Source organism: Streptomyces sp. NPDC056503 (genome assembly GCF_042794995.1).
GTDB lineage: Bacteria > Actinomycetota > Actinomycetes > Streptomycetales > Streptomycetaceae > Streptomyces.
This window is the reverse complement of the sequence record NZ_JBHTST010000008.1, coordinates 53,029-109,167: the sequence shown is the minus strand read 5'-3', so window position 1 is coordinate 109,167 and position 56,139 is coordinate 53,029. Positions and strand designations below refer to the sequence as shown.

The window sequence follows — 56,139 nt, the reverse complement described above, 5'->3', positions numbered from 1 at the left end:
GTGTATAAGAGACAGGTCCATCGGACCGGGCCCTCCGCCGTACCGTCTACAGCTTCTCGACCGGCGCGTACCGCAGCAGCAGCCGCTTCGGCTTCTCGTCGCCGAAGTCGATCGTCGCCTGCGCGTCCGAACCCCCGCCCGTCACCGCCAGGACCGTCCCGAGACCGAACTGGTCATGGGTGACCCGGTCGCCGATCGCCAGCGAGACCACCGGCTTCTCCGCCCCGCCCGCGCGGCGGGTCGCGAAACCGGACGGGCCGGAGCGGGCGCGCGACGAGGAGAGCGAGGCCGTCAGCGAGGAGGTGATCCCCGAGGTCGGCCCGGCGGGCTTCGCCACCGGCCCCGTCCGCTTCCACTCCAGGTAGGCCGGCGGGATCTCCTCCAGGAAGCGGGAGGCCGGGTTGTACGAGGGCTGGCCCCAGGCGCTGCGCATCGACGAGCGGGTGAGGTAGAGCCGCTCGCGGGCGCGGGTGATGCCCACGTACGCCAGGCGCCGCTCCTCCTCCAGCTCCTTCGTCTGACCGAGGGCCCGCATGTGCGGGAAGACGCCGTCCTCCATGCCGGTGAGGAAGACCACCGGGAACTCCAGGCCCTTCGCGGTGTGCAGGGTCATCAGCGTGATGACGCCGGTGCCCTCCTCGTCCTCGTCGGGGATCTGGTCGGAGTCGGCGACGAGCGCGACCTTCTCCAGGAACTCGGCGAGCGTGCCCGCCCCCTCCTCCTCGCCGCGCTCCTGCTCGAACTCCAGGGCCACCGCGGCGAGCTCCTGGAGGTTCTCGATCCGGGTCTCGTCCTGCGGGTCGGTGGAGGCCTGGAGCTCGGCGAGGTAGCCGGTGCGCTCCAGGACGGCCTCCAGGACGACGGCGGGGCCCGCGCCGGACTCGGCGATGGTGCGCAGCTCGTCCATGAGGGTGTTGAACCGCTTCACGGCGTTGGCCGAGCGGGCGGCCATGCCGTAGGCCTCGTCGACCCGCTTGAGCGCCTGCGGGAAGGTGATCCTCTCGCGCAGCGAGAGGGCGTCGATCATCGCCTCGGCGCGCTCGCCGATGCCGCGCTTGGGGACGTTGAGGATCCGGCGCAGCGGGACGTTGTCCTCGGGGTTGGCGAGGACGCGCAGGTAGGCGAGGACGTCCCGGACCTCCTTGCGCTCGTAGAAGCGCACGCCGCCGACGACCTTGTAGGGCAGTCCGACGCGGATGAAGATCTCCTCGAAGACGCGGGACTGGGCGTTGGTCCGGTAGAAGACGGCGACGTCGCCGGCCTTCGCGTCGCCCGCGTCGGTGAGCCGGTCGATCTCGTCGGCGACGAACTGCGCCTCGTCGTGCTCGGTGTCCGCGACGTAGCCGGTGATCCGGGCGCCCGCGCCGGCGTTGGTCCACAGGTTCTTGGGGCGGCGCGACTCGTTGCGCTCGATGACCGCGTTGGCCGCGGAGAGGATCGTCTGGGTGGAGCGGTAGTTCTGCTCCAGGAGGATCGTCGTCGCGTCCGGGTAGTCCTCCTCGAACTGGAGGATGTTGCGGATGGTCGCGCCGCGGAAGGCGTAGATCGACTGGTCGGCGTCGCCGACCACGCACAGCTCGGCCGGGTCGAGGTCCGCGTAACCGGTGCCGACCAGCTCGCGCACCAGGGTGTACTGGGCGTGGTTGGTGTCCTGGTACTCGTCGACGAGGACGTGGCGGAAGCGGCGGCGGTAGTGCTCGGCGACGTCCGGGAACGCCTGGAGCAGATGGACCGTCGTCATGATGATGTCGTCGAAGTCCAGCGCGTTCGCCTCGCGCAGGCGCGCCTGGTACATCCGGTACGCCTCGGCCAGCGTCTTCTCGAAACCGTCGGCGGCCTGGTCGGCGAAGGACTCCTCGTCGATCAGCTCGTTCTTCAGGTTGGAGATCTTGGCGCTGAAGGACTTCGGCGGGAACTTCTTCGGGTCGAGGTCCAGGTCCCGGCAGACCAGCGCCATCAGGCGCTTGGAGTCGGCGGCGTCGTAGATCGAGAAGGAGGACGTGAAGCCCAGCCTCTTGCTCTCCCGGCGCAGGATGCGGACGCAGGCGCTGTGGAAGGTCATCACCCACATCGCGGCGGCCCGCGGGCCGACGAGCTGCTCGACGCGCTCCTTCATCTCGCCGGCGGCCTTGTTGGTGAAGGTGATCGCCAGTATCTGGCCGGGGTGCACGTGCCGCGTGCCCAGGAGGTGGGCGATGCGGTGGGTGAGCACCCGGGTCTTGCCGGATCCGGCGCCGGCCACGATGAGCAGCGGGGAACCCGTGTGGACGACGGCGGCCCGCTGCTGTTCGTTCAGCCCGTCCAGCAGGGCGGCCGGGTCCACGGCGGGGCGGGGGGCGCCGTCCCGGTAGTACGGGTCCCGGGGCGGGGGCGCGTCGAAGTGCTCCCCGAACAGGTCGTGCGGAACCTCCTCCGCGGCCGGGGCGCCGTGCTCGTCGTCCTCGGGCGGGGGCGGGGCGTCCTCCGGGGAGTGGGACTGGAGGCCGGCCAGGAAGCTGTCGTCAAAGAGGCTGCTCATCGCCTCACGAGTCTAGGACGCCGCGCCGACATCCGGTCCCGCCTTCGTCAGGTCCCGGGCGTGACGGACCGCACCCCCGGGGGCCTCGGGACCCCGCCCCCGGGGGTCGCGCCTCACACCCAGAGGGTCGCGATGAAGATGTTCGCCGTGGTCAGGCCGCCGACGGCGCCGAAGAGGCCCTTGTCGACGGTCTCCTCGTCACGCTTGACGTAGACGATGCCGAGGATCACCACGAGGATCGCCAGCTTGATGCCGATCTTGAGGTTGTTGACCGTCTGGTCGTCGGCCTGGTTGAGGCCGACGAGGGCCACGCCGGTGACCAGCATGGTCAGCGCGCCGTGCAGCATGGCGGGGGTGAAGCGGGCCGTGCCGGCCCCGATCGCCTTCATCTGGGTGAGGAATCCGCCCAGCAGGGAGGCGATGCCGATGATGTGGAGCGCGACGAAGACATTGATGAGGACGTCCATGGGGCGGAGCCTAACCGGGCCCCTAGCACCACCTCCCGGGCGGGTCCACCCACTCCCCCGCTTCGGTCGCCCGCTCCACGGAAACCTTCGCCGACCGCCCCGGACGGCGAAAGGAAACGGTCTCCGGGCGTCATCGGGCGCCAATAGCGGTCAAACCCCCGCCGTGGCGTGACCCCCGGGTCTAGCGTCCTGCCCCAGGTGGTCGGCGCCCCACCCCGCCGGACCACCCGGCGGTGCCGGCCATCCCCGCCGGAGAACCCCGGCGGCGGCCCGTCTCCCCTGTGCGGTCCGCCGCCGGCCCCGGCCGGCACCGTCCCCCACAGGGAGAGGATGTGACCCGCCCTCGTGGCAGCTCACCGAAAACCCCGGCCGTTCCCGCTCGGCCGTCCCGCGGCCCGAACGGCCGCCACGCTCGCCCTCGCCTCCGCCGCCACCACGACCCTCTTCGAGGGCTCCGGGCACGCCGACCCCGCCGGCCCCGGCCGCACCACCGGCCAGGTCAGGACCGAGGTCGACCGGCTCTACCAGGAGGCCGAGGCCGCCACCGAGCGGTACAACGGCGCGAAAGAGCAGGCCGACGCCGCCCGCGCCTCCTTCGACCGGCTCCGCGACGAGGCCGCCCGCCGCACCGATCGGCTGAACACCGCCCGCCGCGACCTCGGCGCCGTCGCCGCGGCCCAGTACCGCTCCGGCGGACTCGACCCGGCCGTCCAGCTCGCCCTCACCTCGGACCCGGACGACTACCTGGAGCGGGCCGCCCTCGCCCAGAAGGCCGGCGACCGGCAGGCCACCGCCATCACCGCCGTACGCCGGGAACTCTCCGGCCTCGCCCAGCTGCGCACCGAATCCGCCGGCCGGCTCACCGCCCTGCGCGGCCACGAGGCCGAGCTGCGGCGCCAGAAGGCCACCGTCCTCGGCAAGCTCGCCGCCGCCCGCCGACTCCTGGCCCGGCTCACCGCCGAAGAGCGGGCCCGGTACGAGGCGGCCGTCGCCGCCCGCACCACACCCACGGCCGGCACCACCGACGCCACCGCGACCGCCGTCCCGGGTGGCGCCACGGCCCGGGCGGACCGCTCCTCCGGCGACCGGGTCCCAGTCGCCGCCCCCACCACCGGCCGCGCCTCCGCGGCCGTCTCCTTCGCCCGCGCCCAGCTCGGCAAGCCGTACGTCTGGGGCGCCACCGGACCCTCGGCCTACGACTGCTCGGGGCTCACCCAGGCCGCCTGGCGCGCCGCCGGGGTCTCCCTGCCGCGCACCACGTACACCCAGATCAACGCCGGGCGCCGGGTCTCCCGCTCCGAGCTGGCCCCGGGCGACCTGGTCTTCTTCTACTCGGGGATCAGCCACGTGGGCCTCTACATCGGCGGCGGCCAGATGATCCACGCGCCCCGGCCGGGCGCCCCCATCCGCGTCGCGCCGATCGACGAGATGCCCTTCGCGGGCGCCACCCGCGTCGCCTGAACCGCCGGGCGCCTCCTGGGAGACCCCGGCGGACCGGGCTCAGACCAGACGGCGGGCGGTGGCCCAGCGGGTCAGCTCGTGCCGGTTGGAGAGCTGGAGCTTGCGGAGCACCGCGGAGACGTGCGACTCGACGGTCTTCACCGAGATGTAGAGCTGCTTGGCGACCTCCTTGTACGCGTAACCGCGGGCGATCAGCCGGAGCACCTCCCGCTCCCGCTGGGTCAGCCGGTCCAGGTCCTCGTCCACCGGGGGCGCGTCGGTGGAGGCGAAGGCGTCCAGCACGAAGCCGGCGAGGCGCGGGGAGAAGACGGCGTCGCCCTCCTGCACCCGGAAGATCGAGTCCACCAGGTCGGAGCCGGTGATCGTCTTGGTGACATAGCCGCGGGCACCGCCCCGGATCACGCCGATCACGTCCTCCGCCGCGTCCGAGACGGAGAGCGCGAGGAAACGGACCGGGTCCTCGGCGGCGGCCATCAGCCCGGCGCAGCGGCGCAGCACCTCGACCCCGCCGCCGCCGGGCAGATGGACGTCGAGGAGGACGACCTCCGGCCTGGTGGCGGTGATCACGGTGACGGCCTGGTCGACGTCGGCCGCCTCTCCGACGACCTCGACCCCGGTGACGTCGGTCCGCCCGATCTCGGCCTGCACGCCGGTGCGGAACATCCGGTGGTCGTCGACGAGGACGACCCGCACCCGGCGTCCGGCGCCGCCCGCCGCACCCGGCCCCGTCTCCCCGTCGGCTCCGGCCGTCGCCCCGGTCTCGTCACTCATCCGTCCGCCCTCTCCATCTCCAGCTCGACTTCCGTGCCCCCGCCCGGTACGGCACGCAGACGGGCCGTGCCGCCGTTGCGCTGCATCCGGCCGATGATCGATTCTCGTACGCCCATTCTGTCCTCGGGCACCTCGTCCAGGTCGAAACCGGGGCCGCGGTCGCGCACCGAGACGAACACCGTGCGCCCCTCCACCTCGGCGTACACCTGCACCGCCCCGCCCTCGCCACCGTACTTCGCGGCGTTGACCATCGCCTCGCGCGCGGCCTGCATCTGCGCGGTCAGCTTCTCGTCGAGGGGGCAGTCGCCGACGACGACGACCTCCAGCGGCACGCCGTGCTTGTCCTCGACCTCCGCGGCGGCCCGCTTCACCGCCTCGGCGAGGGTCTCGGGCTCCTCGTCCTTGCCGGTGCCCTCGGGCTTGTAGAGCCAGTTCCGCAGCTCCCGCTCCTGGGCGCGGGCGAGCCGGCGGACCTCGCCGGCGTCGTCGGCGTTGCGCTGGATCAGGGTGAGGGTGTGCAGCACGGAGTCGTGGACGTGCGCGGCGACCTCGGCCCGCTCCTGGGCGCGGATGCGCAGGGTCCGCTCCGCGGTGAGGTCCTGCGACATCCGTATCAGCCACGGGCCGGCGAGCAGCGCTATGCCGGTGAGGACGGCGACGGAGGCGGTCAGCGCGGTGCCGATCTGGGCGACGGAGCCGCGCACGACGACGAAGACGGCGAGGCCGGTGCCGACCAGGGCCACGCCGACCAGTCCCCGCACGAGGTGGAAGCCGCGGCCGTGCTTGGCGCCCCGGCCGGTCCAGACGTCGGCGCGGGCGTTGTCCGCCTGCCGCCACACCAGCACCACACCGACGCCGATGAGCAGCGTCGGCCACACGTACCGCCCGGTCTCGCCGTCGAGCCGCAGGTTCGCGATGAAGACGGACGCGCCGATCGCGAGGGCGACGAGGGCGAGGATCTGGCCGCGGTCGGGCTTGCGGAGCCGGTGTCTGCCGTCCTCGGTGGTCTCGAAGAGCGGACGGGGCTCGGCCTTGCCGCCGACGCCGAGCGGGACGACGATCCAGAAGACCGCGTAGAGCAGCAGTCCGAGGCCCTCGGTGAGGACGAGCACCGCGAAGACGGCGCGCACCCACGCGACGGGCAGTCCGAGGTGTCCCGCGAGGCCGCGCGCGACACCGCCGAGCCACCGCCCGTCGGCGCTCCGGTAGAGCCTGCGCACGGGCGGTTCGTCGGTGTCGGTGACACGAGCGGTTGCGGACATGCACCGATCGTCACACGTCCGGCGGTCCCGGGGTATCAGGGTCCGCCCTGAGATCGCCCCCGGGATCGCCTCGGGGTCGCGGCGCCGTCGAATATCAGGGTCGTGCCAGGGTCGATCCCGGTGCCGTCCTGGGGTCACGGGCGGTCACCATGGACGCATGACGAGTTCGACGCCTTCGCAGCACACGCAGCACGAGGCCCCACCGGCGGCCGGTGCCGCGCCCGCGGTGCCCCCGCGCCGCTCGCGCACGAACCGAGTGGTCGGCGGGGTCTGCGGCGGTCTCGGCCGGCACTTCGACATGGATCCGGTGATCTTCCGGATCGTGCTGTCGGTGCTGGCGGTGACGGGCGGCATAGGCCTCATCTTCTACGGCTTCGCGTGGCTGGTGATCCCGCTCGCGGGCGAGGAGGAGAGCGAGGGCCGGCGGCTGCTGACCGGCCGGGTGTCCGGTGCCTCGCTCGCCGCGATACTCATGGCGCTGGTGGGCTGCGGCATCTTCCTCTCGATGCTGCGCACGGGTTCGCTGCTGGGCTTCGCGGTGCTGCTGACGCTGGCGACGGGCGGCGCGGCCTACTGGTCGCAGCGGCGCACGTCGCTGCCGGAGGGGGAGGCCGAGGGCACCCCGGAGGCGAAGCCGAAGGCGCCGCACGGGCGGGTCCCGGTCCCGCCGGAGGCGAAGGCGCCGCCGCTGACCTTCATCGAGATGGGCTCGTGGTGGCGCGATCCGATCGTGAAGGACGGGTCGACGGGCAAGGTGGCCATCGGCTACCTGTGGGGCCCGCACGGCATCGTCGACGACGAGGGCAAGGTCGGCGGCGAGGTGCCGAAGCCCGGCAGCCAGTGGGGCCCGCCGGCCGCCGAGGGGCGCCCGGAGCCCTCGGTGCGGCGCAGTCCGTACTCGATCGCCGGTCTCGTCCATCTGCTCGCGCTCGGCGCCGCGATCACGGGCACGGCCCTGACGTGGGAGTCGCAGCCGCTGGGCACCAGTCTGGCGACGGGGCTCGCGGCCGCGCTCGCGGTGTTCGGTCTGGGGCTGGTCGTCAGCAGCTTCCTGGGGCGCACCGGCTTCGGGACGATCTTCCAGGCGGTGGTGACGGCGGCGCTGCTGGCCGGTGCGATCGCCCTGCCGGACAAGATCACCACGGACTGGACGCGTCAGACGTGGACGCCGGCCACGGTGGCCGCGGTGCGGCCACAGTACGACCTCGGCGCGGGGGTGGGGACGCTGGACCTGTCCCGGCTGTCCGTGCCCGAGGGGAAGACGGTGTCGACGGCGGTGGACGTGGGCGCGGGGAAGCTGGAGGTGATCGTGCCGCAGGACGTGGTGGTGAAGCTCCACGCCCAGGTGGGTCTCGGTGATCTGCAACTGCCCGGGCAGGCGCCGGACGACATCGACGTCGCCCCCGACCGCGACGAGACGCGGACGCTGAACCCGCCCGCCGGGACGGACCCGGCGGGGACGCTGGACCTCTCGCTCGAGGTCGGTCTTGGACAGGTGGAGGTCACCCGTGCTGCTTCATGAGTTCCGTCCGGGCCGACTGGTCGTCGGCGTCGCCTCCCTCGCCCTGGCCGGGGCCTACGGCGGGGAGCTGGCCGGCGCCTGGTCGGCCCCGTGGTGGCTGGCGGTCCCGGTGATGTGCGGCGCGCTGGGGGTGGCCGGCCTGGTGACCTGGGTGGCCTACGGCATACGGCGGCGTTCGGCGAGGAGCCGGTCGGCGGAGAGCACCTGCGCCCCGGCGAGCAGCAGCGGCAGCCAGGCCATGAGATAGGCGAGGTCGTTGCCGAGGTAGTACGGCTCGACCTGCCAGCTCACGGTGAGCCAGAGGCTCAGTGAGATCAGGGCGCCGCCGAGGGCGGCGACCCGGGCGAAGAGGCCCAGGAGGGTGCCGAGGCCGACGGCGATCTCGCCGAAGGCGATGGCGTAGCCGAATCCGGTGGGGCTGTGGAGGGCGAGGTCGACGAGGGCGGGGATGGCCGAGGAGTCACGGACGCCGCGCATGGTGTCGCCGATGGAGCCCGCTCCGGAGTCGGCGAAGAAGGCCGGGTCGGTGAGCTTGTCGAGCCCGGCGTAGACGAAGGTGACGCCGAGGAAGATCCGGAGCGGCAGGAGGGCGTAGCGGGAGGCGGTGGCCTTCCAGGCGTCCACGCGGTCCTTCAGGCCGGTCCCGCCGGGGCGGTTCGTGTACTCGCTCATGATCGGTCACCTCTCCACACCCCGTACGACTGTTCGCGGACTGATTGTCTCCGCTCGTCCTGTGAGGGGATACAGGGAAGGACCGGATGCTCAGTCCGCTACGTCGATCGTCACCCGGTTGGTCTCGAAGCCGGCGGCGGTGACGACGGAGACCTCGACCCGGCCGGGCTCGACGTCGGCGGGGAGGGGGACGGTGAGGACGGTGTCGGTGGGGTTGGCGAAGCCGCCGGGGACCGGGACCAGGGGGACGTGGGTGTGGACCGGGCCGATGCGGACGACGAGCCTGGTCAGCGGGTCGGGGGCGGCGGCGCCGGGCGGGACGAAGCCGTGGCCGCGGATCTCGATGTCGTCGCCGGTGCGGATGGGGGCGTCGAGGTCGCCGGCCTCGCGGGCGCGGACCACGGCGTGGACGGCGGGCGGGCCGCCCTCGGTGCACTTGGCGGCCAGGTGCCAGACGGCGGAGACCGCGAGGAGGAGGGCGAGGGACCAGGGCAGCTGGGGAAGGCGGGCCGGGTCGGCGGCGAGCCGGACGGCGGTGAGGGCGAGGACGGCGCCGGAGACGAGGACGTACTGGACGTCGGCGAGGTCGGCGCGGCCGTTGTCGTCGCAGAGGAGGTCGGCGGCGCGGGGCCGGTCGGCGCGGACCTTCTGGAGCCGTCGGCCGGCGATCCGGGTGGAGACGACGAGCCGGGCGGTGACGGCGACGGCGGAGACCAGGGCGAGGACGGTGACGAGCCCGGCGGCCCCGGAGAGGCCGAAGGCGGTGGGGGTGGCGGTGAGCGAGCGGGAGACGAGGAAGAGGAGGGCGTAGCAGAGGAAGAGCAGCCAGGCGGCGGCGACGGCCCGGGTGGTGGAGAGCCGGTTGTCCTCACCGGTGAGCGGGGCGAGGAGGCCGCCGCGGGCGCGGTGGGCGTGGGCGGCGGCGGTGAGCGGGACGGCGAGGAGGAGGGCGGTGCAGAGGCCGGCGGTGCGGGCGGCGGTCCAGCCGGTGCCGAGGGCGGTGAGGGCCTGGCCGAGGAGGAGGGCGAGGACGGCGGCCCAGACGGCGGCGAGGCTGCCGGTGCGGACGCGGGCGAGCCAGGCGAGTCCGGCCTCGCGGCCGTGGGCGGTGACGGCGCGGGCGGACTGGGCGAGTTCGTCGGAGACCCACTGGCGGGCGGCGACCGGGGAGTGGGCGACGGCGACGGGGACGCCGTGGCCGGCGGCGAGTTCCTCTCGGCGGGCGAGGAAGGCGGCGACGGCCCGGCGGTGGCCGGTCTCGCCGCAGTGGGCGCAACCGGCGCAGGCCGTCGGGTGTTCGCCGGCGCCGTGGCGCCCGCCGTGGTGTCTCGCCTCTTGAACCGCCACCGTGCCGTCACTTCCCGAGTTCGAGGTTTCGAGCCCAACCTGCCGCTGATTCCTCGGAATTGTTCCGCACCAAGGGTGCTCGCGAGAGCCGCGTGCGCCCCGCCTGGGAGTGATTGCCGCGCCATCGCATTGACGTACAGAAGGGTGAAGCGATGGTGTTACGACAGGAGTTCGGGCTCCGCTCGGCTGATCCTGCGCCAGAGGGGCTGGTAGTTGATCCAGGCGACGAGGTCGCTGCCGAGCTGTTCGCGGGTGGCGACGGCGTCCTTGTGGTCGATGAGGACCGGTTTGCCGGCGGCGCGGGCGGCGAGCTGGATGCGGGCGCAGCGGTCCATGGCGATGAACCACCAGGCGGCGGCGTCGACGGAGGCGCCGACGGTGAGGAGGCCGTGGTTGCGCAGGACGATGCCTTTGAAGGGGCCGAGGGCGAGGGCGATCCGGCGGGCCTCCTCGGCGTCGACGGTGACGCCGGTGTAGGCGTCGTAGAGGGCGTGGTCCTGGTAAAAGGCACAGGCCTCCTGGGTGAGGGGGTCGAGGAGTTCGCCGAGGGCGGCCAGGGCGCGGCCGTGGGTGGAGTGGGTGTGGGCGACGGCGACGGCGTCCGGACGGGCCCGGTGGACCTGGGCGTGGACGGTGAAGGCGGCCTGGTTGACGTGCTGGCCGCCGAGGACGACCTGGCCCTCGCCGTTGGCGAGGACGAGGTCGCTCGCGGTGAGGTCGCCGAAGGGGGCGCCGAAGGGGTTCACCCAGTAGCAGTCGTCGTACTCGGGGTCGCGGACGGTGATGTGGCCGGAGACGCCCTCCTCGTACCCGAGCCGTCCGAAGAGCCGGAGGGCGCCGGCGAGCCGCTGCTTGCGATGGAGGCGTTCCTCCTCGGCCGTCGCGTGGACGGGCGGCATGGCGAAGTGGAGCCGGTCGACGGGGACGGGGGCCGGTATCTCGGTCATGCGCCGGAAGGTAACGCCCGGCCGGTCAAGTCACCAGAGTCCGGACGCGAACACGACGAAGCCGCCGCCCTTCGCGGGGGCGGCGGCTTCGGCCGGATCACGGAGCGGGAGGGGTCACTCCCACTCGATGGTGCCCGGGGGCTTGCTGGTGACGTCGAGGACGACGCGGTTGACGTCGGCGACCTCGTTGGTGATCCGGGTGGAGATCTTGGCGAGGACCTCGTAGGGCAGGCGCGACCAGTCGGCCGTCATGGCGTCCTCGGAGGAGACCGGGCGCAGGACGATCGGGTGGCCGTAGGTGCGGCCGTCGCCCTGGACGCCGACGGAGCGGACGTCGGCGAGCAGCACGACCGGGCACTGCCAGATCTCGCGGTCGAGACCGGCCGAGGTCAGCTCCTCGCGGGCGATGGCGTCGGCCTCGCGGAGCAGGTCCAGGCGCTCCTTGGTGACCTCGCCGACGATGCGGATGCCGAGGCCGGGGCCCGGGAAGGGCTGGCGCTGGACGATCTCGTCGGGCAGGCCGAGCTCCTGGCCGACCATGCGGACCTCGTCCTTGAACAGCTGGCGCAGCGGCTCGACGAGCTCGAACTCGATGTCGTCGGGGAGCCCGCCCACGTTGTGGTGGGACTTGATGTTGGCGGTGCCGGTGCCGCCGCCGGACTCGACGATGTCCGGGTACAGGGTGCCCTGGACCAGGAAGGCGACCTCGGGGCCCTCCTCCTGGAGGATCTCCAGCTGCGCCTGCTCGAAGACGCGGATGAACTCGCGGCCGATGATCTTGCGCTTGGTCTCCGGGTCGGAGACGCCGGCGAGGGCGTCGAGGAAGCGCTTCTCGGCGTCGACGACGACCAGGCGGGCGCCGGTCGCGGCGACGAAGTCCTTCTCGACCTGCTGGGTCTCGCCCTTGCGCATCAGGCCGTGGTCGACGTAGACGCAGGTGAGCTGGTCGCCGATGGCCTTCTGCACGAGGGCCGCGGCCACCGCGGAGTCGACGCCGCCGGAGAGGCCGCAGATGGCGCGCTTGTCGCCGACCTGGGCGCGGATGGCCGCGACCTGCTCCTCGATGACGTTGCCGGTGGTCCAGCTGGGCTCGATGCCGGCACCGCGGTAGAGGAAGTGCTCCAGGATCTGCTGGCCGTGCGTGGAGTGCAGCACCTCGGGGTGGTACTGGACGCCGTAGAGCTTCTTCGCGTCGTTCTCGAAGGCGGCGACCGGGACCACGTCGGTGGAGGCGGTGACGGCGAAGCCCTCGGGGGCGGCGGAGCAGGCGTCGCCGTGCGACATCCACACGGACTGCTCGACCGGGGTGCCCTCGAAGAGGGTGGAGCCGGCCTTGGTGACGTGCAGCGGGGTGCGGCCGTACTCGCGGGCGCCGTTGTCGTCGACGGTGCCGCCGAGGGTCTGGGCCATCAGCTGGAAGCCGTAGCACATGCCGAAGACGGGGACACCGGCCTCGAAGAGCGCGCGGTCGAGGCGCGGGGCGTTCTCGGCGTACACGGAGGACGGGCCGCCGGAGAGGATGATCGCCTTAGGGTTCTTGGCCAGCATCTCGGCCACCGGCATGGTGGACGGGACGATCTCGCTGTAGACCCGCGCCTCGCGAACGCGACGGGCGATGAGCTGGGCGTACTGGGCGCCGAAGTCGACAACGAGGACTACGTCCGGGTTGGTGACGTCGGGCGCGGCAGCGGGGGACGCTGATGACACTACGGCGGCCTTCCGGCGGTAGGAGGTTCCCCCGGCGGTGGGAGGGTCCCGAGGGAGGGGCTATATGTCGATTCTACCGGCGCGCGCGGGACGCTTTTCGTCTCACCATCCGAACCGGGGTGGCCTTCGTCTCACGATCCGGGCCCGGCTTGCCCCGGGCCGGAGCGGGGGGTCCATACTGGGCGCCATGCGTAAGCACCCGACCTTCCTGTTTACCTATGGCAACCGGCCCACCGGCTGCCATGGTCGTGCTGCTTGAGCAACTGACAAGCGACTTCCCAGGCGCCCCGGGCCGACAAGGCCCGGGGCGTCTGGCGTTTCCCGGGCCGTATCGATCCGGGGCCTCCACACCACCAGGAGCCCCGCGTGACCACGAAGACCCTCACCGAGCAGACCGGCGCCCGCACCGACGAGGCGGCCTCGCTGATCGGCGACGCCCGCGAGCGGATCGACGCGCTCGACGACCGGATCATCGGCCTCATCCAGGAACGGATGGCGATCTCCGCGGTGATCCAGGAGGCCCGGATCACCTCGGGCGGCCGGCGGGTGAACCTGACCCGCGAGATGGAGGTGCTCGCCCACTACCGGGACGCGCTGGGCAAGCCGGGCACGGCGCTGGCCATGACGATGCTGGAGCTGTGCCGAGGCCGCGTCTGAGGCCGCCGTGGGCGCGGGTGCGGCCGGGGACGGAGGTACGGACAGGGGCGGAGGTGCGGGCGGGGGTACGGGCGGAACGCGTCTGAGTGGGTCCCCGCACCCGCGTTCGGTGCCGGTCTCACCCGTACGGCGCGTGACCGGCGCCCGCCGCGCTTCGTTGAGCGGGGTGTCCGTGCCAGCCAGGGGCGGTCCGCAAGAAACCACGCGTGGCTTCGCTGGGGCGTGTGACGTGCTTCTGGTACGTCGTGGGACCTCGCACCAGCGCACGTGACCGGACGGCAGGGGACAGCAGCCCGGTCACCCAGAAAGGGCGGTCGGTCCCGGGGACGCCCGGGGCCGACCGCACCGGCTCACCCTCCGCACCCCTCCGGCCCGTCCCCCACGACCGTCCCCCCGAGGCTTTCTCCCCGACGCGGCGCGACCCCCCGGCGCCGCTCCGATCGGCACCGCCGCTGCCCTGACACCGGTGCCGACCCAGGGCCCGTGCCGCGACCGGAATCGCGGCACGGGCCCTTCTCGTCGGCCCTTCTCTCGCTGCTCGGCATACCCCTCCACCCCATGTGACGCGCGTCACACAAAGATCCCGTACAACGCCTACAACCAAAGGCGGGGTCCGGTGGTCATCTATGCAGCAACACCGAAAAGCCGGAAGGGCGCTGCACTCGGAGGGGGGTGCAGCGCCCTTTCTGTCGTCTCCGTCGCCTTGAGGCCTCCGCCGTCTTGAGACCCATGCCGTCGCGAGGACTCCGACGCCTTGAGGCCTCCGCCGTCGCGAGGCCTCCGCCGGCTTGAGGCCTCCGCCGGCTAGGACTTCTTCGGCGGGACCGTCGGCATGCCGAGGAAGGGCAGCCGCAGGGCGCCGAACGCCTCGGCCGGGACCGCGGGGGACTTCGGCTCGACCGCCGCCACGCGCGCGTAGGCCTCGCCCTGCCGCGGCCGCGGGTCCTCCTCGCCCTTGTTCGGCCAGAAGGACATCGCCCGCTCCGCCTGGGCGGTGATCGTCAGCGACGGGTTCACCCCCAGGTTGGCCGAGACCGCCGCGCCGTCCACGACCGAGATGCCCGGGTGGCCGTAGAGCCGGTGGTACGGGTCGATGACACCGGACTCCGCGTCGGCGCCGATCGGGCAGCCGCCGAGGAAGTGCGCGGTCAGCGGGGTGCCCATCAGCTCGCCGACGTTGGAGCCGGCGAAGCCGTTGATCTCCTCGGAGATCAGGGTGGCGGCCCTGGTCGCCGCCTCGATCTGCGTCGGGTTCGGCGCCCCGTGCCCCTGGCGGGCGGTGAGCAGGCCCTTCCCGATGCCGCCGGGCTTGCGGTAGGTCGTCAGCGAGTTGTCGAGGGACTGCATGACGAGGCCGATGATGGTCTTCTCCGACCACCGCCGGTTGGAGAGGGAGCGGACCGCGAGGAGCGGGTGGCGGACCACGTTGAGGGCCCAGCCGCGCACCCGGTGGGCGCCGTAGGGGACCTGGAGGACGGTGAGGCCGCCCATCGAGTTGGAGCCCTTGCCGTAGCGGACCGGCTCGATGTGGGTGTTCTCGTCGGGGTGGACGGACGAGGTGATGGCGACGCCGCGGGTGAAGTCCGCCTTCTCCTTGCCGTGCTTGCGCCGGTAGCGGCGGTCGGTGGTCTGGGCGCCGACCAGTCCCTCGGAGTTGGTGCGGGTCAGCTCGCCGAGCCGGGCGGAGATCCGGGGCAGCAGACCGCTGTCCTTCATCCGGTGGAGCAGCGTCTGGGTGCCGTACGTGCCGGCGGCGACGACCACCCGCCGGGCGGTGAAGGTGCGGCCCCTGCCCTTCTTCCGGTTGTCGGTGGGGAGGGTCTTGACCGCGAATCCGCCGCGCGAGTCCTCGGTGACGGCGACGACGGAGGTCATCGGGTGGACGACCGCGCCCGCCTTCTCGGCGAGGTAGAGGTAGTTCTCGTTGAGGGTGTTCTTCGCGCCGTGGCGGCAGCCGGTCATGCACTCGCCGCACTCGGTGCACGCCTTGCGCGAGGGGCCCGCGCCGCCGAAGAACGGGTCGGCCACCTCCCCGCCCGGCTTCGCCCTGGCGGTGCCGACCCCGTCCTCGCCGACGGCGTCCCGGCCGTCCCCGAAGAAGACGCCGACCGGTGCCATGTGGAAGGTGTCGCCGATCCCCATGGCCTGGGCGGCGGCCTTCAGGTGCACGTCGGAGGGGGTCATCGTCGGGTTGAGGCGGACGCCCAGCATCCGCTTCGCCTGGTCGTAGTACGGGGCGAGCTCGGCGCGCCAGTCGGTGATGTCCTTCCACTGCGGGTCGTCGAAGAACGGCGCCAGCGGCTCGTACAGCGTGTTCGCGTAGTTGAGGGAGCCGCCGCCGACGCCCGCGCCCGCCAGCACCATCACGTTGCCGAGCAGGTGGATGCGCTGGATGCCGTACAGGCCGAGCGTCGGGGCCCACAGGAAGTTCTTCAGGTCCCAGGAGTTCTTCGGCAGCGTCTCCCGGGTGAAGCGGCGGCCGGCCTCCAGGACGCCGACCCGGTAGCCCTTCTCGGTGAGCCGCAGGGCGGTGACCGAACCGCCGAAGCCGGAGCCGACCACGAGGACGTCGTAGTCGTACGAGTCTTCCTCGTCCTGATTTCGGGCAGGGGGTACCGCGGTCATGGCTCTCCTCGCAGAACCTCGTACGGAAAAGGGTGGAAACGGACGGACAGGTGCCGGGGCGTCAGCTCAGGCGCAGCGCCTTCAGGGCCTTCAGGGAGAGGCTCATCACCGCCGCGTACTTCTCGTCGTCCATCCCGAAGGAGGGCGCCAGCGGCATCAGCCGCTGCTGGGCGACGGTCTGGGCCTCGGTGTACTTGAGGATGCCCTCGGAGCCGTGGCGGCGGCCGAGGCCGGAGTCCTTCATGCCGCCCATCGGGGCGCGGACGCTGCCGTACGCGGGCGCGTACCCCTCGTTGATGTTGACCGTGCCGGTCCGCAGCCGGGCGGCGACCGCGTGGCCGCGGCGCGAGTCGGTGGTCCAGACGGAGGAGTTGAGGCCGTACGGGGTGGCGTTGGCGCGCGCGATGACCTCGTCCTCGTCGGTGAAGCGGTAGATCGAGACGACCGGGCCGAAGGTCTCCTCGGCGCACACGGTCATCGGGGCCTCGACGCCGTCGAGGATGGTCGGCTCGTAGAAGAGCGGGCCGACGTCGGGGCGGGCGACACCGCCGGCGACGAGCTTGGCGCCCTGGGCGACGGCCTCCTCGACGTGCTTGGTGACGGTCTCCAGCTGGCGCTCGCCGACGAGGGAGCCCATGTCGGCGCCGTACGCGAGGGAGTTGCCGAGGCGCATGGCCTTGGTGCGGGCGGCGAAGCTCTCGACGAAGGCGTCGGCGACCGACTCGTGGACGTACAGGCGCTCGATGGAGATGCAGAGCTGGCCGGCGGAGGAGAAGCAGGCGCGGACGGCGCCGGCGGCGGCCTTCTCGACGTCGGCGTCCTTCAGCACCAGCATGGCGTTCTTGCCGCCGAGTTCGAGGGAGACGCCGACGAGACGGGCGGCGGCGCCCCGGGCGACCTCCAGGCCGGTGCGGGTGGAGCCGGTGAAGGAGACGTAGTCGGCGTGGCGGACGACCTCGGGGCCGACGACCGGGCCCTCGCCGAGCACGACCTGGAAGACCTCGGCGGGCAGGCCGGCCTCGATGAGCAGCTCACGGGCCCAGAGGGCGGTGAGCGCGGTCTCGGTGTCCGGCTTCATGACGAGCGCGTTGCCCGCCACGAAGGCGGGCAGGGCGTCGCCGACGGAGAGCTCGAAGGGGTAGTTCCAGGGCGCGATCTGGCCGACGACCCCGCGCGGCTGGCGCAGCTCGGTGACCTTGGTGAGGGTCGGGACGACGCCGGTGTGCCGCTTGGGGCGGAGGTACGAGGACGCCTTGCGGCCGTAGTGGCGGGCGGCGACGGCGACCGCGAGGACCTCCTCGTGGGCGTGCAGCCGCGCCTTGCCGGTCTCCAGCTGGATGAGGTCGAGGACCTCGGACTGGCGGGCGATGACGAGGTCGTGGAAGCGGAGCAGGACGGCTGCGCGGGCCCGGACGGGGGTGGCGGCCCAGGCGGCCTGGGCGGCGCGGGCGCGGTCGAACGCCTCGGCGACGTCCTCGGGCGTGGCCTCCGGCAGGTCCGCCAGCTTCGCCCCGGTGAAGGGGGTGTGGTTGGCGGTGCGGCCGGAGCCGATGACGCCCCGGGTGAGCCGGGCGACCAGCTCCGGCGTCACGACGTCGGCGGCGGTCCGGGCTCCGGCCGGCGCCGGGGCGACCGGGTTGGTCGCGCCGGCCGGGGCGGCGGAGCGGACCGCCGGGGCGGGGTCGGCGGGAATCGTGAGGGCGGCGAGGGCCTGCGAGTCCGTCATGACGCCGAGCGTAGGCCTCGTTCCGGTCTTTGGGTACCCGCCGGTAACGCGTTTTCACCCCGCGTGCACATCGCGCCAGTGATCACTGGCATATAAGCCCTGATCAGCGGCTTACGGCCGCCAGGGGGCCGTCACGAAGATTTTCCCGGAGCCCGGAGGCCCTCCGTGACCCCTCCGGAGTCGCTCCGGAGGGCACTCCACGGGGACGGGAGTCAGGTGCCGGGTGCCCGCCAGTGCTGGAGGACCACGTCGAACTGCTCGCGCGTGGTGTCCCAGCTGGACTCCGGCGAGGTCATGTAGATCGCGTACTCGGTGCCGTCGTCGGCGTAGTACACCCGGTCGATCGCGTGCCGGGGACCCGGGAAGTTCTGCTTCTCGGTCCAGGTGAACTCCCAGAGCGCGGACTTGACGTGGTCGCGGTAGGTGCTCTGGTTCAGCCACACCCGCTGGTAGTCCATCCGCTTCTTGAGCGTCTTCTCCAGGTCCAGGAGGTGGGCGTACGGGTTCTCGAAGTCGGGGCTGGTGTCGATGCTGATCCGGAGACGGTGGCGGCCGCGGTCCGGGGTGTAGTCGATGTTGCTGTCCTCCACCTGGCGCTTCCAGCCCTCCGGGACGATCAGGGAGAAGCCCGCCGGATCGTCGACCCGCTTCCAGCCGGCCGGGACGTCGCCCTCGGCGATCCCCTTGCCGCCGGTGGGGGTGTCGGTGGGAGTGGGGGTGGCGCCGCTGCTCACCACGGGGCCCGGTCCCTGGCCCCCGCCTCCCCCGTACTGCATGACGGCGAAGACCGCCCCGCCCGCGACGGCGGCCGCGAGCACCGCGGTGAGGACGGCGGAGCGCCAACGGCCCTTCCCGGCGGGCGCGGACGCGGACGGCCGCGGAGCCGTCCCGGGAGGCGCGGTCGGCCCGAGCGGCCCGAGCTGCGCGGGAACCCCATCGGAGGGCTGCGCCGGGGTGGGCCACTCGACGGTACGCGGGGTGCGGGCGGACGACGCGGCCGTCACGACCTCGGGGCCGGTCGCCCCGGCGGCCGTGGCCCCCGGGTCCAGGTCCATCCGCTGCGTCGGCACGTACGCCTGCGCGGTCTCCGGGCTGCGGCCCTCCATCGCGTCGAGCAGCATCCGTTCGGCCTCGTCCGCGCGCGGCCGCTGCCCCGGATCCTTGCGCAGCAGCGCCACGATGACGGAGGCGAGCGGGCCCGCGTTCGCCGGGTACGGCGGCTCCTCGCCGACGACGGCCTGCATGGTGCTGATCGGGGAGGTGCGGCGGAAGGGCGAGGTGCCCTCGACGGCCGTGTACAGGGTGGCGCCAAGCGACCAGAGGTCGGAGGCCGGGCCCGGGTCGCCGCCCCGCACCCGCTCGGGCGCCAGGTAGTCGATCGAGCCGACGAGTTCGCCGGTCCGGGTGATGGTGGAGTCGCCCTCGATCGCCGCGATGCCGAAGTCGGTGATGAGCACCCGCCCGTCGCGGGCGAGCAGGACGTTCCCGGGCTTCACGTCCCGGTGCAGCACCCCGGCCGCGTGCGCGGCCCGCAGCGCGCCGACGACGTGCAGTCCGACCCGGGCCGCCTCGCGGGGCGCGATCGTCCCGGCCTCCTTGACGGCGTCGGCGAGCGACGGACCGTCGACGAACTGCATGACGATCCAGGGCCGGTCGTCGTGTTCGAGGACGTCGTGGACGGTCACCACACCGGGGTGGGTGATCCGGGCGGCGGCCCGCGCCTCCTTCTGGGTGCGCGCGTGCAGCACCAGCCGGTCGGCCTCGGCGACGAACCGGCCCGCCGTCAGCTCCTTCACCGCCACCACCCGGTGCAGGACCTCGTCGTGCGCGCGCCAGACCTTGCCCATCCCGCCGCGTCCGATGGACTCGCCGAGCCGGTACCGTCCGGCGAGCAGCAGCCCCGCGCCTGTGCTCTGAGAGTGTTCCACTTGCCCCCGCCCCGTTGCTTCCGATGCCAGGTTACGGAGGAGGGGACGGCGGACGGAACCGCGGGGCCCGCAAAGGAACCGCACTGTGACCGCCGGCGCCGGTCCGGCCGGCCGGCCGACCGGTCGGAGAACGGGTCGGAGGACGGGTCGGAGGACGGGTTGGGCGACCGGTCGGAGGACCGGTGCGGGGGCTCGTGCGACGACCGGCTCAACGCCCCGGGCGGAAGCCCTTCACGGCCTCTTCGTAGACCTCCGAGACCTTGTCCCGGTCGCTGTCCGGGCCGATCACCTGGACGACGTGGTACCGGCCGCCGTCGATGAGCGCGAGGTTGCGGACGAAGACCTTGCGGCCCGCTCCGTCGTACCAGGTGTAGTGCCCCTCGGCGGTGGGCGTGCGACCGATGTCCACCCGCCGGGACTTCACCAGTTCGGCCCAGCTGGACTGCCGGTAGGGCTCCAGCTCCCGCTCCTTGGTGCTCTGGTACTCCAGCGGATCGGAGCCGTTGTCCCGGACGCTGTCCCGTCCCGGGACCACGATCATCGTGAAGTCGCCACCGGTGTAGCGGACTTGCCCCGCGGCGTTGACGGGGCTGCGACGCCAGTCGCGCGGCACGCCGATCCGGAAGCCCTCGGGGTCCTCGCGCAGCACGTAGCCGGAGGCCAGGGCGGGGCCGGGGGCCGACGGGGGTGCGGAGGCGGGGGTGGAGGGGGCGGAGGACCGGGGTGAAGTCGGGGTGGGGGTCGGGGTGGTGGTCGGGGGCGCCTTCGGGGGCGCGCTCGTCGCCGGGGGCGCGGTCGTCGCCGTCGGTCGGGCCTCGGCGGGCTTCTCGCCGCCTCTGGGCAGGGCGACGGCGGCGTACGCGAGGGCGGCGCCGAGCACCAGGAGGCCGACCAGCAGCAGTCGCCGGCCGAGGGAGCGCGGGGCGGCCGGCGGGCGCGGGGGCTCCGGCTCGACGTCCTCGTAGCCGTACTCGTACCCCTGCCGGGGCTCGTACGGCCCGGACTCGAACGACGCCTGGGACTCGAACGGCTCCCGGGGCGCGAACGACTCCTGGCGCCCGAACGACTCCGGGGACTCGAAGGACTCCTGGAAGCCGACCGGTTCCTCGGACGCGGAATGCGGCTCGGGTACGGATGCGGGGGTGGACGCGGGCGTCCTGCCGCCGCGGGGATCCTTGCCACGGCGGTGGCGGTGGCGGCCCGAGCCGGCCGCGGCACGGCGGCGGCGCACCAGCTCGCCCCGGCGGCGCAGGATCGGCAGCCGTCTGGCGTCGAACGGCGGCGGGGGCGCGGCCGCGAGGTCCACCTCCGGCTCCGGCGCGGAGCGGACCAGCGACCGCAGCCAGCCGCGCAGCTCCTCGAAGTCCGGCCGCTCGGTGGGGTCCTGGCGCAGCAGCGACTCCACCACCGGGCGCAGCGGGCCGCACTCCTCGGCGAAGGCGGGCGGTTCGGCGCAGACCAGCTGGACGAGCTCGGCCGCGTTGTCCTCGGGGTAGGGGGCGTGGCCCTGGACGGCCCGGTAGAGCAGCGCGCCGAGCGCCCACAGGTCGGTGGCGGGGCCGATGGGCGGGGCGAGCCGCCAGTTCTCGTGGACGGGGCCGGCCTGTTCGGGCGCCCAGCGCTCGGTGACGGCGCCGACGACCGCGATCCGGGTCTGCCGGGCCCGCTCGGCGGCAAGCCGGGTGGACGGCCCCCGGTACCGCTCCCCCGCCGGACCCGGCTGCGCGGGGACGGTGGCCCCGGCGGGCGGTCGCGGATTCCGGTGGGCGGGCTCCGGGGTGGCGGCGGTGTACCCGGCGGGCAGGGCCGGCCGACCGGAGCCGGGCAGTACGGAACCGCCCCCGGCCGGGACGGGCGGCGAGCCGTCCCGGGAGGCGTGCGGGCCGTCGGTCCAGCTGCCCTTGAGCATCAGACGGGGCGGGCGCGGGCCGCCGTACGGCCGCCCGTCCTCCTCGCCGTCGCCCTCGTCGTCCTCGTCGTCGTCCTCGTCGTCGGCCGCCCGCGCCCACCACTGCGGCGCGGGCCCGGGCCGGGTGGCCTCCGCGACGGCGGGGGCCGCCCCCGGCCGGGACTCCTGCTCGGGATCGAGGGCGGGGGCGGGGACGGGGGCGGGGCCGCTCGGGAGCTCGGGGGCCGTCTCCTGGCCGGACCGGGGCTCCGGCTCCGGCTCGGGGGTGCGCTGGACCGGGAGCGGGCCGGTGTCGCCGATGCGCGCGGCGGCGGCGCGGGTGGCCGCGCGGTAGGCGGCGATGGCCCCCGCCCGGGCCGCCCGCAGATCGGCGCTGGGCGGCACCGCCGGCGCCTCCGGCGGGCTCGCGGGGCGCGGCGCGGGCGTCGCGAGACCGTAGGGGTCGGCCCCGTACGGTACGGGCTCCGCCGCGGGCGGAAGCTCGGCGACGGCGTCCGCGGGAGCCACGTACTCACCGGTCTCGTAGACGTCGGTCTCGTGGACGTGGGTCTCGTGGACGTGGGTCTCGTGGACGTGGGTCTCGTGGACGTGGGTCTCGTGGACGTGGGTCTCGTGGACGTGGGTCTCGTACGCGTCGGGCTTGTACGCCTCGGGCCCGTACCCCTCGGTCTCGTACGTCTCCGTCCCGTGTGCCTCGGGCCGGTACGCCTGCGGCGCGTACGCCTCGGGCCCGTGAGCCTGCTCCTCGTACACCTCCGCCCCGTACACCTCCGCCCCGTACACCTCGGGCTCGTACACCTCGGGCTCGTACGTCTGCGGCTCGTACGTCTCCTCGGCGGGCGGGTCGTAGGCCTCGTCGCCGTACCGCACCGGGTCCGTGTCCGCGTACTCCTCCGCGTACTCCTCCACGGGGGCCCGGAAGGCGGGGTCGTCGGGGTCCGGGACGGGGGCGTAGCCGCAGAGGGCCTCCTCGGCGGCGCCGGCGGCGAGGCCGGTGAGGAGGACGCGCCCGTCGTCGCAGACCAGGACCGTGCGGGCGGTGATGTTGCGGTGGACCCAGCCGTGGGCGTGGAGGGCGCGCAGGGCGGTGAGGACGTCCGCGGCGATCTCGGCGGCGCGGAACGGGTTGAGCGGGCCCTCGGCGAGGAGGGCGGAGAGGGGGCGCGCGGCCACGTGCTCGCTGACTATCCACAGCGAGCCGGCCTCCGCGAAGACGTCGAAGACCTGGTCGAGTAAGGGGTGGTCGGGGATCTGGGCGGCGGCCTGGGCGGCCTCGATCGCACGGCGCACGACCGGCTCGGCCGGTCTGCGGGTGGCGCCGGCCGCGGCGTCGTACGGGTCGGCGGACACGGGTGCCTCGCCGAGGACCTCGGCGTCGACGATCTCGGGCAGCGGGACCTGACGGACCCGCACCTCCTGCCCGCTGTACGTGTCGAACGCGCGCGTCTCGACGAGGTCGACGAGTCCGGCGGAGCCGGGGGGCGGCAACGGCAGGCGGTAGCGCTCCGCGAGCACTCTTCCCGCGTACTCGTCCACGGCGCCTCCCCCTGCGCATTGGTCGTGCCCCGTCGCTCACGATACGGGGCGGCGGTCAGTCCTTGGGGCTGAACGTGGCGAACGCCGTCTCGCGCAGCGTCCGGCACTCCGCGCCGTTCCACTCCTCGGCCTTGCAGGTGATCATGATCGAGTAGCCGTGCTTGGCGTCCACCTTGAAGCCCCGGTTGAGGACGTGGACCCGCATGCCCTTCTGGGTCCGCTCGAACTCCCAGTCCGCGACGGTCGGGTAGCCCTTGTACGAGACCGAGTCGACGCCGATGTGCTTGTAGTCGCTGCTGGTGAGCCTGACCCCTCCGACGGCGGCGAGCCAGGCGGCCTTCGCGTCGTCCTTGGGGCTGGCGTTGAAGTCGACCTGGACGCGCGGGAAGCCGCCGCTCTCGCTCCATATGGCGCCCCCGCTGTAGCCGTCTATGGGCCGCATCGAGAAGGAGGAGGGCAGGGCCATGGAGAAGTGGAAGCGGTCGTTGGTGACCAGGGTGTAGCCGGCCGGGAGCGCGGCGCCGGTGCCGGTGCCGTCGCTGGGCTTGCCGGTCGGCGTGGTGCCGGTCTGGCCGGTGGAGGTGCCGGTGGAGCCGTTCGCGCCGGTGGAGCCCGTGGAACCGCCGTCGCCCGTCGAGCCGTTGGCGCCGGGCTGGGCGCCGCCCTGTTCGGTGGGGTCGCCCGACGAACCGCCCGTGCCCCCGCCGGTGCCGGAACCGGAGCCGCCGTCGCCGCCGGCGGTGGTCCCGGCCGAGGCGGTGGTGTCGCCGCCCTTGCCCTCGGAGCCCTTGTCGTCGCCGCCCAGGGAGACGGCCAGGATGGTGCCGAGCACGGCGAGGACGGCGACCGCGGCGATGATCACCAGGGTGCGGCGGGGGACGACGTCGGTGAGCGGGGCGCGGGTCGGCGCCGGCCGGGAGCCGCCCTGCGAGGGCACGGGCCGCGCCTGCGCCCCGCTCTGCTCCCTGGCCTTCTCCTTGGTCTTCTCCTTGGCGCGGTCCTTCGCCTCGGCCTTGGCCGCCGCGGCCGCGTTCCGTACGGAGGCGAGGGCGCCCCGCATCCGCTCGGCGGCGGGCTCGGGGGCCTTCTCCTGGGCGACGGCCGCGGCCTCCGGCTCCCGCTCGGGGCGGGCCGGCAGCGGAACGATCCTGGTCACCTCGGGCGAGGGCTCCGGCGCGGCCTCGGGGGCGTCGAGCACGGCGCGCAGCAGCACCCGGGCGCGGGCGTCGTCGAGCCGCTGCGCCGGGTCCTTGGCGAGGAGCCCGTAGATGACCTGCTCAAGCCCGGGACCGGCGTTCTTCGGCGGGTCGACGGGCTCGGTCATGACGGCGGTGAGGGTCGCGATCGCGGAGCCCTTGTCGTACGGCGGGCAGCCCTCGACGGCCGCGTACAGCAGACCGCCCAGCGACCACATGTCGGCGGCGGGGCCGGGCTTGTGGCCGCGGGCGCGCTCGGGCGAGATGTACGAGGGGGCGCCGACGAGCATGCCGGTGGAGGTGATGGAGGGGTCGCCCTCGACCTGGGCGATGCCGAAGTCGGTGAGGACGACGCGGCCGTCGTCGGAGATGAGGACGTTGGACGGCTTCACGTCGCGGTGCAGGATGCCCTCGCGGTGCGCGGAGCGCAGCACGTCGAGGATGGCGAGGCCGACCTCGGCGGCGCGGCGCGGGGTGAGGACGCCGTCCTCGCGCACGGCGTCGGCGAGCGACTTGCCCTCGATCAGCTCCATGACGATCCAGGGGCGGTCGTCCTCGTCGACGACGTCGTAGACGGTCACGGCGCCGTTGTTGCGGATCTTGGCGATGGCCTTGGCCTCGCGCAGGGTCCGGGTGATCAGGCGGCGCTTCTCGTCCTCGTCGATGCTGGTGGGGAAGCGGAGCTCCTTGACGGCGACGGTGCGGCCGAGGGTCTCGTCGACGGCGCGCCAGACGGTGCCCATGCCGCCACGGCCGAGGAGGGCGCCGAGCCGGTAGCGGCCGGCGAGCAGCCGGCCCTCGGTCTCGGCGGTGGTGGACGACGAACCCTTGCGGAGCCGGTCGGCCGCGGGCCGCTGCCCGTCACCGTCCCCGGCGCCGAAACCGGCCCGCCCGGTGGACGGCTCGGTCCCCGGCACCCGGTCCCGGGGCGCGGCCGTGCCCCGCTCCGGCCCGGCGCCCTCGGACGTCCCGCCCCGGGCCTCCGCGCCCCGGGCCTCCGCGTCCTGGGACTTCGTGTCCTGAGGCGCGACGTCCCCCGGCTTGGTGTCCTGGAGCTTCGCCCCCTGAGGCTTCGCGTCCTGGGGCCTGGTGTCCTGAGGCTTCCCGTCCTCGGGCTGCGCCGTGTCCCGCGACTGCTCCGACTCCGACATGCGTCCCCTCTGCGTTCCCTGATCTCCGCCGCGCCCGCCGCACTCCACACGCTGCGGCAACCCGCCCTGGAAGAGAGCCCATTGTCCCTCACCTCCGGACGGGTGGCGCCCCCGGGTCCGTACTCCGGTATGACGACGCGCCACACACGCCCCCGGGTTCCCCCTCGTCCCGGACGTACCGTCAGGCGGGACCCCCGTCAGATCGGGACGATGTCGGGCGCACCGAGCCTCGCGGCGTCCGCCGTCAGGTCGTCGGGCTGCCGCTGCGACTCGCGCTCCGCCTCGACCCGCTTCTCGTAGTGCTCGACCTCCCGCTCGATCTGGCCCTCGTCCCAGCCGAGGACCGGCGCCATCAGTCCGGCGGCCTCGCGCGCGCTGAGGGTGCCGCGGTCGAAGGTCTCGATGGAGACGCGGGTGCGGCGGGTGAGGACGTCGTCGAGGTGGCGGGCGCCCTCGTGGGAGGCCGCGTAGACGACCTCGGCGCGCAGGTAGTCGTCGGCCGCGGCGAGCGGTTCGCCGAGCGAGGGGTCCTCGGCGATCAGCGCGAGCAGTTCCTCGGCCAGCGAGCCGTAGCGGTTGAGCAGGTGCTCCACGCGGACGACGTGGAGGCCGGTGCGGGCGGCGATCCTGGCCCGCGCGTTCCACAGCGCCCGGTAGCCCTCGGCGCCGATCAGCGGGGTGTCCTCGGTGACGCAGGGGGCGACCCGCTGGTCGAGTCCGTGCACGGCCTCGTCGACGGCGTCCTTCGCCATCACCCGGTAGGTCGTGTACTTGCCGCCGGCGACGACGACGAGGCCGGGCACCGGGTGGGCGACGGTGTGCTCGCGGGAGAGCTTGCTGGTGGCGTCGGACTCGCCGGCGAGGAGCGGGCGCAGTCCGGCGTAGACCCCCTGGACGTCGTCGCGGGAGAGCGGGGTGGCGAGCACGGTGTTGACGCGTTCGAGGAGGTAGTCGATGTCGGCGCTGGAGGCGGCGGGGTGGGCCTTGTCGAGGTCCCAGTCGGTGTCGGTGGTGCCGATGATCCAGTGCCGTCCCCAGGGGATGACGAAGAGGACGGACTTCTCGGTGCGCAGGATGAGGCCGGTGGCGGAGTGGATCCGGTCCTTGGGGACGACGAGGTGGATGCCCTTGGAGGCGCGGACGTGGAACTGGCCGCGCTCGCCGATGAGGGCCTGGGTGTCGTCGGTCCACACCCCGGTGGCGTTGACGATCTGCTTGGCCCGGACGACGTACTCGCCGCCGGTCTCCACGTCCTGGACGCGGGCGCCGACGACCCGCTCGCCCTCGCGGAGGAAGCCGGTGACCCGGGCCCGGCCGGCGGCGTGCGCGCCGTAGGAGGCGGCGGTGCGGACGAGGGTGAGGACGAAGCGGGCGTCGTCCATCTGGGCGTCGTAGTACTGGAGGGCGCCGGTGAGCGCGTCCTTGCGCAGGCAGGGGGCGACGCGGAGGGCGCCCTTGCGGCTGAGGTGGCGGTGGACGGGAAGGCCCCGGCCGTGCCCGGAGGAGACGGACATGGCGTCGTACAGGGCGACGCCGGAGCCCGCGTAGACCCGCTCCCAGCCCTGGTGCCGGAGCGGATAGAGGAACGGCACCGGCTTCACCAGGTGGGGGGCGAGCCGCTCCAGGAGCAGGCCGCGCTCCTTGAGGGCCTCGCGCACCAGGGCGAAGTCGAGCATCTCCAGATAGCGCAGCCCCCCGTGGATGAGCTTGCTGGAGCGGCTGGAGGTGCCGGAGGCCCAGTCCCGGGCCTCGACGATGCCGGTGGAGAGCCCGCGCGTGACCGCGTCGAGGGCGGTGCCCGCCCCGACGACCCCGCCGCCGACCACCAGCACGTCCAGCTCGCGCTCGGCCATGGCCTCCAGAGCCGCGGTGCGCTCGGCGGGTCCCAGTGTCGCTGTCCTCACGGCTGCCGCCTCCTGTCGTCCGGTGTCGTCCTTGTGTCCCTCGTCGCTCCGGCGGCGAACCGGACCGCGGGTGGCCCGGTTCACCGTCTCGATTCTGGACCGGTCCGGTGGCTTCGGCCACCGCCCCCGCACGGACCTGTGGATAACACTCGGCGACCTTCGATCATGCAATGCCGCATATCGGTCATATTTACTCCTAGTCTGACATTGCGAACACGGTGCGTGCGCACCATGTCACGGCTACCGGGAAGGACGGCCCACCCCCCATGCCCGCAGACCTCGCCGTCATCGGCCTCGGCCACCACGGACTCCCCCTCGCCCAGGCCGCGACCGCCGCGGGCATCGCCACCGTCGGCTTCGACACCGACGCCCGCCCGGTCGCCGAACTCGCCGCGGGCCGCCCCCCGGTCGACGGCTCCCTCACCGCCTCCGAGATCCGCCGCATGCTCTCCCGCGGCTTCCGGGCCACCACCGACCCGGCCGAGCTCGGCCGGGTCCGCACCGCCGTCCTCTGCGCCCCGACCCCCCTCGGCCCCGACGGCGCCCTCGACCTCACCGCCGTCGGCGACGCCGCCCGCGCCCTCGCCGCCCGGCTCCGCCCGCACACCACCGTGGTCCTGGAGTCCCCCGTCCCGCCCGGCACCACCGAGGGCCTCCTCCGGGAACTCCTGGAGGACGGCTCGGGCCTGCGGGCCGGCCGCGACTTCCACCTCGCGTACTCCCCCGGCCGCCTCGACCCCGGCACCCGGGCGCCGGGCCCCGCCGGCACCCCGAAGGTCATCGGCGGCCTCACGCCCGCGTGCACCGAGTCCGCCGCCGCCTTCTACGGCCGCTTCACCGACAAGGTGGTACGCGCGCGTGGCCCCCGCGAGGCCGAGACGGTCAAGCTCCTGGAGACCAACTTCCGGCACGTGAACATCGCCCTCGTCAACGAGATGGCGGTGCTCTGCCACGAACTCGGCGTCGACCTGTGGGACGTCATCCGCTGCGCCGAGACCAAGCCCTTCGGCTTCCAGGCCTTCCGCCCCGGCCCCGGCGTCGGCGGCCACGGCGCCCCCGTCGAGCACCTCGGCCCCCACGGCCCGCTCCGCCTCGTCGAACTCGCCGGCCAGGTCAACCAGCGGATGCCGCGGTACGTCGTCCAGCGCGCCGCCACGCTCCTCAACGAGCACGGCAAGTCCGCCCGGGGCGCCCGGATCCTGCTGCTCGGCATCACGTACAAGCCCGACCTCGCCGACCGCGAGGGCTCCCCCGCCGACGAGATCGCCGGCCGGCTCATGGACCTCGGCGCGACGGTGAGCTTCCACGACCCGCACGTCCCCGACTGGCGGGTGCGGGACCTGCCGGTCCCCCGCGCCGACTCGCTCTACGAGGCCGCCGCGCACGCCGATCTGACGGTCCTCCTCCAGCACCACCGGGTCTACGACCTCCAGGGCCTCGCGGTGAAGGCCCAGCTCCTCCTCGACACCCGCGGCGCCACCCCCGCGGGCACCGCGCACCGCCTCTGACCCCCACGAACCGAACGAAAAGATCCGGCCATGTCCCACCCCTCACGTAACGGGTGGGCCACTGTCGGAGCGGACTGCTAGTCTCCGGCCCTCTCGATCGCACACTCGTGCGTCATCCATCCAGGGGGACCCCGATGAGCCAGCCCGCACCTCCGCCCGGCAACCCGTTCGCCCAGGGCGCGCCCCAGCAGCCCGACGGCCAGAACCCGTACGCGCAGAACCCGGCCGGCCAGAACCCGGCCGGGCAGAACCCGTACGGCCAGGCCCCCGACGGCCAGAACCCGTTCGGCGCCTACCCGCCGGCCCCCGCGCCCCGTCGCGGGAACCTCGGCCTCGGCATCGTCGCCGCCGTCGTCGCCGCGCTGGTCACCGCCGGCATCTACGGCGCCGTCATGGGCGGCATCGAGCGGGAGATCGGCTGGGCCGCCATCGGCGTCGGCTTCGTCATCGGCCTCGCCGCCGGCAAGGTCGGCGGCAGCAACCCGGTGCTGCCCGTGGTCAGCGCCGTCCTCTCCCTCGGCGCCGTCTACGTCGGCCAGCTCGTCGGCATCGCGATCGTCGTCGCCAAGGAGCTGAACGTCTCGGCCACGGACATCATCTTCGAGGAGTTCGGCCTGCTGACGCAGGCGTGGAGCGAGAGCAAGGACGCGATGACCTTCCTCTTCCTCGCGATCGCCGCCTTCGCCGCCTTCTCCGGCGCGAAGAAGGCCGCCTCCTGAACCCGGCCGCGGGTACGCGAGAGGGCCCCGCACCGGTCGGTGCGGGGCCCTCTCGCGTACCTCCGGGAACCGGCGGCGTCAGCGGCGGTGCTGCGAGTCCGCGACGGTGACCTCGACGCGCTGGAACTCCTTGAGCTCGCTGTAGCCCGTGGTGGCCATCGCGCGGCGCAGGGCGCCGAAGAAGTTCATCGAACCGTCCGGGGTGTGCGACGGACCGGCGAGGATCTCCTCGGTGGTGCCGACGATGCCCAGGTCGACCAGCTTGCCGCGCGGCACGTCCTCGTGGACGGCCTCCATGCCCCAGTGGTGGCCCTTGCCCGGCGCGTCGGTGCCGCGCGCCAGCGGGGAGCCGATCATCACCGCGTCGGCGCCGCAGGCGATCGCCTTCGGGAGGTCGCCGGACCAGCCCACGCCGCCGTCGGCGATGACGTGCACGTACCGGCCGCCGGACTCGTCCATGTAGTCGCGGCGGGCCGCGGCCACGTCGGCGACGGCGGTCGCCATCGGGACCTGGATGCCCAGGACGTTGCGGGTGGTGTGCGCGGCGCCGCCGCCGAAGCCGACCAGGACGCCCGCGGCGCCGGTCCGCATCAGGTGCAGGGCGGCGGTGTACGTGGCGCAGCCGCCGACGATGACCGGGACGTCCAGCTCGTAGATGAACTGCTTCAGGTTCAGCGGCTCGGCGGCGCCGGAGACGTGCTCGGCGGAGACCGTGGTGCCGCGGATGACGAAGATGTCGACGCCCGCGTCGACGACCGCCTTGGAGAACTGCGCGGTGCGCTGCGGGGAGAGCGCGGCGGCGGTGACGACACCGGAGTCGCGCACCTCCTTGATGCGCTGCCCGATCAGCTCCTCCTTGATCGGAGCGGCGTAGATCTCCTGCAGACGGCGGGTGGCGGTGGCCTCGTCCAGCTCGGCGATCTCGTCGAGCAGCGGCTGCGGGTCCTCGTACCGGGTCCACAGGCCTTCGAGGTTCAGGACGCCGAGGCCGCCCAGCTCGCCGATGCGGATGGCGGTCTGCGGCGACACGACCGAGTCCATGGGAGCGGCCAGGAACGGCAGCTCGAAGCGGTAGGCGTCGATCTGCCAGGCGATCGAGACCTCCTTCGGGTCCCGGGTGCGCCGGCTCGGGACGACGGCGATGTCGTCGAACGCGTACGCCCTGCGGCCGCGCTTGCCGCGCCCGATCTCGATCTCAGTCACGATGTGTGGCCTTTCCCTCTACGTCTGCGCCTACCAGTATCCCCGACACAAGCGTGGGGGGCGGCTCCGGCCACATGCCGGAACCGCCCCCACGCGTCGCGCTGTGTTACTTCCTGCTGTAGTTCGGCGCCTCGACCGTCATCTGGATGTCGTGCGGGTGGCTCTCCTTGAGGCCCGCCGAGGTGATCCGGACGAAGCGGCCGTTCTCCTGGAGCTCCGGGACGGTGCGGCCGCCGACGTAGAACATCGACTGGCGCAGACCGCCGACCAGCTGGTGCACCACGGAGGCGAGCGGGCCGCGGTACGGCACCTGGCCCTCGATGCCCTCGGGGATCAGCGCGTCGTCGGAGGCGACGCCCTCCTGGAAGTAGCGGTCCTTGGAGAAGGACTTGCGGTCGCCACGGGTCTGCATGGCGCCGAGCGAGCCCATGCCGCGGTACGACTTGAACTGCTTGCCGTTGATGAAGAGCAGCTCGCCCGGGGACTCCTCGCAGCCCGCGAGCAGCGAGCCGAGCATCACGGTGTCGGCGCCCGCCACGAGCGCCTTGGCGATGTCACCCGAGTACTGCAGGCCGCCGTCGCCGATGACCGGGACGCCGGCCGCCTTGGCGGCGAGGGAGGCCTCGTAGATGGCGGTGACCTGCGGGACGCCGACGCCGGCGACCACACGGGTGGTGCAGATGGAGCCGGGGCCCACGCCGACCTTGATGCCGTCGACACCGGAGTCGATCAGCGCCTGGGCGCCGTCGCGGGTGGCGACGTTGCCGCCGATGACGTCCACCGGGGCGTTCGACTTGATCTTGGCGATCATGTCGCCGACCAGCTTGGAGTGGCCGTGCGCGGTGTCGACGACGATGAAGTCGACGCCGGCCTCGATGAGGGCCTGGGCGCGCTCGAAGGAGTCGCCGGCGACGCCGACGGCCGCGCCGACGAGCAGACGGCCGTTGGAGTCCTTGGCGGCGTTCGGGTACTTCTCGGCCTTGACGAAGTCCTTGACCGTGATGAGGCCCTTGAGCAGGCCCGCCTCGTCGACCAGCGGAAGCTTCTCGATCTTGTGGCGGCGCAGCAGGTCCATGGCGTCGACGCCGGAGATGCCGACGTGGCCGGTGACGAGCGGCATGGGGGTCATGACCTCGCGCACCTGGCGGCTGCGGTCCGACTCGAAGGCCATGTCGCGGTTGGTGACGATGCCGAGCAGCTTGCCCGCCGGGTCGGTCACCGGGACGCCGCTGATGCGGAACTTGGCGCAGATCGCGTCGGCCTCGGCGAGCGTGGCGTCCGGGTGCACGGTGATCGGGTCGGTCACCATGCCGGACTCGGAACGCTTCACCAGGTCGACCTGGTTCGCCTGGTCGGCGATGGAGAGGTTGCGGTGCAGTACACCGACACCACCCTGTCGGGCCATGGCGATCGCCATGCGCGACTCGGTGACCTTGTCCATCGCGGCGGAGAGCAGCGGGATGTTCACCCGCACGTTCTTCGAGATGTACGAGGCGGTGTCGATCTGGTCGGGCGCCATGTCGGACGCGCCGGGCAGCAGCAGCACGTCGTCGTAGGTCAGCCCGAGTGTCGCGAATTTACCGGGCACTCCGTCGACGTTGGCAGTCATGACACCTTCCCAAATGGCCTTGATCGGTGCGGGATGTCCATGCTAACGGGCCGGAGCGGTGTCTCATTCCACGATCAAGATCAGCGAGAAGCTTTGTGCTTTCGTACGTGGACGAAAGGGACGACAGGGCCCGGTGAGGCTTACTGCTCGGCCAGGGCCCGCAGTCGGCTGAGGGCCCGGTGCTGGGCGACCCGGACGGCGCCCGGGGACATGCCGAGCATCTGGCCGGTCTCCTCGGCGGTCAGCCCGACGGCCACCCGCAGGACGAGGAGCTCGCGCTGGTTCTCCGGGAGGTTGGCGAGGAGCTTCTTGGCCCATTCGGCGTCGTCGCTGAGGAGGGCGCGCTCCTCGGGTCCGAGGGAGTCGTCCGGCCGCTCGGGCATCTCGTCGGAGGGCACCGCGGTGGAGCCGGGGTGGCGCATGGCGGCCCGCTGGAGGTCGGCGACCTTGTGTCCGGCGATGGCGAAGACGAAGGCCTCGAAGGGGCGGCCGGTGTCCTTGTAGCGCGGCAGGGCCATCAGGACGGCGACGCAGACCTCCTGCGCGAGGTCCTCGACGAAGTGGCGGGCGTCACCGGGCAGCCGGTTGAGCCGGGTGCGGCAGTAGCGCAGCGCGAGCGGGTGGACGCGCGCCAGCAGGTCATGGGTGGCCTGCGCGTCCCCTTCGACGGCACGGTGGACGAGCGCACCGATCTCCCCCTGCCCGGCAGGCATGGGGGAACCCATGGTCTCGTCGTCGCGCATCGCTCCATGGTGCCTTGACGCCTGCTCGTCCGTGGCACCCTGTCCGTAGTTGTGCACCGAAGCGTTATGAGCAGGTGCGCCTGGATTCATCTCTGGCGCCCTCCCCTTCCGCTCGATCGACTCGTCCCCGAGGAACTCCACACCTCAAGGATGCGGCATCGGACGGGGAAGTGACACAGGCCCGCCCCGTCCGCCCCTCGGCGGACGGGGGTACGGACGGGGAGACGGCCGGTGCGCGGTGATTCAGCGGACCAGGCCCCACCGGAATCCGAGCGCGACGGCGTGCGCCCGGTCGGAGGCGCCGAGCTTCTTGAAGAGGCGTCGGGCGTGGGTCTTGACGGTGTCCTCGGAGAGGAAGAGCTCGCGCCCGATCTCCGCGTTGGACCGGCCGTGGCTCATGCCTTCGAGGACCTGGATCTCGCGCGCGGTGAGGGTGGGCGCGGCGCCCATCTCGGCCGAACGGAGCCGGCGCGGGGCGAGCCGCCAGGTGGGGTCGGCGAGCGCCTGGGTGACGGTGGCCCGCAGCTCGGCGCGCGAGGCGTCCTTGTGCAGGTAGCCGCGGGCGCCCGCGGCGACCGCGAGGGCCACGCCGTCGAGGTCCTCGGCGACCGTGAGCATGATGATCCGGGCGCCGGGGTCGGCGGAGAGCAGCCGGCGGACGGTTTCCACACCGCCGAGGCCGGGCATGCGCACGTCCATCAGGATGAGGTCCGAGCGGTCCGCGCCCCAGCGGCGGAGGACTTCCTCGCCGTTGGCCGCGGTGGTCACGCGCTCCACGCCGGGCACGGTCGCGACCGCGCGGCGAAGAGCCTCTCGGGCAAGCGGGGAGTCGTCGCAGACGAGAACGGAGGTCATGACTGACCTCCGCGGCTCTCGCAGCTGATGCGCGTCACCTTGAGCCTCCAGGGCTGGTACGTATCGTCACCTGTGCGGTTGAGCTCCCGGACACCTGCCCGATCGCTTGTTCATTCAACCGCCTCGCACTCTCAACGATGGTCACTCGAAAGAGTTACGGGTCGGACGGGACCTTCGGCACTCCTTGTGAGGGGCCGTGCACGGAGAAGAGCGTCGCAGGTCGTTCTGTCCATCACCAGAAGCTATGCCCCATTTAGCGGGTTTTCTTCCCTTTTCGTGGTGTCTGTGGCTAGATTCGCAATGAGTCATATTTACATCTACTTCGACAGTAGTCGGACACATCCGGCGCGCCGGGGTCCGAGGAGCCCCGGACCGACAGCCAACTCCCGCCCACCCACCAACCCGTTTCGACACGGTTTCAAGGGGACTAGCGCAATGGCAGATTTCTCCCGGCTTCCCGGACCCAACGCCGATCTGTGGGACTGGCAACTGCTCGCGGCCTGCCGCGGGGTCGACAGCTCCCTGTTCTTCCACCCCGAGGGAGAGCGCGGCGCGGCACGGAGTGCGCGTGAGAACTCGGCGAAAGAGGTCTGCATGCGGTGCCCGGTCCGCGCGCAGTGCGCGGCACACGCACTCGCCGTGCGGGAGCCCTACGGCGTATGGGGCGGCCTCACCGAGGACGAACGCGAAGAACTCATGGGCCGAGCGCGCAACCGCCTGATCACGGCGGCTCCGGCGTCCGCCGGTCGATCGATCATGGGACATGCATGAAGGAACGTTTCCCCTCATGAGCTGAGACCCCAGAGGCCGGGCCCCCGGGAGCCCGGCGGGCGCTACGCGCGCGTGGCGGCGCGGGTCAGCTCGTCGAGGGTGGCCGCGACCGCCGGGACCTGGGCCAGGTCCGGCAGGGTCAGCGCCACGATCTCCCGCTCCACGGCGGGCTCGACGGCGACGGTCCGCGCCCCCTTGGGCCGTACGGACTCGATGGCCAGCTCGGGCAGGACGGCCACGCCGAGCCCCGCGCCGACCAGCCCCACCACCGCCGGGTAGTCGTCGGTGGCGAAGTCGATGCGCGGGGCGAAGCCGGCCTCCTCGCAGACGTCGACGAGCTGGCGGCGGCAGCGGGGGCAGCCCGCGATCCAGGAGTCCCCGGCCAGCTCGGCGATGGAGACCGAGCCGGCGTCCGCGAGCGGGTGCGTCTCGGGGACCAGGCCGACGAGCCGGTCGGCGAGGAGCGGACGGACCACCAGGTCGTCCCATTCGCCGGGCGCGTGGCCCGCTCCGTACCGGAAGGCGAGGGCGATGTCGCAGTCGCCCTCGCGGAGCATCTCGACGGAGCGCGGCGGTTCGGCCTCGACGAGGGAGACCCGGGTGCCGGGGTGGGCGGCGCGGAGGGCGGCGAGGGCGGTGGGGACGAGGGTGGAGCTGCCGCTGGGGAAGGAGACCAGCCGGACGCGACCGGCCCGGAGGCCCGCGATGGCGGCGACCTCCTCCTCGGCGGCGGTGAGTCCGGCGAGGATGCCGACGGCGTGCCGGACGAGGACCTCGCCGGCCTGGGTGAGGCGCATCTCGCGGCCGGTGCGGATGAGCAGCGGGGTGCCGGCCGAGGTCTCCAGGGCCTTCATCTGCTGGCTGACGGCGGGCTGGGTGCAGCCCAGTTCGCGTGCGGCGGCGGAGAAGGAGCCGGTGGCGGCGACGGCGCGCAGGACGCGGAGGTGGCGTGCCTCGATCATGGGTCGAGCATAAGCGACTCTTGGGTCCGGCCGCGAATATTCGATCAAATCTTTGAGGTAGTGGGGTGGGGGGCCGCTTACGCTGCCCGTATGACCTTGTTGAGCGTGAACGCGGGCCGGGCCAAGGCCGTCGACTACACCGACTCCGCCTCCGGAAGGACGGGCATCGACAAGCGGCCCGTCGACGGGCCCGTACGGATCGAGTCGCCCGGGGCCACCGGCGTCGGGGCGAGCGGGGTGGCCGGGGACGACGTGTGCGACCTGCGCTTCCACGGGGGCGCCGACCGTGCCGTGTACGCCTTCGCCCGCGAGGACCTGGACCGCTGGGAGCGGGAGCTGGGCCGGCAGCTGGCGAACGGCGCCTTCGGCGAGAACCTGACGACGAGCGGCCTGGACGTGAACGGGGCGCTGATCGGCGAGCACTGGCGGATCGGCGAGGACGTGGTGGTCGAGGTCACCGGCGGCCGGATCCCCTGCCGCACCTTCCAGGGGCATCTGGAGGAGCAGGGCGTCGACGCCCAGGGCTGGGTGCGGCGGTTCACCCAGGCGGAGGCCGGTCCCGGCGCGCTGCTGCGGGTGATCGAGCCGGGCGAGGTGCGGGCCGGCGACCCGGTCACGGTGGTGAGCCGGCCGGACCACGCCGTCACCGTCGCCTTCCTGCACCGCGCGGCGACCACCGAGCGGGGACTGCTGCCCGAGACGCTGGTGGCCGCCGAGTGGATGGAGTCCGGGCTGCTGGCGCTCGCCCGCCAGTACGCGGACAAGTACAGCGGCTGAACCGCGGCCGTACGGGATCCCGGGGGCGCGCTCCCGGGCACTACGGTTCCGGTATGACGACTGCACTGATCACGGGAGCCACCGCCGGCATCGGAGCCGCCTTCGCGCGCAGACTGGCGGCCGACGGGCACGACGTCGTCCTGGTGGCACGGGACCTGACGCGCCTTCGGGAGCAGGCCACCGAGCTGCACGACCGGCACGGGGTGGAGGCCGAGGTACTGGCCGCGGACCTCTCCGAGGAGAAGGGGATCGCCTCGGTCGAGGCCCGGCTCTCCGACCCGCGCCGCCCGGTCGACCTGCTGGTGAACAACGCGGGCTTCGGCAACAAGGGCCGCTTCCTCGACGTGTCGATGGCCGACGAGCTGCGGATGCTGACCGTGCACTGCGAGGCGGTGCTCCGGCTGACCTCGGCCGCGGCCGCCGCGATGAAGGAGCGCGGGCGGGGCGGGGTGGTGAACGTGGCCTCGGTCGCCGCCTTCGTGCCGCGCGGCACCTACGGCGCCTCGAAGGCGTGGGTCGTGCAGTTCACCCAGGGCGCGGCCCGGGACCTCGCGGGCAGCGGGGTGCGGCTCATGGCGCTCTGCCCCGGCTTCGTGCGCACCGAGTTCCACGAGCGGGCCGGGATGGGGACGGAGAACATCCCCGGCTGGATGTGGCTGGACGCGGACAAGCTGGTGGCGGCGGCCCTGTCGGACCTGGCGCGGGGGAAGACCCTGTCGATCCCGGACCCGCGCTACAAGGCCCTGATGGGTGTGGTGAAGCTGGCGCCGCGCTCGCTGCTCGGCGGGGTGTCGTCGAAGGCCGGGCGTAAGTACGGACCTCAGTAGGGAAGGTACTCAGGGCGGGTTGAGTACCTGCGGGCCTGTGCGGCCGCGGCCGGATGCCCGACGCTCGGCGCATGGAACGAATTGCTCTGCGGAGACTCTCCCCCACCCCGGTCGGCGTCGTGACGGCCCTGCTCGCGATCGCCTCCTGGGCCGCGTGGCTCGGCTGGGACCAGAAGCGCGACGTGCACCCGGACGGCTCGGTGACGGGGCCGTACGAGGCGTGGCAGGTCGTGGGGCTGGTGCTGACCCTGTTCGCGCCGGTGGTCTGGACGGCGCTGCGGGGGCACGGCGTGGCCGGGGCGCTCGGCACCTCGGCCGGGCTCGCCCTCGCCGCGTTCGTCGACTGGTCGGACGACGCCAGCGGCCTCTACGCGGTCGGTGCGGTCATGGTCGCGGGCGGCTCGCTCGCCGCGACCTTCCTGGTGCAGGGCCTGGTCGCCGAGTGGTCGGACCGGCGGGCGCGGCGGCGACACGAGCGACGGCACCGTCCCACCACCTGACGTACAGCCCGGTCCCGCCGGTGACCCGCACCTCCGCGAGGGCGGCGGCCGGGGCCGGATCGGGCTCGCCGGTGAGCGAGACGAGCGCGGCGAAGAGCGAGACGGGTCCGCGGGTGGTGCCGTGGACGGCGGGGGTACGGGTCGGGGCCGGGCCCTGGAGGGTGGGCCCGGTGGCCAGTCCGGTAACCCCGGGGCCGTAGCCGTGGACGGGGTGGAGCTGGGAGACCGGCGCGTCCGGTCCTTCGGTGACGGCCCAGCCGGTCTGCCGTACGGGGGTCCCCTCCGGGGCGTCCAGGACGAGGTGGACGCGGAGTTCGGCGCGGCCGTGGACGAGGGTGGTGGAGACGACCCGGACGCCGGGGAGCGGGGTGTGCGCGGAGACGGCCCGGTCGGGGCCGCCGGCGAGCGGTTCCGCGGGGCCCCGGTGGGTGGCCGTGCCGTCGGGACCGAGCAGCGCGAAGTGGTTGTCGGCCGGGTCGGGGGCGGCGGTGGGGCCGGTGCGGGTGGCGTAGGCGAAGCGGGCGTAGCCGGGGTCGTCGCCGTCGGGGCCGCCGGCGGCGACGTGGTTGCTGCCGTGGTTGTGGAGACGGACCAGGCCGTCGGCGGCGGTGGTCTGGACGAGGAGGCCGGTGGGGCCGAAGGGGCGGGCGGTGTCGGCGCGTTCGGCCGGGAGGGGTTCCTCGGGGTCGGTCCAGGCGGGGTGGTCCGGCGGGAGCAGCAGCCCGAGGAAGCCCTTGGCGGCCCAGTAGGGGGAGCCCGGCCCCGAGTACTCCTGGACCAGCGGCGGGTGGGGGCCGTGCCAGCCGAGGGTGAGCAGCCCGCGGTGGTCGGTGGCGCCGCGGTCGAGGAAGTACCGCAGGCTCCCGGAGGCGAGGCGGCGGGTGGCGCCGGGGGTGAGCGGGGTGTGGCCGGTGAGGGTGCCGAGCCAGGGGGCGGCGGCCGCGGCGAAGCGGTAGGTCAGGGAGCGCCCGTACGGGACGGGGGCGCCGTTCGCGTCGAAGAGGTGGGCGTGGTCGGCGAGGTGGGCGCGGAGCCGGGGGCCGTACCGGTCGAGGAGGGCGCGGTCGCCGGCGAGGTGGGCGTGGAGGACCGGGTAGAGGTGCAGGGCCCAGGAGTTGTAGTGGTCGAAGGCGCGGTTGTCGCCGTCGCTGTACCAGCCGGCGCCGAGGTACCACTCCTCGGTCCGGGCGAGGGAGCGGTCGATCGTGGCGGCGGCGCGGTCGGTCTCGACGCCGGCCTCGTGGAGGAAGCCGGCCACGGTGAGGCCGAAGAGCCACCAGTTGTTGTCGACCGGGGACGGGCCGAGGGCGGGCCGCAGCCATCCCGCCAGGCGTTCGCGGGTGCGGGTGTCGAGGCGGTCCCAGAGCCAGGGGCGGGTGAGGCGCAGGGCGAGGGCGATCGAGGCGGACTCGACGACCGCCTGGCGGGTGTCGGCCATCAGGGGCCAGGACTCCCGGTCCTCGCGGCCGGGCGAGGCGGTTCCGGCGGCGAGTCCGGCGGCGTACCGGTCGAGGTGGCCGTGCGGGTCCTCCCCGCGGGCGCCGGCGACGCGCAGGGCGGCGAGGAGGAACGTACGGGCGAAGCCCTCCAGGCCGTCGGAGCGGGCGCCGGACCAGCTGGGGCGGGGCCCGGGGAGGTCGACGAGGGCGCCGCGCGGCGAGGCGTGGGGGCGGACGGCGAGGAGGAGCCGGTCGGCGGCGTCCTCCCAGTGGGCGCGGGTCCAGCCGGTGTACGGGCTGCGTTCACGGTCCTCGGGTGGCGTGGGCATGATGCTCTGGTGCTCCCTGGGCTCCGGGGGCGGGTACGCCGGCGTCGGCATCGTCCGGAATCCTCGGCGGGGGCCGATCGAAACGTCAAGAGATCCGGATCGAATGATCGAAACTCCCGCCGTTCGATCATTTTCGTCTAAGGTCGGGGAACACCACCACCGCGAGGGGGAACCGCACGTGCGCGAGAGTGCCGCCGAACGACACGCCCGACTGCTGGACCTGGTGCGCGAGCGCGGCACGGTCCGCGTCGCCGAACTGGCCGGCCTCCTGGGGGTCTCCCCCGTGACCGCCCGCCGCGACGCCGAGGCGCTGGCCTCGCGCGGGCTGCTCGACCGGGTGCACGGCCAGGTCGCCTGGCCGCGGACCACCGCGCCCGGCACCCCGGCCGGCGAGGGCCTGGTGCTCGGCCTGCTCGCGCCCTCCGCCACGTACTACTTCGCCGAGGTCATCCGGGGCGCGCACGAGGCGGCGGCCCGGGCGGGCGCCCGGCTGGTGCTGCGGATCTCCGACTACCGCCCCGAGGAGGACCGGGCCCGCACCGAGGGGCTGCTCGCGGCCGGCGCCGAGGGCGTGCTCGTGGCGCCGGGCTGGCGCGGCCCCGAGGACCGGCTCGCGTACGGCGACTGGCTGGCGGAGCTCCCCGTGCCGGCGGTGCTCCTGGAGCGGCGCGGCGCTCCCGGCAGCCCGCTCGACGGCCTCGACCGGGTCTCCTCCGACCACGCCCACGGGGTGCTGCTCGCCCTGCGCCACCTGCTGGGGCTCGGCCACGCGACCCCGCTGCTGGTGGCGCGGGGGGACTCGCCGACCGCGCTCGCGGTGCGGTCCGGGTACGCGGAGGCGCTGGCCGTGCTGGGTCTGGAACAGCCGCTGCCGGTCATCGAGTCCGTGCCGGCCGAGGCGGATCCGGAGGGCTTCGAGCGGGTGGTGCGGGCGCTGTACGAGGCGGTCCGGTCGGGCCTGGCGAGCGCGGCGCTCGTCCACAACGACGTGGACGCGATCGAGATCACCCAGCGGCTCGCCCCGCTCGGCGTGCGGGTCCCGCGGGACCTCGCCCTCATCGCGTACGACGACGAGGTCGCCGCGCTGGCCGACACCCCGCTGACGGCGGTCGCCCCGCCGAAGCGGCAGGTGGGCAGGCACGCCACGGAACTGCTGGTGGAGCGGCTGACCGGCGGCGCGGACGAGGAGGCGGCGAGCCGGCACGTGAGCCTGCTGCCCCGGCTGCGGGTCCGGGCCTCCTGCGGGGCCGCCCGGCCGGCGCCCCCTCTCTGATCGATCTGATCTTTTTTCGATCATTCAATCTTTCGCTCTTGACTTCGCTCAAGAACGGTCCCAGGATCACGGCCAATCCCCTCCACGCCGTTCGATCAGGAGCCGTGCCGTGAGACTCAGTTGGAGCAGAACGACCCGCGTCATAGCCGGCACCGCCACCGCCCTCGCCGTCCTCACGGCCTGCGGCGGCGGCGGTGACGACGCCGCCGACAAGCCGGACGGCCCCGTCACGATCACCTTCTGGGGCTGGGCCAAGGGCTCCAAGGACGTCGTCGACGCCTTCAACGCCTCCCACACCGACATCAAGGTGACCTTCGAGGAGATCCCCTCCGGCAACGCCGGCGGCTACGCCAAGATCTCCAACGCGGTGAAGGCGGGCAACGCCCCCGACCTCGTCTCCCTCGAATACCCCTCGCTCCCCGAGTTCGTCTCCTCCGGCGCCCTCCAGGACATCGGCGACGCCTTCACCGAGGCCGACCGCGCGAAGTTCCTCCCCCAGGCCGTCGAGCTCACCACCCTCGGCGGCAGGTCCTGGGCCGTCCCCTTCGACGCCGCCCCGCAGGCCTTCTACTACCGCAAGGACCTCTTCGAGAAGTACGGGGTCGAGGTCCCCACCACCTGGGACGACTTCAGGAAGGCCGCCGAGCAGGTCAGGAAGGCCGACGCCAAGGCCCGCATCGCCACCTTCTTCCCCGACGACCCCACCACCTTCGAGGCCATGGCCTGGCAGGCCGGCGCCCAGTGGTTCAAGGCCGAGAACGACACCTGGAAGATCGACACCACCGACGCGGCCACCACCAAGGTCACCGCCTACTGGCAGGGCCTCCTCGACGCCGGTCTCGTCCACAAGAACGCCTCCTTCAGCCCCGAGTGGACCGGCTCCCTCAAGAACGGCACCACCGTCGGCTACCTCGGCGCCTCCTGGGGCGCCGGCGTCCTCAAGGGCACCCTCCCCGAACAGTCCGGCAAGTGGGCCGTCGCCCCCATGCCCAGCTGGGACGGCAAGCCCGCCTCCGGCATGCTCGGCGGCTCCACCTTCGCCGTGCCCAAGAGCAGCGGGAAGAAGGCGGCCGCCGTCGAGTTCGCCACCTGGATGGCCACCACCGAGGAGGGCGTCAAGGCCCGCATCGCCTCCGGCACCTCCAGCGCCTTCCCCGCCGCGACCGCCCTGCGTCCCACCGCCAAGAAGGCGTTCGACGCGAGCTACTACGGCGGACAGGACATCTACGCCCTCTTCGAGGCGGCCGGCGCCTCCATCTCCCCGCAGTGGTCCTGGGGCCCCAGCACCGGCACCACCAACACCACCATCAAGGACCGCTTCGGCGCCGTCGCCCCCGGCGGCCCCACCCTCGCCGACGCCGTGAAGGCCGGCCACGACGCCACCGTCGCCGAGCTCACCAAGCGCGGCCTGAAGGTCGAGGGCTGAGCACGTGAAGGCCCGCACCCGTGCCGCGGCACTCCTGCTGACCCCGTTCTTCCTGCTCTTCACCGCGGTGCTGGTGGTGCCGATCGGATACGCGGTCTGGCTGAGCCTCTTCACCGAGAAGCAGTCCGGACTGGGCTTCGGCGGCTCCGAGACCGTCTTCACCGGCCTCGGCAACTACGCCACGGCACTGGGTGACCGGGCCTTCCGCGACGGATTCGGCGTCCTGCTCGGCTACTGCCTGCTCTACGTGCCGCTGATGCTCGGCGGCGCCCTCGGCCTCGCCCTGCTCCTCGACACCGCCCTCGCCCGCGCCCGCCGCTTCTTCCAGCTCGCGCTCTTCCTGCCGCACGCCGTGCCCGGCATCATCGCCGCCCTGATCTGGGTCTACCTCTACACGCCCCAACTCAGCCCGGTCGTCCGGGCGATGGAGGCCGGCGGGATCGGCTTCGACTTCTTCTCCCCCGAGGGCGCCCTGCCCTCCGTCGTCAACATCGCCCTGTGGGAATGGCTCGGCTACAACCTGATCATCTTCTACGCCGCCCTCCAGGCCATCGACCGCTCCGTCCTGGAAGCCGCCACCGTCGACGGCGCCGGCGCCTGGCGCACCGCCTTCGCCGTGAAGATCCCGCTGCTCCGCGGCTCCCTCGCGATGGTCGCCCTCTTCACCGTCATCGGCTCCCTCCAGCTCTTCACCGAACCGCTGATCCTCAGCAGGGGCACGGGCTCCGCCGTCACCTCCACCTGGACGCCGAACATGTACGCGTACTCCGCCGCCTTCGACCGCAACGACTATGGACTGGCCGCGGCCGCCTCGATCCTGCTGGCCCTCACGGCCGCGCTGCTGTCCTTCGCCGTCACCCGTCTGACGGGCCGCCGGAAGGAGCGCACGGCATGAGCGCCCCCCGCTCCCGCTGGCTGTCGAAGACCGCCGTCAACGGCGTCCTCCTCCTCGCCACCGTCTACATGCTCTTCCCGCTCGTCTGGCTGGTCACCGCCGCCACCAAGGACGCCGGCGGACTCCTCGCCGGGAACGCCTTCTCCTTCGAGGGCTTCGACCTCGGCGGCAACCTCGCCCGGCTCGCCGAGTACAACGACGGCGTCTACTTCCGCTGGTACCTCAACAGCCTCCTCTACGCCGGAGTCGGCGCCGCCGCCTGCGCGCTGATCAGCGTCGCCGCCGGATACGCCTTCCACGTCTACGACTTCCGGGGCAAGGAGAAGCTCTTCGGCCTCGTCCTCCTCGGCGTCCTCGTCCCCACCACCGCGCTCGCCCTCCCCATGTACCTGCTCGCCAGCGAGCTCGGCATCGTCAACACCTACGCCGCCGTGCTCCTCCCGGTCCTCGTCAACCCCTTCGGGGTCTACCTGTCCCGGGTGCTGTGCGCCGCCTACGTCCCCGACGAGGCCCTGGAGGCCGCCCGGATCGACGGCGCCGGCGAGCTGCGCGTCTTCTGGTCGATCGGTCTGCGCACGGTCATGCCGGGCTTCGTGACCGTCTTCCTCTTCCAGTTCACCGCCGTCTGGAACAACTTCTTCCTCCCCCTGGTGATGCTCTCGGACCAGAGGCTCTTCCCGCTGAGCCTCGGCCTGTACGCGTGGAACAGCAACGCCCACGCCGAACCCGACTACTACCCCCTGGTCGTCACCGGCTCCCTGCTCGCCGTCGTCCCCCTCGTCCTCGCCTTCGTCTCGCTCCAGCGCCACTGGAAGGCCGGCCTGACCGCCGGCAGCGTCAAGTGAGGAGCCCCGTCACGTGAGGAGCTCACCTCCCCCCATGCGCCCGACCACCGACAACCGCCCCGCCCTGCTCCTCGCCATGGGCCCCGGCGTCGCCGACCGCCTCCTCACCGACCGCCACCGCACCCGCCTCGCCGACCTCACCCGCACCGACCCGCACCTGGTCGCCCACGACCTGACCGCCCCCGACCCGCGCACCGCCGCCGCGCTCGCCGAGGCCGAACTCCTCCTCACCTGCTGGGGCGCCACCCCGCTCACCCCCCGGGTGCTGGCCCGCGCGCCCCGCCTCAAGGCCGTGGTGCACGCGGCCGGTTCGGTCAAGCACCACGTCACCGAGGCCTGCTGGGAACGCGGCCTCCAGGTCACCAGCGCCGCCGCCGCCAACGCGCTCCCGGTCGCCGAGTACACCCTCGCCGCGATCCTCTTCGCCGGGAAACGGGTGCTGCGCTCGGCACAGCGGTACGCCGAACTCCGCGCCGGCCACGGCTGGCTCGCCGAGTCCGCCGCCTGGGGCAACTACCACCGCACGGTCGGCATCGTCGGCGCCTCCCGCATCGGCCTCCGGGTCGTCGAGCTCCTGCGCCCCTTCGACGTCGAGGTGCTGCTCTACGACCCGTACCTGACGGCTCCCCCGCCGGGCGCGGTCCTCGCCGGCCTGGACGAGCTCTGCGCCCGCAGCTCGGTCGTCTCCGTGCACGCGCCCCAGCTCCCGTCCACGTACCGCATGATCGGCCCCCGCCAGCTCGCCGCCCTGCCCGACGGCGCCACCCTGATCAACACCTCCCGGGGCTCCCTGGTCGACGAGGACGCCCTCCTCCCCCACCTCACCGCCGGCCGCCTCCACGCGGTCCTCGACGTGACCGACCCCGAGCTCCCGCCGCCGGACTCCCCGCTCTACAGCCTCCCCAACGTCCTGCTCACCCCGCACGTCGCCGGCTCCCTCGGCAACGAGCTGCACCGGATGGCCGACCAGGCCCTGGACGAGATCGCCCGCTACACCCGCGGCGAACCCTTCGCGGAGGAGGTCAGAGCCGCCGACCTCACCCACTCGGCCTAGACTGGAGGGGTCCATCCGCGGCTTCGCCCGGTCGGAGGCGGCCATGACCTTCGTGCAGATCATCGATTGCAGGACGAGCCGGGTCGAGGAGCTCAACCGGCTCATGGACCGCTGGGTCGAGCAGACCCGGGGGAAACGGACCGCCACCCACTCCATCGTCGGGACCGACCGGTCCGACGCCCAGCACGTCGTGGAGATCGTCGAGTTCCCCTCGTACGACGTGGCCATGCGCAACTCGCAGCTGCCGGAGACCGACCGGATCTTCCGGGAGATGGTCGCCCTCTGCGACGAGATGCCGACCTTCACCGACCTGGACGTGGTGCGGGACGAGGCGCTGTACAAGGCGAACGCGCGGCAGATGTTCGAGCGGTTCGCGGACGGCTCGGACCTGGCGCTGCTCGACACCCTGCTCGCCGAGGGCTACCACGACCACGACCCGAGGAACCCGCAGGACACCATCGGGATGGACGCGGTCCGGCGCGAGGTGGAGGCGTGGCGCGCGGGCTTCGACTTCACGTTCACGGTCGACGACCAGGTCGCCGACGGCGACCGCGTGTGCACCCGGTGGACCTGGCGGGGGACCCACGTCGGCGACTTCATGGGCCTCCAGCCGAGCGGCATGGAGGTCACCATGACCGGCACCACCATCCACCGCTTCCGCGACGACGGCAAGATCGTCGAGGGCTGGTGGCAGTACGACCTGCTCGGGCTGATGGGGCAGCTGGGCGCCGTCGAGCCCTAGGCACCGGGAAAGTCACCGGGGCGCCAGGCACCGGGAAGGACCCCGGAACGCCCAGGCACCGGGAAGGACACCGGGGCGCCGGACGCCGGAAAAGACACCGAGGCCCGGTGCCCCCGCGACGGGGGCACCGGGCCTCGGCGATCAGTTACGGCGTGCCTCAGTGGGAGTGGCCGTGACCGTGGCCGTGACCGTGGTCCGCCGGCTCCTCTTCCTTCTTCTCCACCACGAGGGTCTCGGTGGTGAGGAGCAGGGAGGCGATGGAGGCGGCGTTCTCCAGGGCGGAGCGGGTGACCTTCACCGGGTCGATGACGCCGGCCTTGACCAGGTCGCCGTACTCGCCGGTGGCGGCGTTGAAGCCCTGGCCCTTGTCGAGCTCGGCGACCTTGGAGGTGATGACGTAACCCTCCAGGCCGGCGTTCTCGGCGATCCAGCGCAGCGGCTCGACGGCGGCGCGGCGGACGACGGCGACACCGGTGGCCTCGTCGCCGGTCTTGCCGAGGTTGTCCTCCAGGACCTTGACGGCGTGGACGAGCGCGGAGCCACCACCGGAGACGATGCCCTCCTCGACCGCGGCGCGGGTCGCGGAGATGGCGTCCTCCAGACGGTGCTTCTTCTCCTTCAGCTCCACCTCGGTGGCGGCGCCGACCTTGATCACGCACACGCCGCCGGCCAGCTTCGCGAGGCGCTCCTGGAGCTTCTCGCGGTCCCAGTCGGAGTCCGTGGACTCGATCTCGGCCTTGATCTGGGCGACGCGGCCCGCGACGTCGGCGGAGTTGCCGCCACCGTCGACGATGGTGGTGTCGTCCTTGGAGATGGTCACGCGGCGGGCGGTGCCCAGCACGTCGAGACCGGCCTGGTCGAGCTTGAGGCCGACCTCCTCGGCGATGACGGTGGCACCGGTGAGGGTGGCCATGTCCTGGAGCATCGCCTTGCGGCGGTCACCGAAGCCGGGGGCCTTGACGGCCACCGCGTTGAAGGTGCCGCGGATCTTGTTGACGACGAGGGTGGAGAGCGCCTCGCCCTCGACGTCCTCGGCGATGATCAGCAGCGGCTTGGAGCCACCCGCCTGGATGACCTTCTCCAGCAGCGGCAGCAGGTCCTGGATCGAGGAGATCTTGCCCTGGTTGATCAGGATGTACGGGTCGTCGAGGACGGCCTCCATACGCTCCTGGTCGGAGACCATGTACGGCGAGAGGTAGCCCTTGTCGAAGGCCATGCCCTCGGTGAACTCCAGCTCCAGGCCGAAGGTGTTGGACTCCTCGACGGTGATGACACCGTCCTTGCCGACCTTGTCCATGGCCTCGGCGATGAGCTCGCCGACCTGCTGGTCCTGGGCCGAGAGCGCGGCGACGGCGGCGATGTCGGACTTGTCCTCGATCGGGCGCGCGGTGGCGAGCAGCTCGTCGGAGACGGCCTTGACGGCGGCGTCGATCCCCTTCTTGAGGGAGGACGGCGAGGCGCCGGCGGCGACGTTGCGCAGACCCTCGCGGACGAGCGCCTGGGCGAGCACGGTGGCGGTGGTGGTGCCGTCACCCGCGATGTCGTTGGTCTTGGTCGCCACCTCCTTGACGAGCTGGGCGCCGAGGTTCTCGTACGGGTCGTCGATCTCGACCTCGCGGGCGATCGTGACACCGTCGTTGGTGATGGTGGGGGCGCCGAACTTCTTGTCGATGACGACGTTGCGGCCCTTGGGGCCGATCGTCACCTTCACCGTGTCGGCAAGCTTGTTGACGCCGCGCTCAAGGGCGCGACGGGCGTCCTCGTCGAACTTCAGGATCTTCGCCATGGGAGCGGTTCAGCCCTCTCGGAAATCGTGTGGGAAAAGCGAACCGCGCCCCTGGACGCCCGTGGAATCAGGGGGTCAGGGGCGCGGTTTCACAGCAGGTACGTCGTCTTACTTCTCGATGATCGCGAGCACGTCGCGGGCCGAGAGGACGAGGTACTCGTCGCCGTTGTACTTCACCTCGGTGCCGCCGTACTTGCTGTAGAGCACGACGTCGCCGACCTTCACGTCGAGCGGCAGGCGCTCGCCGTTCTCGAAGCGGCCCGGGCCCACGGCGAGGACGGCGCCCTCCTGGGGCTTCTCCTTCGCGGTGTCCGGGATGACCAGGCCGGAGGCCGTGGTCTGCTCGGCGTCGAGCGGCTGGACCACGATGCGGTCCTCAAGCGGCTTGATGGCAACCTTGGAGCTGGCGGTCGTCACGATCCGACCTCCCCCTTCGGAGATCTCGCGGGGTTAACTGTCTGGGGTCGCGACCAGCCGGATCCGTCGTCGCGGGTGCCGGACCTGCCCGTCGCTGTTCTGGCACTCTCCTGCGGGGAGTGCCAGAGCCGAGACTATGACCGCGATTAGCACTCGGTCAAGCGGAGTGCCAATTCCTCACTCCGTGGCGGCCTCCGCGCGGACGGTTCCGCCGGCCGGACCGAGGTCGCCGACCCGCTCCACGGCCTTGCGGCCGAGGCGTTCGAGGGGGTCGACGGCGGAGGCGCAGCCGGTGAGGCCGAGGAGCAGGGCGGCGACCACCAGCGGCCGCAGGCGGCTCATACGTAGTCCTCCAGCCTGGCGACGGCGTAGCCCTTGGAGGTGATCACGTTCATCACCCGTCGGATCATGTCCGGCATGCTGCCCTTCCAGTCCTCCTTGCCGCGGAAGTGGGTGAGGACGATGTCGCCGGGGTGGAGGTCGCGGTCCCACTCCCGCCACTCCATGTGGTCGGGGAAGGCCTCGGAGGCCCAGAGCGGGACGGCCTTGACGCCGCAGGACCCGGCGGCGCGCAGGGTGTCCTCGTTGTAGTTGCCGTACGGCGGCCGGAAGAGCGCCGGGCGCTTGCCGTACTTCTTCTCGATGACGTCCTGCATCCCGCAGATCTCCCGCTTCTGGCGGGCGTAGGAGAGTCCGGGCAGGTACTTGTGGTGGAGGGTGTGGTTGTGGAGGCCGACCCCGCGCGGCTGGGACTTCTGCATCCTCGCGAAGTAGCCGTAGTCGTCGCTGACCACGTAGTCGCTGAGGAAGGCGCTGTACGGGATGTCCAGGTCGGCCATCATCCGGATGAGCGCGGGGTCCTTCTCGGCGCCGTCGTCGATCGTCAGGAAGACGATCTTCTCCTTGGTGGGGACGGTGGTGAAGACGGGCGGCAGGCCCTCGCCGTCGGTCTCGAAGCCCTTGCGGGTGGTGATTCTCGGTTTGGTCCCCGGCGGGGCGGGCGCTTCGAGCGGGGTGAGCTTGAGCCCCCATTTCCTCGCGGCGACGGCCCGGGCGGCCCGCCGTTTCGCCGACGCGGCCTTCTTCGCCGCGGCGAGCTCGGCGGCGGTCTGCCGGGCGGCCGCCTTGTCCGGGGCCTGCTGGCCGGCGGCGGGGGCGCCGCCGGTGCCCGTCCCGGAGTCGTCGGGGCCGCCGGAGCAGGCGGCGGTGGAGGTGAGCGCGGCGACGAGGAGCGCGGCCCCCAGGGCACGGCGCGAGCCACCCTTTGTCATCATTTCTTCCTTTTGTCGTACGAGCTGTATGGCGCCGCATCCTGTCAGCGCGACCCGCCCTTCCGGCCGCGACACCGCCGTACCGGCCCCACCGTCCCCCACCCGGCCCACAGGGAGAATGGGACGGTGACCGACCTCGCCGCCTTCGCCGCCCTGCTCGCCCCCGAGGGCCAGACGCTCCTCGCCGCCCTGCGCGACTACGACCCCGCCCAGGAGCTGGCGGTCGCCTCCCGGCTGCGCCGCGACCACCCCGCCGAGCTGGTCTCGGCCGCCCTCGGGCAGGCCCGGCTGCGGCAGCGCGCGGTGGCGAAGTTCGGCGCCGAGGACGCCTTCCGCATGTACTTCACGCCGAACGGCGTCGAGCAGTCGACCCGGGCGACCGTCGGCGCCTACCGCGCGGCCCGCCTCAAGGCCCTCGGCGTCCGCTCGGTCGCCGACCTCTGCTCCGGCATCGGCGGCGACGCGCTCGCGCTCGCCCGCGCCGGCATCTCCGTGCTCGCCGTCGACCGCGATCCGCTCACCGCCGAGGTCGCCCGCGCCAACGCCGCCGCGCTCGGCATCGCGGACCTGGTCGAGGTCCGCTGCGCCGACGTCACCGAGATCGACACCAGCCCCTACGACGCCGTCTTCGTCGACCCCGCCCGGCGCGGCGGCCGGGGCAGGATCTTCGACCCGGAGGCCTACTCGCCGCCGCTCTCCTGGGCGATGGAGGCCGCCCGCAAGGCCCCGCACGCGGCCCTGAAGATCGCCCCCGGCATCCCCCACGAGACCGTCCCGGCCGAGGCCGAGGCCGAGTGGATCTCGGACGGCGGCGACGTGAAGGAGGCCATCCTCTGGTTCGGCACGGAGCCGGGCGCGCGCCGCGCCACCCTGCTGCCCTCCGGCGCGAGCCTCGCCGGCCGGGGCCTGCCCGACCCGGCGGTCCGCCCCGTCGGCCGGTACCTCTACGAGCCGGACGGCGCCGTCATCCGCGCCCATCTGGTCGCCGAGGTCGCCGAGGAGCTGTCCGGGGGGCTGATCGACGGGACGATCGCCTACGTCACCGCCGACACCCTCACCCCCACCCCGTACGCCTCCGCGTACGAGATCACCGACGAACTCCCCTTCAACCTCAAGAAGCTGAAGGCCCTGCTGCGCGAACGCGAGGTCGGCACCCTGACGGTGAAGAAGCGCGGCTCCGCCGTCGAGCCCGAGGAGATCCGCCGGAAGGTGAAGCCCAAGGGCCCCCACTCCGCGACGGTCCTGCTCACACGTGTCGCGGGGGCCCCGACGATGCTGATCGGCCACCCGGCCGGGCCGGCCCGACCCTGAGCGCCATCCGGTAGTGCCCGACGGCCTTGAAGAGCCCGATCAGGCCGTTGATCCAGAAGATGAGCGCGACGCCCATGCCGTACGCGACGAGCCCGCGGCCGTCCGCCGGGTCCGCCCCGGCGGGCACGGCGAAGCCCAGCCACAGCCCGAGGCCGCAGAGGACGGCGGAGAGCACCATCCAGCAGGCGCTCGCGACGGGCGCGCGCAGCCGCGCGTCCGTCGGCCCGTGCCGGTCCAGGGCCGCCCAGCGCACCAGCCGTTCGCGCACCACGCGGTCGCGGCGCACCCCGCGCACCACGAGCCAGACGCCCGGCACCATCACCCCGACGCCGAGGACGGAGACGACCAGCCCGACGAAGAAGGCGATCGGGTCGAGGATCGCCCCGACACCGAGGCCGACGAGCGTCACGCCCACCATGCCCCAGCCCAGCTGGAGCACCAGCACCGCGCCGGCGAACAGCGCGAACCGACCCCCGCCGAGCAGCCGTCGCCCCAGCGCGTCGAGCGCCAGCGCCCGGTCGGCGAGCCGCGCGTCCCGGTCGGGCCAGCTCCGCAGCTCGACGGGCGGGGGCGGCGGGGGCAGGGGTACGCGCGAAACCATGCCGAGCAGCCTACGACGCGTCTCCGGACGGGAGTTCGGCCGCCCGCACCCGCAGCAGCGCCCGCTCGCTCTCGTTCCGGGTGAGCTCCGCGGCCCGCGCGAACTCCGCCCGCGCCTCCGCTCCGCGGCCCAGCCGGGCCAGCAGGTCGCCGCGGACGCTCGGCAGCAGGTGGTAGCGGGCCAGGGCCGGTTCGGCGGCGAGCGCGTCGACGAGGGGGAGCGCCGCGGCCGGTCCCTCGGCCATCGAGACGGCCACCGCCCGGTTCAGCTCGACCACCGGTGACGGGGCCAGCTCCCGCAGCCGCCCGTACAGCGCGGCGATCATCGCCCAGTCCGTCTCCTCGTAGGAGGCGGCCCTCGCGTGGCAGGCGGCGATGGCCGCCTGGAGGGCGTACGGGCCGTAGGAGCGCCCGTCGCCGGCGCGGGCGAGGGCGGCGTAGCCCCGCCGGACGAGGAGGCGGTTCCAGCGGCGCCGGTCCTGCTCGGCGAGGAGCACCGGCCGGCCGTCGGGACCGGTGCGGGCGGGGGTGCGGGAGCCCTGGAGTTCGAGGAGGGCGGCGAGGCCGTGGACCTCGCTCTCGCCCGGCATGAGGACGGCGAGCCCCCTGGCCAGGCGGAGCGCGTCCTCGCAGAGCCCGGGGCGCAGCAGGTCGTCGCCGGCGGTGGCCGCGTACCCCTCGTTGAAGACGAGGTAGACGACCTCCAGGACGGAGCCGAGCCGGACCGCCCGCTCCTCTCCGTACGGCACCTCGAACTCCACGCCCGCCTTCGCGAGCGTCCGCTTGGCGCGGGTGATCCGGGCCGCGACGGTGGGCTCCGGGACGAGGAAGGCGCGGGCGATCTCGTCCGTCCGCAGCCCGCCGACGAGCCGCAGGGTGAGCGCCGCGCGGGCGTCGGCGGAGAGCACCGGGTGGCAGGTGGTGAAGACGAGCCGGAGCACGTCGTCGTCGATGTCGCCGGGGCCGGAGGGCTCGGGGTCGTACGCCTCCTCGGGGAGCGTCCGGCCGACCTCGGCGAGCTTGCGCGCGTACGTCTCGCGGCGCCGCACGAGGTCGACGGCGCGGTGCTTGGCGGTGGCCGTCAGCCAGGCGCCCGGGTTGTCCGGGACGCCCGACCGGGGCCACTGCTCCAGGGCGGCGACGAGCGCGTCCTGGGCGATCTCCTCGGCGACGCCGACGTCCCGGACGATCCGCGCCACCGTGGCGATGATCCGCGCCGACTCCATCCGGAAGACCGTCTCCAGCGTGCTCTCCACCGTCACGCGTCACATGAGAGCACGGCCCGGGTCAGCCTTCCGGCATCTCCTCGACCTCGCGGACCTCCAGGCCGACCTTCCAGTGCGGCGGGTGGACGGCGAGGAACCGCTTGCCCCACTCGACGGCCTCGGCCATGTCCTTGCACTGGAGCATCGCGTAACCGCCGACGACCTCCTTGGTCTCGGTGAAGGGGCCGTCGGTGAAGGACAGCTTCCCGTCCGACCAGGTGATCCGGGTGGCCTCGGCGGTCGGCTTCAGCCCGGCGGTGTCCACCATGGCGCCGGCCTTGGTGATCTCCTCGAAGAGGGCGCCCATGCGCTGCTCGAAGCCGGGGTCGGCGCTCTCCATGTCGATGGTGTTCTCCTCGATGCGGACGAGGGAGAGGAAGCGGGGCATGGTGACTCCTCGGTGGTGCGGTGGCGGGGCCGTTCCCCGCCTCACACCTCTACGTCGAACGGGCCGGGCCCGCATCGACACCGCGCCGGGGGAAGTTCTAGACGTAGTCCTCCAGGCGGGCCACCGTGAAGCCCTGCTCCTGGATCTTGCGCAGCATCGTCGCCGTCATCTCGGTCATCGTGCGGCCCTTGAGCTCGCCGGGGCCGCGGAAGTGGGCGAGGACGATGTCGCCGGGGCGGAGCTTCCGGTCGCCGCGCTGGTACTGCATGTTCTTGATCTGCATGGACTCGCGCCAGAGGACGATGGCGTCGACCCCGCAGGTGCCCGCGGCGGCGCGGGTGGCCTCGTTCCAGTTGCCGAAGGGGGGCCGGAAGAGGCGCGGGGCGGTGCCGTAGCGCTCGCGCAGCTTCCGCTGCTGGCCGCATATCTCGCGGCGCTGGGCGTCCGGGGAGAGGGTGCGCAGGTCGGGGTGGGTGAGGGTGTGGTTGGCGACGCCGTGGCCCTGGGCGACGAGCGGCTCGAAGTAGCCGTAGTCCCCGCTGATCACCGAGTCGGTGAGGAACATCGTGAAGGGGACGTCGAGCTCGTCCATCATCCGCACGAACGCGGGGTCCTTCTCGGCCCCGTCGTCGATGGTGAGGAAGACGACCTTGTCGGTGGTCGGGACGTCGCTGATCACCGGGACCGGGCCGCCCGGCGTCCGCTTCACCGGCTTGACCGCGGGCGGGGCGGGCGGCGCGGGGAGCGGCTTGATCCCCCACTTGCGGTACGCGGCCGCCCGGGCCGCCCCGGGGGCGGGCGCCGGTTCGGGGGCGGCGGCGGTCTTCGAGGGGGCCGCCGGCACCGGGGCGGCCGCCGGGGCCGGGGTCCCGGCCGTGCAGCCCGTCATCAGGAGGGTCACTGCGGTCAGCGCCGCCCACACCGCGATCGACTTCTTCACGGGCTGTGGGATGCCCGATCGGCTCGAAAGGTTGCCCGATCGTCGAACTGTTCGCCTATTCGACCGCTTCGAAGCGCCAGCGATGGACCGGCCGGGTGATCAGCCCGGCGTCCGGCTCCGGCAGCTCGGGCAGCTCGGCGTCGAGCGTCTCCGCCTCCCACCAGGTGAGGACGAGGACCCGGTCCTGGGGGGCGCGGAAGACCTCCCGGCGGAGCGGCTCGCGCGCCAGGATCCGCGTCCGGGCCCACTCCAGGAGCTCGGGGCCCCGGCCCTGCACGGCCCGGGCCTCCCACATGAGCGTGACCCTCACGAGTACAGGTTCTCCTTGCTGACCTCGTGCACGTGGTCGTGATCGTGGGCGTGGGCGCCCGGCACGTGCGGGTCCGTCACCGGCAGCGAGGAGTCCGCCGACAGCTCCAGGTCGGAGGCGGCCCGGTTGCGGGCGACCATCTCCGCGCCGAGCGCGGCGACCATCGCGCCGTTGTCGGTGCACAGCCCCGGCCGGGGCACCCGGAGCCGGATCCCGGCCCGCTCGCAGCGCTCCTGGGCGAGGGCCCGGAGCCGCGAGTTCGCGGCGACGCCGCCGCCGATCATCAGGTGGTCGACGCCCTCGTCCTTGCAGGCACGGACCGCCTTGCGGGTGAGGACGTCGACGACGGCCTCCTGGAAAGAGGCGGCCACGTCCCGCACCGGCACCTCCTCGCCGGCCGCCCGCTTCGCCTCGATCCAGCGGGCCACGGCGGTCTTGAGACCGGAGAAGGAGAAGTCGTACGCGGGGTCCCTGGAGCCCGACAGGCCGCGCGGGAACGCGATGGCGGCCGGGTCGCCCTCCTTGGCGAGCCGGTCGATGACCGGACCGCCGGGGAAGCCCAGGTCGAGGACGCGGGCGATCTTGTCGAAGGCCTCGCCGGCCGCGTCGTCGATCGTCGCGCCCATCGGCCGCACGTCGGAGGTGATGTCGGCGGAGAGCAGCAGCGAGGAGTGGCCGCCGGAGACGAGCAGCGCCATCGTCGGCTCGGGCAGCTTGCCGTGCTCCAGCTGGTCGACGCAGATGTGCGAGGCCAGGTGGTTGACGCCGTAGAGCGGCTTGCCGAGCGCGTAGGCGTAGGCCTTGGCGGCGGAGACGCCGACGAGCAGGGCGCCCGCGAGACCGGGGCCCGCGGTGACCGCGATGCCGTCGAGGTCCTTGGCGGAGACGCCGGCGGTCTTCAGGGCCCGCTCGATCGTCGGGACCATCGCCTCCAGGTGGGCCCGGGAGGCGATCTCGGGCACGACGCCGCCGAAGCGGGCGTGGGTGTCGACGCTGGAGGCCACGGCGTCGGCGAGGAGGGTGGTGCCGTGGACGATGCCGACGCCGGTCTCGTCGCAGGAGGTCTCGATGCCGAGCACGAGGGGTTCGTCAGCAGCCATCAGATATCGGTCCCAGTTCCTTGAACAGTCAGTCGCATCACGAGCGCGTCGACGTTTCCCGGCTGGTAGTAGCCGCGCCGGAAGCCGATGGGCTCGAAGCCGAAGCGCTCGTACAGCTTCTGCGCCCGGGTGTTGTCCACGCGCACTTCGAGCAGGACCTCGTCGCACTCGAAGGCGGTGGCGTGCTGGAGGAGGTCGGTGAGGAGCCGGGCGCCGAGCCCGGTGCCCCACTGCTCGCGGGCGACGGCGATGGTCTGTACGTCCCCGAGGCCGCCGGCCGCCGCCAGGCCCGCGTACCCGGCGAGGCGCGGGGTGCCGTCCGGGGAGGTCTCCTCGGCGACGACGTACCGCCGGGTGGCCCGGGGCCCGCGCGCGTGCGCCAGCTCGGACCAGAACATCCCCTCCGACCAGGCGTCCTCCGGGAAGAGCTCCGTCTCCAGGGCGAGCACCTCCGGCAGGTCCCACCAGCGCATCTCGCGCAGCACGGCCCCGCCGGTCACCGTGTCCTGCCCGGTCACCGCTGCCCCGCTCACTGGGGGGTGACCACCTTGTAGTTCTTCGGCACCTGCGCGTCGGGCCGCCGCAGGTACATCGGCGCCGGGTCGAGGAAGCCCTCGCCGCCGGCCGCGATCCGCTCCGCCGCGAGGGCGGCGAGCGCGCCGGCGGACTGGTGCTCGGGGCCCCGGGCGTCGGGGAAGGCGTCCGGGTAGAGCAGGGCGCCCGCGCCGACCACCGGCAGGCCGGCGAGCCGCTCGGCGATGTCGGCGGGCCGGTCGACGGAGGCGTCGGTGACCCGGGTGCGGGCGTCGTCGTACCGCGCCCAGTAGACCTCCTTGCGGCGGGCGTCGGTCGCCACCGCGAAGGGGCCCTCGACGCCGGAGGTGTACGCGAGGCCGTCGAGGGTGCACAGGCCGTGCACCGGCACTCCGCCGAGGGCGGAGGAGAAGGCGGCGGCCGTGACGAGCCCC

At 73.1% G+C, this 56,139-nt stretch carries 48 protein-coding genes (1 of these 48 only partly in view); 16 read left to right on the top strand and 32 right to left on the bottom strand.

Annotation, left to right across the window (positions count from 1 at the left end):
- Positions 1-46: 46 nt before the first annotated feature.
- Together pcrA and ACFQ8C_RS04500 are read right to left on the bottom strand one after the other, a co-directional pair.
- On the bottom strand, positions 47-2,518 hold the full coding sequence (pcrA, locus tag ACFQ8C_RS04505) for a DNA helicase PcrA (protein ID WP_383452168.1): 2,472 nt from the start codon (positions 2,516-2,518) through the stop codon (positions 47-49).
- 113 nt (positions 2,519-2,631) lie between these two features.
- Positions 2,632-2,985: a hypothetical protein gene (locus tag ACFQ8C_RS04500; protein WP_355729886.1), complete on the bottom strand. Its 354-nt coding sequence runs from the start codon at positions 2,983-2,985 to the stop codon at positions 2,632-2,634.
- 345 nt (positions 2,986-3,330) lie between these two features.
- Here ACFQ8C_RS04500 and ACFQ8C_RS04495 point away from each other — a divergent pair, with 345 nt between their 5' ends.
- A complete protein-coding gene (locus ACFQ8C_RS04495; protein ID WP_383452166.1) occupies positions 3,331-4,446 on the top strand; it encodes an NlpC/P60 family protein in 1,116 nt (371 codons plus the stop codon).
- Positions 4,447-4,485: 39 nt separating this feature from the next.
- On the opposite strand, the gene ACFQ8C_RS04490 is transcribed toward ACFQ8C_RS04495, so the two are convergent.
- Positions 4,486-5,217 carry a LuxR C-terminal-related transcriptional regulator gene (locus ACFQ8C_RS04490; protein WP_383452164.1) on the bottom strand — a complete coding sequence of 244 codons (732 nt, stop codon included), beginning with the start codon at positions 5,215-5,217 and terminating at the stop codon, positions 4,486-4,488.
- On the bottom strand, positions 5,214-6,479 hold the full coding sequence (locus ACFQ8C_RS04485) for a PspC domain-containing protein (protein WP_383452163.1): 1,266 nt from the start codon (positions 6,477-6,479) through the stop codon (positions 5,214-5,216). The genes ACFQ8C_RS04490 and ACFQ8C_RS04485 overlap by 4 nt, the downstream gene beginning before the upstream one ends.
- A 157-nt stretch (positions 6,480-6,636) precedes the next feature.
- On the opposite strand from ACFQ8C_RS04485, the gene ACFQ8C_RS04480 reads away from it, so the two are divergent.
- Positions 6,637-8,001, top strand: coding sequence for a PspC domain-containing protein (locus ACFQ8C_RS04480; protein ID WP_383452161.1), 1,365 nt, complete (start codon positions 6,637-6,639; stop codon positions 7,999-8,001).
- A 156-nt stretch (positions 8,002-8,157) separates the two neighbouring features.
- Here the strand turns inward: ACFQ8C_RS04480 and ACFQ8C_RS04475 are convergent, their stop codons facing one another.
- From ACFQ8C_RS04475 to guaA, 4 genes are all read right to left on the bottom strand, one after another.
- Positions 8,158-8,673: a DoxX family protein gene (locus ACFQ8C_RS04475; RefSeq protein ID WP_383452159.1), complete on the bottom strand. Its 516-nt coding sequence runs from the start codon at positions 8,671-8,673 to the stop codon at positions 8,158-8,160.
- 90 nt (positions 8,674-8,763) lie between these two features.
- Positions 8,764-10,020, bottom strand: coding sequence for a hypothetical protein (locus ACFQ8C_RS04470; protein ID WP_383452157.1), 1,257 nt, complete (start codon positions 10,018-10,020; stop codon positions 8,764-8,766).
- Positions 10,021-10,178: 158 nt separating this feature from the next.
- Positions 10,179-10,967, bottom strand: a complete 789-nt coding sequence (locus ACFQ8C_RS04465; protein WP_383452156.1) for a class II aldolase/adducin family protein — start codon at positions 10,965-10,967, stop codon at positions 10,179-10,181.
- Between the two features lie 114 nt (positions 10,968-11,081).
- Entirely contained in the window at positions 11,082-12,674 is a 1,593-nt protein-coding gene (guaA, locus tag ACFQ8C_RS04460) for a glutamine-hydrolyzing GMP synthase (RefSeq protein ID WP_383452154.1), read from the bottom strand.
- A 366-nt stretch (positions 12,675-13,040) separates the two neighbouring features.
- Here guaA and ACFQ8C_RS04455 point away from each other — a divergent pair, with 366 nt between their 5' ends.
- Entirely contained in the window at positions 13,041-13,331 is a 291-nt protein-coding gene (locus ACFQ8C_RS04455; RefSeq protein ID WP_383452152.1) for a chorismate mutase, read from the top strand.
- Positions 13,332-14,135: 804 nt separating this feature from the next.
- Here ACFQ8C_RS04455 and ACFQ8C_RS04450 read toward each other — a convergent pair.
- From ACFQ8C_RS04450 to ACFQ8C_RS04425, 6 genes are all read right to left on the bottom strand, one after another.
- Entirely contained in the window at positions 14,136-15,956 is a 1,821-nt protein-coding gene (locus tag ACFQ8C_RS04450) for a GMC oxidoreductase (RefSeq protein ID WP_383452150.1), read from the bottom strand.
- Positions 15,957-16,017: 61 nt separating this feature from the next.
- Positions 16,018-17,682: a succinic semialdehyde dehydrogenase gene (locus ACFQ8C_RS04445; protein ID WP_383452148.1), complete on the bottom strand. Its 1,665-nt coding sequence runs from the start codon at positions 17,680-17,682 to the stop codon at positions 16,018-16,020.
- 212 nt (positions 17,683-17,894) lie between these two features.
- Positions 17,895-19,610: a protein kinase gene (locus ACFQ8C_RS04440; protein ID WP_383452146.1), complete on the bottom strand. Its 1,716-nt coding sequence runs from the start codon at positions 19,608-19,610 to the stop codon at positions 17,895-17,897.
- Between the two features lie 208 nt (positions 19,611-19,818).
- Positions 19,819-23,055, bottom strand: coding sequence for a protein kinase (locus tag ACFQ8C_RS04435; RefSeq protein ID WP_383452143.1), 3,237 nt, complete (start codon positions 23,053-23,055; stop codon positions 19,819-19,821).
- A gap of 55 nt (positions 23,056-23,110) precedes the next feature.
- Positions 23,111-25,402, bottom strand: a complete 2,292-nt coding sequence (locus ACFQ8C_RS04430) for a protein kinase (protein WP_383452141.1) — start codon at positions 25,400-25,402, stop codon at positions 23,111-23,113.
- A 197-nt stretch (positions 25,403-25,599) separates the two neighbouring features.
- Complete coding sequence (locus ACFQ8C_RS04425; RefSeq protein ID WP_383452139.1) at positions 25,600-27,306, bottom strand: glycerol-3-phosphate dehydrogenase/oxidase; 1,707 nt, start codon at positions 27,304-27,306, stop codon at positions 25,600-25,602.
- A gap of 266 nt (positions 27,307-27,572) precedes the next feature.
- Between ACFQ8C_RS04425 and ACFQ8C_RS04420 the strand changes: the two genes are divergently transcribed.
- Together ACFQ8C_RS04420 and ACFQ8C_RS04415 are read left to right on the top strand one after the other, a co-directional pair.
- Positions 27,573-28,814, top strand: a complete 1,242-nt coding sequence (locus tag ACFQ8C_RS04420) for a nucleotide sugar dehydrogenase (protein WP_383452137.1) — start codon at positions 27,573-27,575, stop codon at positions 28,812-28,814.
- Between the two features lie 134 nt (positions 28,815-28,948).
- Positions 28,949-29,533, top strand: a complete 585-nt coding sequence (locus ACFQ8C_RS04415) for a hypothetical protein (RefSeq protein WP_383452135.1) — start codon at positions 28,949-28,951, stop codon at positions 29,531-29,533.
- 78 nt (positions 29,534-29,611) lie between these two features.
- Here ACFQ8C_RS04415 and ACFQ8C_RS04410 read toward each other — a convergent pair whose 3' ends face one another.
- The 4 genes from ACFQ8C_RS04410 to ACFQ8C_RS04395 form a co-directional block, all read right to left on the bottom strand.
- Positions 29,612-30,736: a GuaB3 family IMP dehydrogenase-related protein gene (locus ACFQ8C_RS04410; protein WP_383452133.1), complete on the bottom strand. Its 1,125-nt coding sequence runs from the start codon at positions 30,734-30,736 to the stop codon at positions 29,612-29,614.
- A 106-nt stretch (positions 30,737-30,842) separates the two neighbouring features.
- Positions 30,843-32,345, bottom strand: a complete 1,503-nt coding sequence (gene guaB / locus ACFQ8C_RS04405; protein ID WP_383452131.1) for an IMP dehydrogenase — start codon at positions 32,343-32,345, stop codon at positions 30,843-30,845.
- A 140-nt stretch (positions 32,346-32,485) separates the two neighbouring features.
- Positions 32,486-33,088 (bottom strand): sigma-70 family RNA polymerase sigma factor, encoded by a 603-nt coding sequence (locus tag ACFQ8C_RS04400; RefSeq protein WP_030750140.1) that lies wholly within the window; start codon positions 33,086-33,088, stop codon positions 32,486-32,488.
- 243 nt (positions 33,089-33,331) lie between these two features.
- The gene (locus ACFQ8C_RS04395) at positions 33,332-33,943 is read right to left on the bottom strand and encodes a response regulator transcription factor (protein ID WP_003948568.1); all 612 of its coding nucleotides are present in this window, start codon (positions 33,941-33,943) and stop codon (positions 33,332-33,334) included.
- Between the two features lie 435 nt (positions 33,944-34,378).
- Between ACFQ8C_RS04395 and ACFQ8C_RS04390 the strand changes: the two genes are divergently transcribed.
- A complete protein-coding gene (locus tag ACFQ8C_RS04390; RefSeq protein WP_383452129.1) occupies positions 34,379-34,714 on the top strand; it encodes a WhiB family transcriptional regulator in 336 nt (111 codons plus the stop codon).
- A gap of 62 nt (positions 34,715-34,776) precedes the next feature.
- Here the strand turns inward: ACFQ8C_RS04390 and ACFQ8C_RS04385 are convergent, their stop codons facing one another.
- Positions 34,777-35,676 carry a LysR family transcriptional regulator gene (locus ACFQ8C_RS04385; protein WP_383452127.1) on the bottom strand — a complete coding sequence of 300 codons (900 nt, stop codon included), beginning with the start codon at positions 35,674-35,676 and terminating at the stop codon, positions 34,777-34,779.
- A gap of 90 nt (positions 35,677-35,766) precedes the next feature.
- Here ACFQ8C_RS04385 and ACFQ8C_RS04380 point away from each other — a divergent pair, with 90 nt between their 5' ends.
- The 3 genes from ACFQ8C_RS04380 to ACFQ8C_RS04370 all read left to right on the top strand — a co-directional run bounded on the left by ACFQ8C_RS04380 (position 35,767) and on the right by ACFQ8C_RS04370 (position 37,780).
- Positions 35,767-36,453, top strand: a complete 687-nt coding sequence (locus tag ACFQ8C_RS04380; RefSeq protein ID WP_383452125.1) for an MOSC domain-containing protein — start codon at positions 35,767-35,769, stop codon at positions 36,451-36,453.
- A gap of 53 nt (positions 36,454-36,506) precedes the next feature.
- On the top strand, positions 36,507-37,280 hold the full coding sequence (locus ACFQ8C_RS04375) for an SDR family NAD(P)-dependent oxidoreductase (RefSeq protein ID WP_383452123.1): 774 nt from the start codon (positions 36,507-36,509) through the stop codon (positions 37,278-37,280).
- Positions 37,281-37,351: 71 nt separating this feature from the next.
- The gene (locus tag ACFQ8C_RS04370; RefSeq protein WP_383452121.1) at positions 37,352-37,780 is read left to right on the top strand and encodes a hypothetical protein; all 429 of its coding nucleotides are present in this window, start codon (positions 37,352-37,354) and stop codon (positions 37,778-37,780) included.
- On the opposite strand, the gene ACFQ8C_RS04365 is transcribed toward ACFQ8C_RS04370, so the two are convergent.
- Positions 37,665-39,548 carry a DUF2264 domain-containing protein gene (locus ACFQ8C_RS04365; protein ID WP_383452119.1) on the bottom strand — a complete coding sequence of 628 codons (1,884 nt, stop codon included), beginning with the start codon at positions 39,546-39,548 and terminating at the stop codon, positions 37,665-37,667. The genes ACFQ8C_RS04370 and ACFQ8C_RS04365 overlap by 116 nt on opposite strands.
- Before the next feature lie 178 nt (positions 39,549-39,726).
- On the opposite strand from ACFQ8C_RS04365, the gene ACFQ8C_RS04360 reads away from it, so the two are divergent.
- The 6 genes from ACFQ8C_RS04360 (at position 39,727) to ACFQ8C_RS04335 (ending at position 45,783) form a co-directional block, all read left to right on the top strand.
- Entirely contained in the window at positions 39,727-40,821 is a 1,095-nt protein-coding gene (locus tag ACFQ8C_RS04360) for a substrate-binding domain-containing protein (protein WP_383452117.1), read from the top strand.
- A gap of 109 nt (positions 40,822-40,930) precedes the next feature.
- The gene (locus ACFQ8C_RS04355) at positions 40,931-42,247 is read left to right on the top strand and encodes an ABC transporter substrate-binding protein (RefSeq protein ID WP_383452115.1); all 1,317 of its coding nucleotides are present in this window, start codon (positions 40,931-40,933) and stop codon (positions 42,245-42,247) included.
- A 4-nt stretch (positions 42,248-42,251) separates the two neighbouring features.
- On the top strand, positions 42,252-43,142 hold the full coding sequence (locus tag ACFQ8C_RS04350; protein WP_383452113.1) for a carbohydrate ABC transporter permease: 891 nt from the start codon (positions 42,252-42,254) through the stop codon (positions 43,140-43,142).
- Positions 43,139-43,987, top strand: a complete 849-nt coding sequence (locus tag ACFQ8C_RS04345) for a carbohydrate ABC transporter permease (protein ID WP_383452111.1) — start codon at positions 43,139-43,141, stop codon at positions 43,985-43,987. Before ACFQ8C_RS04350 ends, ACFQ8C_RS04345 begins: the two co-directional genes overlap by 4 nt.
- Positions 43,988-44,021: 34 nt before the next feature.
- Positions 44,022-45,041 carry a hydroxyacid dehydrogenase gene (locus tag ACFQ8C_RS04340; RefSeq protein WP_383452109.1) on the top strand — a complete coding sequence of 340 codons (1,020 nt, stop codon included), beginning with the start codon at positions 44,022-44,024 and terminating at the stop codon, positions 45,039-45,041.
- 43 nt (positions 45,042-45,084) lie between these two features.
- Positions 45,085-45,783, top strand: a complete 699-nt coding sequence (locus ACFQ8C_RS04335; protein ID WP_383452107.1) for an ester cyclase — start codon at positions 45,085-45,087, stop codon at positions 45,781-45,783.
- Between the two features lie 157 nt (positions 45,784-45,940).
- Here ACFQ8C_RS04335 and groL read toward each other — a convergent pair whose 3' ends face one another.
- The 4 genes from groL to ACFQ8C_RS04315 all read right to left on the bottom strand — a co-directional run bounded on the left by groL (position 45,941) and on the right by ACFQ8C_RS04315 (position 49,257).
- A complete protein-coding gene (gene groL, locus ACFQ8C_RS04330; protein ID WP_383452105.1) occupies positions 45,941-47,569 on the bottom strand; it encodes a chaperonin GroEL in 1,629 nt (542 codons plus the stop codon).
- A gap of 108 nt (positions 47,570-47,677) precedes the next feature.
- Complete coding sequence (gene groES, locus ACFQ8C_RS04325) at positions 47,678-47,986, bottom strand: co-chaperone GroES (protein WP_004955293.1); 309 nt, start codon at positions 47,984-47,986, stop codon at positions 47,678-47,680.
- A gap of 177 nt (positions 47,987-48,163) precedes the next feature.
- The gene (locus ACFQ8C_RS04320; protein WP_383452103.1) at positions 48,164-48,328 is read right to left on the bottom strand and encodes a hypothetical protein; all 165 of its coding nucleotides are present in this window, start codon (positions 48,326-48,328) and stop codon (positions 48,164-48,166) included.
- Positions 48,325-49,257, bottom strand: coding sequence for a polysaccharide deacetylase family protein (locus tag ACFQ8C_RS04315; protein WP_383452101.1), 933 nt, complete (start codon positions 49,255-49,257; stop codon positions 48,325-48,327). The genes ACFQ8C_RS04320 and ACFQ8C_RS04315 overlap by 4 nt, the downstream gene beginning before the upstream one ends.
- A 126-nt stretch (positions 49,258-49,383) precedes the next feature.
- Here ACFQ8C_RS04315 and ACFQ8C_RS04310 point away from each other — a divergent pair, with 126 nt between their 5' ends.
- On the top strand, positions 49,384-50,568 hold the full coding sequence (locus ACFQ8C_RS04310; RefSeq protein WP_383452099.1) for a methyltransferase domain-containing protein: 1,185 nt from the start codon (positions 49,384-49,386) through the stop codon (positions 50,566-50,568).
- Here the strand turns inward: ACFQ8C_RS04310 and ACFQ8C_RS04305 are convergent.
- The 8 genes from ACFQ8C_RS04305 to tsaB all read right to left on the bottom strand — a co-directional run.
- Positions 50,504-51,169 carry a hypothetical protein gene (locus tag ACFQ8C_RS04305; RefSeq protein ID WP_383452097.1) on the bottom strand — a complete coding sequence of 222 codons (666 nt, stop codon included), beginning with the start codon at positions 51,167-51,169 and terminating at the stop codon, positions 50,504-50,506. The two genes, ACFQ8C_RS04310 and ACFQ8C_RS04305, sit on opposite strands and share 65 nt — an antisense overlap.
- 10 nt (positions 51,170-51,179) lie before the next feature.
- Positions 51,180-52,394, bottom strand: a complete 1,215-nt coding sequence (locus tag ACFQ8C_RS04300) for an RNA polymerase sigma factor (RefSeq protein WP_383452176.1) — start codon at positions 52,392-52,394, stop codon at positions 51,180-51,182.
- Positions 52,395-52,455: 61 nt separating this feature from the next.
- Positions 52,456-52,821: a YciI family protein gene (locus ACFQ8C_RS04295; RefSeq protein WP_383452095.1), complete on the bottom strand. Its 366-nt coding sequence runs from the start codon at positions 52,819-52,821 to the stop codon at positions 52,456-52,458.
- Positions 52,822-52,918: 97 nt separating this feature from the next.
- Complete coding sequence (locus ACFQ8C_RS04290) at positions 52,919-53,761, bottom strand: polysaccharide deacetylase family protein (protein ID WP_383452093.1); 843 nt, start codon at positions 53,759-53,761, stop codon at positions 52,919-52,921.
- A gap of 55 nt (positions 53,762-53,816) precedes the next feature.
- Positions 53,817-54,071, bottom strand: a complete 255-nt coding sequence (locus ACFQ8C_RS04285; RefSeq protein WP_383452091.1) for a hypothetical protein — start codon at positions 54,069-54,071, stop codon at positions 53,817-53,819.
- Positions 54,068-55,171, bottom strand: coding sequence for a tRNA (adenosine(37)-N6)-threonylcarbamoyltransferase complex transferase subunit TsaD (tsaD, locus tag ACFQ8C_RS04280; RefSeq protein ID WP_383452089.1), 1,104 nt, complete (start codon positions 55,169-55,171; stop codon positions 54,068-54,070). The genes ACFQ8C_RS04285 and tsaD overlap by 4 nt, the downstream gene beginning before the upstream one ends.
- Positions 55,171-55,644 carry a ribosomal protein S18-alanine N-acetyltransferase gene (gene rimI, locus ACFQ8C_RS04275; protein ID WP_383452174.1) on the bottom strand — a complete coding sequence of 158 codons (474 nt, stop codon included), beginning with the start codon at positions 55,642-55,644 and terminating at the stop codon, positions 55,171-55,173. Before rimI ends, tsaD begins: the two co-directional genes overlap by 1 nt.
- 56 nt (positions 55,645-55,700) lie before the next feature.
- Positions 55,701-56,139 carry the 3' portion of a tRNA (adenosine(37)-N6)-threonylcarbamoyltransferase complex dimerization subunit type 1 TsaB gene (gene tsaB, locus ACFQ8C_RS04270; protein ID WP_383452087.1) on the bottom strand. It continues 221 nt past the right edge of the window, so only the last 439 of its 660 coding nucleotides appear in the window; its start codon lies off the right edge, out of view — the gene reads right to left on this strand; its stop codon occupies positions 55,701-55,703.

What these genes read in the sequence shown, in the direction of transcription:
- rimI (WP_383452174.1), bottom strand. Translation starts at nt 55,644, where the DNA reads ATGCGCTGGTGGGACCTGCCGGAGGTGCTCGCCCTGGAGACGGAGCTC.
- ACFQ8C_RS04300 (WP_383452176.1), bottom strand. Translation starts at nt 52,394, where the DNA reads ATGGAGTCGGCGCGGATCATCGCCACGGTGGCGCGGATCGTCCGGGAC.
- ACFQ8C_RS04480 (WP_383452161.1), top strand. Translation starts at nt 6,637, where the DNA reads ATGACGAGTTCGACGCCTTCGCAGCACACGCAGCACGAGGCCCCACCG.
- ACFQ8C_RS04445 (WP_383452148.1), bottom strand. Translation starts at nt 17,682, where the DNA reads ATGACGGACTCGCAGGCCCTCGCCGCCCTCACGATTCCCGCCGACCCC.
- ACFQ8C_RS04465 (WP_383452156.1), bottom strand. Translation starts at nt 10,967, where the DNA reads ATGACCGAGATACCGGCCCCCGTCCCCGTCGACCGGCTCCACTTCGCC.
- ACFQ8C_RS04395 (WP_003948568.1), bottom strand. Translation starts at nt 33,943, where the DNA reads ATGACCTCCGTTCTCGTCTGCGACGACTCCCCGCTTGCCCGAGAGGCT.
- ACFQ8C_RS04335 (WP_383452107.1), top strand. Translation starts at nt 45,085, where the DNA reads ATGACCTTCGTGCAGATCATCGATTGCAGGACGAGCCGGGTCGAGGAG.
- ACFQ8C_RS04400 (WP_030750140.1), bottom strand. Translation starts at nt 33,088, where the DNA reads ATGCGCGACGACGAGACCATGGGTTCCCCCATGCCTGCCGGGCAGGGG.
- ACFQ8C_RS04295 (WP_383452095.1), bottom strand. Translation starts at nt 52,821, where the DNA reads ATGCCCCGCTTCCTCTCCCTCGTCCGCATCGAGGAGAACACCATCGAC.
- ACFQ8C_RS04500 (WP_355729886.1), bottom strand. Translation starts at nt 2,985, where the DNA reads ATGGACGTCCTCATCAATGTCTTCGTCGCGCTCCACATCATCGGCATC.
- ACFQ8C_RS04365 (WP_383452119.1), bottom strand. Translation starts at nt 39,548, where the DNA reads ATGCCCACGCCACCCGAGGACCGTGAACGCAGCCCGTACACCGGCTGG.
- ACFQ8C_RS04315 (WP_383452101.1), bottom strand. Translation starts at nt 49,257, where the DNA reads ATGACAAAGGGTGGCTCGCGCCGTGCCCTGGGGGCCGCGCTCCTCGTC.
- ACFQ8C_RS04305 (WP_383452097.1), bottom strand. Translation starts at nt 51,169, where the DNA reads ATGGTTTCGCGCGTACCCCTGCCCCCGCCGCCCCCGCCCGTCGAGCTG.
- ACFQ8C_RS04430 (WP_383452141.1), bottom strand. Translation starts at nt 25,402, where the DNA reads ATGTCGGAGTCGGAGCAGTCGCGGGACACGGCGCAGCCCGAGGACGGG.
- pcrA (WP_383452168.1), bottom strand. Translation starts at nt 2,518, where the DNA reads ATGAGCAGCCTCTTTGACGACAGCTTCCTGGCCGGCCTCCAGTCCCAC.
- ACFQ8C_RS04340 (WP_383452109.1), top strand. Translation starts at nt 44,022, where the DNA reads ATGCGCCCGACCACCGACAACCGCCCCGCCCTGCTCCTCGCCATGGGC.
- ACFQ8C_RS04380 (WP_383452125.1), top strand. Translation starts at nt 35,767, where the DNA reads ATGACCTTGTTGAGCGTGAACGCGGGCCGGGCCAAGGCCGTCGACTAC.
- ACFQ8C_RS04475 (WP_383452159.1), bottom strand. Translation starts at nt 8,673, where the DNA reads ATGAGCGAGTACACGAACCGCCCCGGCGGGACCGGCCTGAAGGACCGC.
- ACFQ8C_RS04320 (WP_383452103.1), bottom strand. Translation starts at nt 48,328, where the DNA reads ATGAGCCGCCTGCGGCCGCTGGTGGTCGCCGCCCTGCTCCTCGGCCTC.
- ACFQ8C_RS04450 (WP_383452150.1), bottom strand. Translation starts at nt 15,956, where the DNA reads ATGACCGCGGTACCCCCTGCCCGAAATCAGGACGAGGAAGACTCGTAC.
- ACFQ8C_RS04415 (WP_383452135.1), top strand. Translation starts at nt 28,949, where the DNA reads ATGAGCCAGCCCGCACCTCCGCCCGGCAACCCGTTCGCCCAGGGCGCG.
- ACFQ8C_RS04420 (WP_383452137.1), top strand. Translation starts at nt 27,573, where the DNA reads ATGCCCGCAGACCTCGCCGTCATCGGCCTCGGCCACCACGGACTCCCC.
- ACFQ8C_RS04370 (WP_383452121.1), top strand. Translation starts at nt 37,352, where the DNA reads ATGGAACGAATTGCTCTGCGGAGACTCTCCCCCACCCCGGTCGGCGTC.
- ACFQ8C_RS04345 (WP_383452111.1), top strand. Translation starts at nt 43,139, where the DNA reads ATGAGCGCCCCCCGCTCCCGCTGGCTGTCGAAGACCGCCGTCAACGGC.
- ACFQ8C_RS04485 (WP_383452163.1), bottom strand. Translation starts at nt 6,479, where the DNA reads ATGTCCGCAACCGCTCGTGTCACCGACACCGACGAACCGCCCGTGCGC.
- ACFQ8C_RS04385 (WP_383452127.1), bottom strand. Translation starts at nt 35,676, where the DNA reads ATGATCGAGGCACGCCACCTCCGCGTCCTGCGCGCCGTCGCCGCCACC.
- tsaD (WP_383452089.1), bottom strand. Translation starts at nt 55,171, where the DNA reads ATGGCTGCTGACGAACCCCTCGTGCTCGGCATCGAGACCTCCTGCGAC.
- groL (WP_383452105.1), bottom strand. Translation starts at nt 47,569, where the DNA reads ATGGCGAAGATCCTGAAGTTCGACGAGGACGCCCGTCGCGCCCTTGAG.
- guaB (WP_383452131.1), bottom strand. Translation starts at nt 32,345, where the DNA reads ATGACTGCCAACGTCGACGGAGTGCCCGGTAAATTCGCGACACTCGGG.
- ACFQ8C_RS04375 (WP_383452123.1), top strand. Translation starts at nt 36,507, where the DNA reads ATGACGACTGCACTGATCACGGGAGCCACCGCCGGCATCGGAGCCGCC.
- ACFQ8C_RS04390 (WP_383452129.1), top strand. Translation starts at nt 34,379, where the DNA reads ATGGCAGATTTCTCCCGGCTTCCCGGACCCAACGCCGATCTGTGGGAC.
- ACFQ8C_RS04490 (WP_383452164.1), bottom strand. Translation starts at nt 5,217, where the DNA reads ATGAGTGACGAGACCGGGGCGACGGCCGGAGCCGACGGGGAGACGGGG.